Below are 57,671 nucleotides of genomic sequence, written 5' to 3'. Positions count from 1 at the left end.
AAATTGCTTAACCGCGACAAAAACCGCTTCGGTCAGCTTGCGGCCCAGTTGGAAGGCGTCAGCCCGTTAGCCACCCTGGCGCGTGGCTTCAGCGTCACCACCGACAACGCGGGTCAGGTGGTGAAAAAAACACGTCAGTTAAGCAACGGCGATTTACTGCGTACCCGCCTTGATGATGGCTGGGTAGAAAGTCAGGTCACTCAGCTGATTCCTGAAAAACCGAAACGAAAGAAAAGCATTTCTTAACTATACTTCCTGGTACATCCCTCGTGCCAAGGAGTCTACAATGGCTTTCAGCGTTATACCTCCCTACATTCTTCGTAAGATTATTGCTCACGGTTCCGGCTATCAGCAGGAGCAGGCGCGCCGTACGCTCACCCACGTTCAGCACCTGATGGCGGAGCACTGGCAAAAGACCGCTGCACCCAAGACCACGCAGGCCGGGAAGATTGAGCGTGAAATCTATGACGCCAAAAATCAGGAAACGTTTCCGGGCACCCTGGTGCGTAAAGAAGGCCAGTCCTCAAATGGTGACATTGCCGCCGACGAGGCCTGGAACTATCTTGGCGTAACTCATGACTTTTTCTGGCAAATCTATAAACGCAATTCTCTGGATAATAACGGTTTGAAATTAGCTGGCACCGTGCATTATGGCGAGAAATATCAGAATGCCTTCTGGAATGGTCAGCAGATGGTATTCGGAGACGGCGATGGTGAAATCTTTAACCGCTTTACCATCGCAATCGACGTTGTTGCGCATGAGTTATCGCACGGTGTCACAGAAACCGAGGCCGGTTTGATCTATTTTGAACAGGCTGGCGCACTGAATGAGTCGATGTCCGACGTATTTGGCTCTCTGGTGAAGCAGTTCAGTAAGAAACAGACGGCGGAGAAAGCCGACTGGATCATTGGTGAAGGCTTGCTGGCGAAAGGTATCCACGGTAAAGGCTTGCGATCGATGTCGCACCCCGGCACCGCTTATGACGATCCCATGTTGGGTAAAGACCCGCAACCGGGCCATATGGACGATTATATTAAAACGCGTGAAGATAACGGCGGTGTGCATCTGAATTCTGGCATTCCTAACCGTGCCTTTTATCTGGCAGCAAAAGCATTAGGTGGATTTGCCTGGGAACAGGCAGGGCAAGCCTGGTATGACACCTTATGTGATGATAATTTGCATCAGGATGCTGACTTTAAAGCCTTTGCACAGTTGACCGTGCAGCACGGTGAAAAGCGCTTTGATCGTTCTGTTGGTAGCAAAATTGAACAGGCGTGGAAAGAGGTAGGCGTATTATGAGTCAACTCCCCGAACTTACCGATGACGCAACCATTGTGGTTACGCGTGAAGGTGGCTTTGCTTTTATTCCCGGCTTACGTAGCGAGCGTCGTTTTCCTTTGGGTGAACTTCCTGCGCCAGAGAAACAGCGCGTCTGTAAAGTGCTGGAACAGGCGATGCCGCTGTGCGAACCAGAGGAAAAAGCGGCTAAGGTAGGCGGCGGGGACCAGCGCTATTTTCGTATCCAGATCCAGTACGCCACGCGCCGTGAAGCAGGCACTGTAGTGCTCCTGATACCGGAGCAGTCGGCACCGCCGGAGCTGGCGTCGCTCTTCCGCGACGGAAAATATGACTAGTCCTGGCATAGGTTGACACTTTTTTATCTTTTAAAACGCCTGATGTACCTCATCAGGCGTTTTGTATTTTAATGACAGATGAGGACGCTGGCTGTTATAGATCCTGACTGACTCACTGACCATCCTGCCTGCCTGCACCACGTCTGCCGGACGCGTAATCAGTAATTCATTTTTCAGTATGCCGTTAACCCTTTCTGCCAGCGCATTCTGATAGCAGTCGTAGCCGTCCGTCATTGAACAGACAAGACCGTGTTTTTTATGCACTGACTGATACATTGCCGAACAGTACTGAAGTCCGCGATCTGAGTGGTGGATCAGGCGGCCCTTTCCCTGCCGCTCCCTCAGTGCCATTTGCAGCGCCTTAATAACGTGTTCCGTATGCAGACTTTCATGAACATGATACCCCACGATTTTTCGTGAGAAAGCGTCCGTTACCAGACTGATGTAGGCCATACCTGTCCTTACCGGAAGCCAGGTGATGTCGGCAACCCATACCTGCTCCGGACCGGAGATAACCGTCTGCTCCGGCCCCGCTTTCAGCAGATTCGGATGCCTGTAAAAATGATGACGGCTGTTCGTTGTTTTATGATAAGCCCTTGCCGGATGAACCAGTAACCGGGCTTCCCGCAGCACAGCGAACAGACTGTCCCGCCCGATATGCAATGCGGCATCTTCCCGCTCGTTAAGAATATGCTGCAGTTTCCGGGTACCCAGTCGGGGCTGCTGTAACCTGATAAGTCTGACTTCCTCAGTAATGCGGTGTGCCTTTTCAGACCTGCGCATTTCACGCCGGCATCCCTGATACCAGGCCTGACGGCTTATCTTTAAATACCGGCAGACCCTGACGACAGTCAGCTTCAGGGATTGTGTCTGTGCTTTCGCGATAAGGACGCTAACTGCTTCTTTGTGAGTGTGGCACCGAATTCGGTGTTCATCACCTTCACGACAGCTTCAAAAAACTGCGCTTTAACTTCGGATTCAGCCAGTTGCTGCTCAAGCTCTTTGATTCGCTGTTCAGGTGTGAGGGGGAGAGATTTTGTCATGTTTCCTCCACGGGTGGTGCGCTGCCGGGATGACTGCCAGTCCAGATGACCGGATTTACGTAACCACATGAGCACGGTGGAACATCCCTGGATGCCGTAGCGTTCCTGAGCCTGGCGGTAAGTCATCTCGCCTTTTTCAACCTGCTCCACGACTGCCAGCTTAAAGGACAGAGAGTAATCCCGCTGAGTGCGTTTAACATACTGTTTCATCACATTCTCCTCAAAACCAGTGGAAAATGTGTCAACGCTATTCAGGACGGGACAATAAGCAGAAAAAAGGGCCGCTAGCGGCCCTTTTCTTTTATCCGTTACGACGTGCTGTTACTTGCTGTCAGGCAGCGCATAAGCAATCACGTAATCACCGCGATCCGGTGACTGACGTGCACCGCCTGCCGAGATCAGAATGTACTGCTTACCGGTTTTTGGTGAGACATAGCTCATCGGGCCGCCCTGACTTCCCACAGGCAGACGCGCTTTCCACACCTCTTTACCGGTTGCGCTATCGAATGCCCGCAGATAGTAATCCTGGGTGCCGGCAATAAAGACCAGACCGCCCTGAGTTGCCAGCGTGCCGCCCAGCGTTGGCATACCGATTGGCATTTTGGCGCGCATTTTAATCCCAAACGGACCGGTATCCTGTACGGTACCAACCGGGACCTGCCAGACGATTTTCTGGGTCTTCATATCGATAGCTGACAAGGTACCAAACGGCGGTGCCTGGCAGGGAATGCCCAGCGGTGACATAAAGCGGTTCTTGTTCACCGCATAAGGTGTGCCTTTCAGAGGAACGGCGCCCATACCGGTATTAATCGCTTCACCGCCGTTGCTGCCACGGGAAACCTTGCTGGTATCCACCGGAATCATCTGTACCCACAATCCTAAACGCATGTCGTTGACAAACAACAGGTTGTTATTTGGATCGGTGGACATGCTGCCCCAGTTCATCCCACCCAGCGAGCCAGGGAAGCTCAGCGACTTATCGGTGCCCGGCACGGTAAACAGGCCGTCATAGCGCATGGATTTAAACGCGATACGGCAGGCAAGCTGATCGAACGGCGTGGCGCCCCACATATCAGACTCTTTCAGTTTCTGATTGCCAATCATTGGCATACCGGTCGAATGCGGCTGGGTTTTCGTATATTGCTCGTTCGGGATATGCCCCTGCGGCATCGGCAGCTCTTCCACTTTAGTGAGAGGCTTGCCGGTCAGACGATCCAGCACAAAGATCATGCCGGTCTTGCCACCGATAACCACCGCAGGTTTGGTGCTGCCGTCCTTCATCGGGAAGTCGATCAGGCTGGGCTGCATCGGCAGATCGAAGTCCCAGAGATCGTTATGTACGGTCTGATAAACCCACTTCTCTTTGCCGGTTGTGGCATCAAGCGCCAGTACTGAGGCACCGTATTTATGGTCGAGTGCGTTGCGGTTCGCCCCCCACAGATCGACTGAGGAGCTTCCCATTGGAATAAACACGGTGTTCATGGCCGGATCATAGGACATGGGTGCCCATGAGTTCGGCGTACTCCGCGTGTAGTCCTTACCCGGCATCAGAATGGCATTGGGATCGGTATTGCCCGGGTCAAAGGCCCAACGCATCTGGCCGGTGATCACGTCAAAACCGCGCAACACACCGCCTGGCATGTCTGTTTTAACGTTGTCAGCCACGCGCCCGCCTACAACAACCGTTGTACCGGCAATCGTGGGTGCAGACGTGAGCTGATAAAGGGGATCGGGCGCATCACCCAGGCCCGCTTTGAGATCGACGATGCCGTGGTTTCCGAAGTCCTCACAGAATTCACCGTTGTCGGCATTGATAGCAATAAGACGTGCATCAATGGTATTCATCAGAATACGGCGCTGGCAGCTGTCTCCGGCAGCCAGAGTCACGCCTGGGACCGGCGTTGATCCCGGTTGAGTTGGCTGGGTAAGCGGTTTGGTGGCATCAAAATAGGCCAGTCCACGGCAGCGCGGCCAGACTTCTGCCTGGGCATTAATTTCACGCTTCCAAATCTGCTTGCCGCTGTCGGCTTCAACCGTAATCACATTGTTATGCGGGGTGCAAAGATAGACGGTATTTCCCACCTGCAGCGGGGTTTGCTGATCTTCAGCACCATTGCCGGTTGGGCTTTCTGGAATATCGCCAGTGTGGTAAGTCCAGGCGACCTGCAGATCCTTCACGTTATCGCGGGTGATCTGGTCCAGCGCAACAAACCGGCTTCCCCCTGCGGTATTCCCATAGTGATCCCAGTTTTGCTGTTGCTTTGACTTATCCACCGGGATCAGCGGCAGTTCCTGACCGGTTGAAGCAACGGTAGGATGAGGCTGGAACATCTGCACTAATGTGGCAACCATGCCTACGGCAATGACGGCAGAAAAGGCATACGAGACTTTTGCCAGAGAAGGCTTATTTTCACGCTTACGCAGCGCGGGCCATGTGATGAATGCCAGGATCATTAAACCCGCAGGCACCATCAGACGGGAAACCAGTGGCCAGAAATCCAGCCCGGCGTCGATAACGGCCCAGATTAACGTCCCGACAAACACCAGCAGGAACAGAACCACTGCCGATGATTTGGCACGGACAAACTGAATGGCGGACAGCACCATCACGATGCCTGCAATCAGAAAATACCAACTGCCGCCCAGCGTCGCGAGTTTTCCCCCGCCAACAGCAAAGAACAGGCCGGTTGCCAGTAGCACCAGCCCGAGCAGCACGGACCATATTCTCAACCCTTTACCGGATCGAGATGATGTTTCAGCCATAACACTTACTCTCCTGATAAACAAAGCCGCTCCCGTCCTGTGCGACCCGGCTCATCGCCGGTCACGGTGCAGGAAAAAGAAACAGCGTTGTTTTATTCCAATTAAAGCGGACCCGCGTTCATGAAAAGAATGATGTGTTCCGGAGGCAGCCTATGCTGGCGTGACTCCGTCATGACGCGGCAAAAATTGTACCACCTGGTACGTTATCCCGTGAAGGTTTATACGTGTTCGTTACGAAGCAATAGCATTTTCGCTACAAATTTTTACGCCGTTACGGCTCGCAGCGTTTGGATCGTTATGTGTTGCAGGTTGAAGCACCCAAGCGTCAGGCAGGAACAATCCTGTAAGTCAGACGGTGTTTTGAAACTAAGCCGTGACCATGATTACAAAAGTAGTCAGTCGCGCCGCAGCTTCTGAGTTGCTCAAGGGGCTGATGGCAGTCGGGGCAGACAGGCTGATAGTGATAACGGACACCACAACCGGTACAGATAAGATCGGTGGCGTCCGGGGCTAAGGGTTGCTGACATTTTTCACAGGTTGCGCTCATTTTTTTCATCCGGCCAGGCAAATAAGCGCAATTCTATGACAAAAAAAAGAGGGCCATCTGGCCCTCGATCAGTTAACGCTTATTTTTCTTCATATGCGCCATCAAACGCTTGCGCTTTCGCTGTTGCGTCGGCGTCAGCAGATTGCGTTTACCTTCATAAGGGTTTTCACCCTCTTTAAACTGAATGCGGATTGGCGTCCCCATCACGTTCAGTGAACGACGGAAGTAGTTCATCAAATAACGTTTGTAGGAGTCCGGCAGGTCTTTAACCTGATTACCGTGTATCACCACAATCGGTGGGTTATAACCGCCCGCATGGGCATATTTCAGTTTAACGCGACGACCGCGAACCAGCGGTGGCTGATGGTCTTCCGCTGCCATGTTCATAATGCGCGTCAGCAGTGACGTGTTTACTCGCTTCGTGGAGCAATCGTATGCTTCCGTGACGGACTCAAACAGGTTGCCTACGCCGCTGCCATGCAACGCCGAGATAAAGTGCACGCGCGCAAAATCGATAAAGCCCAGACGGAAGTCGAGCGTTTCTTTGACTTCGTCACGGACTTCCTGCGACAAGCCATCCCATTTGTTCACCACGATCACCAGTGAACGTCCGCTGTTCAGGATAAAGCCCAACAGGGACAGATCCTGATCGGAAATGCCGGCACGCGCATCGATCACCAGCATCACGACGTTAGCGTCTTCAATCGCCTGCAACGTTTTGATTACCGAGAATTTCTCGACCGTATCCGTGATTTTTCCGCGCTTACGTACGCCAGCGGTGTCGATCAACACATACTCGCGACCGTCACGTTCCATGGGAATGTAGATACTGTCACGGGTGGTGCCTGGCATGTCGTAAACGACCACGCGATCTTCACCGAGAATACGGTTAGTCAACGTAGACTTACCGACGTTAGGACGGCCAACAATCGCCAGCTTAATTGGCAAGGTTGTAGGATCGAAATCATCCTCTTCTTCCTCTTCCTCACCGTTTTCTTCTGCCGCTAAGGCTGCCCAGTAAGCTTCGTTTTCGTCTTCTTCGGTCATCTCGACCGGATCGACCTTCTCCATCCACGGCAGCAGGGCCGTTTCAATCAGGCTGGTGACGCCGCGGCCATGAGAAGCGGCGATGGCGTGAATCTCACCCAGCCCCAGAGAATAGAAGTCTACGACCGCCTGATCCGGATCCAGTCCGTCAGTTTTATTCGCGACCAGAAACGTCGCTTTTTGGCGAGAGCGAAGATGTTTTGCAATTTGCCGATCGGCGGCCATCATGCCTGCGCGCGCGTCCACCATAAACAGCACAACGTCTGCTTCTTCAATCGCCAGCAGCGACTGCTCTGCCATACGCGTTTCAACACCGTCTTCGGTGCCATCAATACCGCCGGTATCGATAACAATAAATTCGCGCCCTTCCACTTCGGCGCGACCATATTTGCGATCGCGAGTCAGTCCAGGAAAATCCGCTACCAGCGCATCTCGTGTGCGGGTTAAACGGTTAAACAGCGTAGATTTTCCCACATTGGGACGCCCAACCAGCGCGACCACAGGTACCATAACAATGCCTCAATAATGTATTAAATCGCCCGAATGGCGTGATTATAACGGCTTTAGCCGCTCAGTTCAGGCTTAAGGCGCTAAGGATACCATGCCTGACTAAAAACGAAACGGCCCCTGATGAAATCAGGAGCCGTTGTGCCGGAAGGATAACCCTGCCTGACAACTTACCCGTTAGCGGGTAATGGCGTAAACTTCACCGTCTTTTGACTGAATCAGCAACTTGTCGCTGGCGACGACTGGCTCAGTCTGGAAGCCTGAACTGTCCAGCTTTTGCTGGGCAACAAAACGGCCGTCGGTGGTGTTCAGCCAGTGCAGATAGCCTTCGCTGTCACCGACCACAAGGTAGCCGTTATACAGGACCGGTGAAGTCAGATTGCGATGCAGCAGATCGCTTTGACGCCAGATAGCCACACCGCCATCCGCGTTGAGGGCAATCACGCGATCGTCCTGATCCACCAGGTAGATACGACCCGCATCCACAATCAGATCTTTCACACCGCCGATTTCACGTTTCCACAAAATCTGACCAGAACGTAAATCCAGTGCAGTCAGGTTACCGTTGTAGGCCAACGCATACACAACGCCGTTAACAATGACCGGCGTGGTATCCACATCGCTCAGACGGTCGATTTCTGTCGCACCGCTCGGCTGTGAAATACGCTGCTGCCAAATCAGCTGGCCCTGGTTCAGAATAACGGCGCTAACGCGGCCGTTATCGCCACCCACGATTGCGCCACCAAAGGCAACAGACGGGGCAGATTCACCGCGCAGTGACAGCGCAGGCATATCCAGGTTAACGGTCCATTTTACTGCACCGCTGGTTTGATCAAGTCCCTGCAGCATACCGTTGCTGGTGTGAACCAGTACCAGGCCATCGCTGACCACCGGACGCGACAGCGCTTCGCCCGCGGCTTTGGCTTGCCATGCAATCGCACCATCGCTGGTGTTCAGTGCATAGACCTGGCCACGTTCGCTGCCGATGTAGAGGCGGTCGCCACTCACGGTGATACCGCCAGACAGCATGGCAGAGCGGTTTTTCGAGAAGAAGCCGGTTTTCTCAGAGAGATCGACTTTCCATTTTTCTTTACCATCCGCCGCGTCGAGCGCTTTTACGATACCAAAGCGGTCAGCAGCATAAACGGTGCCGTCTTGCCAGGTCGGGTGCAGGTTAGAGTAGAAATCACCGATTCCATCACCCACGCCAGTGCTCCACACGGTCTGAGGCGTGAACTGATTTTCCACCTTCGGCAATGGGGCCATTTTCACTACATCTTCTTCGCCGCTGAACAGCGAGCAACCACTGAGCAAGGTGACTGAGATCAGCCCCGGCAGCAGGTATTTACGTAATTCCATGCGCTCTCTCTTGACTGGCTTAGCTTAAGTTATTCATCTTCATCTGCATCATTTGCTTCAGTGCAGGAGACGCATCAGATTCGACGCCTTTGCTCCATGCATCGCGCGCGCCCTGCTTATCGCCTTTGCTCAGCAGCGCTTCGCCGCGGATGTCAGCGACAATGGCTGTCCAGCCATCACCCTTCACACCGTCAAGGGTTTTAAGTGCTGCATCAGCCTGATTTTGTTGCAGTTGAATGCGTGCCAGACGCAGGTTAATGACCGCCTGCAGGTTGGCATCTTTCGTGTCTTTCAATCCGTTTTGCAGCAGGGTTGCGGCTTTGTCCAGCTGATTGCTGTCGACATACTGCTTCGCCAGATCCAGTGCCGCCAGGGCACCGTAGGTATTACTGTTTTCGCTGGCGAAAGTGTTTACCGCTTCCAGCGTTTCTGGCTTACCGGCCTGCATGGCACTGGTGACTTTCTGGTATTCAGCTGACACGGTTTTAGCTGAATCCTGCTGATGGCTGGACCAGTAACGCCAGCCGCCCAGCGCAGCGATCCCGATGACGACACCGACAGCTAAGGCTTTACCGTTGTTGGCGAAAAAGCGACGCAGCGCATCAACCTGTTCGTTCTCATTGCTATAAACTTCCACGCAATCCTTCTCCTTTCAATGGTTGTGCTGTGACACGCTTACTGCAACAGCGTGCGCAGTGCAGCAGCCGCATCCGCCTGCGCCAGCGTTTGCTGTTCGCCATTGCGCAGATCTTTAATCACGACCTGACCGGCCTTCTGTTCATCTTCACCCAGCACCAGAGCAACGCGAGCGCCCCACTTATCCGCACGGGCAAACTGCTTCTTGAAGTTACCGCCACCAAAGTTGGTCATCAGTTTTATGTCGGGCAGTTGGTCACGCAGCTTTTCAGCCAACTGCATCGCCGCTGACTGAACCCCCTGGCCGGAAGCGATAACATAGACATCGACATTGCGCGCGGGTTCAAATTCGGGATTAACCGCCTGCACTAACAACACCAGGCGCTCCATTCCCATGGCAAAACCAACAGCAGGCGTTGCCCGACCGCCCAGTTGTTCGACCAGGCCATCATAACGACCACCACCGCAAACGGTGCCCTGCGATCCCAGGCTGTCGGTAACCCATTCAATCACCGTGCGGTTGTAATAATCCAGCCCACGCACCAGGCGCTGATTGACTGTATAGGCAATACCGGCGTCGTCCAGCAGCGCACGCAGACCGTCAAAATGCTCGCGTGACTCCGCATCCAGATAATCGCCCAACTGGGGCGCATCATTTAACAGCGTCTGAATATCGGGATTTTTGCTGTCGAGTACACGCATTGGGTTGCTGTACATGCGGCGCTTGCAGTCTTCGTCCAGCGCGTCTTTGTGCTGTTCCAGAAATGCCACCAGCGCGTCGCGATAGCTGGCACGGGCTTCAAGCGAACCAATGGAGTTCAGTTCCAGACGAACATGATCGGCGATACCCAACGCTTTCCACCAGCGCGCATTGAGCATAATCAGTTCGGCATCAATATCCGGCCCCTGCAGGCCAAACACTTCAACGCCTATCTGATGAAACTGGCGATAGCGCCCTTTCTGAGGTCGCTCGTAGCGGAACATCGGGCCCATGTACCACAGGCGCTGTTCCTGATTATAAAGCAGACCGTGTTCGATACCTGCACGCACGCAGCCTGCCGTCCCTTCCGGACGAAGCGTAAGGCTTTCGCCATTGCGATCGTCAAAGGTATACATCTCTTTTTCAACCACATCGGTAACTTCACCAATGGCGCGTTTGAACAGAGGAGTCTGCTCTACGATAGGTAAGCGAATTTCGCTGTAACCATAGTTCGCCAGCACTGACTTCAGTACCGCTTCAATCCGTTGCCAGATGGCCGTATCCGCAGGCAGAAAATCGTTCATCCCGCGAATCGCTTGAATATTCTTCGCCACGTTAAAATCTCTTAATACAAAAAAACCTGTCCGGCATCATACCTCATGAGGATGAAACCGCACAGGCTCAGCTAAAAAAGTCATGCATGCCGAACAGGAACCGGATTATTTTTCCAGTTGCTGCACGTCAATACGACGGGATTCATCCAGCATGGCCGCTTTGGCACGAATGCGCGCTTCCAGTTGATCGATCATATCGTCATTATCCAGACGCACGCGCTGACGCACGCCATCTTCATAGAAGCCGCTTTTCTTGTTGCTGCCAGTCACGCCCAGCGTGGATACCGTGGCTTCGCCCGGACCATTCACCACACAGCCGATAATGGAGACGTCCATCGGGGTGATGATGTCTTCCAGGCGCTGCTCCAGGGCGTTAACCGTACCGATAACGTCAAACTCCTGACGTGAACAGGTCGGGCAGGCAATGAAGTTGATACCGCGAGAACGAATGCGCAGCGACTTCAGAATATCAAAGCCGACTTTCACCTCTTCAACCGGATCGGCGGCCAGAGAAATACGCAACGTGTCGCCAATCCCTTCGGCCAGCAACAGCCCCAGGCCAATAGCGGACTTCACCGCACCTGCGCGCGCGCCGCCCGCTTCGGTAATCCCAAGATGCAGAGGCTGCTCGATTTGTTTTGCCAGCAGACGATAAGATTCAACCGCCAGAAAAACATCCGAGGCTTTAACGCTGACTTTGAATTGATCGAAGTTGAGGCGATCAAGATGATCGACATGCCGCATCGCTGATTCCAGCAGGGCCTGCGGTGTAGGTTCACCGTATTTTTCCTGCAGATCTTTTTCCAGCGATCCGGCGTTAACACCGATACGAATAGGGATATTTTTATCGCGGGCGCAGTCAACGACGGCGCGAATACGCTCGTTATTACCGATATTGCCCGGATTAATACGCAGGCAGTCTACGCCGTATTCAGCCACTTTAAGCGCGATACGGTAGTCAAAGTGGATATCGGCCACCAGCGGCACATTGACCTGCTGCTTAATCAGCTTAAAGGCTTCTGCGGCATCCATGGTCGGTACCGAAATGCGCACGATATCAACGCCCACGCGCTCAAGGGCTTTAATCTGGTTTACCGTCGCGGCCACGTCAGTGGTGCGGGTGTTGGTCATCGACTGGACGGCGATTGGCGCGCCGTCGCCAACGGGCACCTGGCCGACGTAAATACGTTTGGACTTACGGCGGATAATGGGTGCTTGGTTATGCATATTTCTTCTCCACAATTGCCCGGTACACGCGATACGCTGTTATTGCGCACCCAACGTCAGGCGAGCAACCTGGTTATTACGGATAAAACGACTTAAATCAACGGGTTTATTCTGATATTGCACCTGAACAACGGATGGCGCGCCAATTTTCAGACGATAAGGTGCTGTGCCTGACAGGCTCAGCTTGCCGCCGCTACGCTGAATACCGCTGAACAGTTTTTTACCGGTAGCATCCGTGACGTCCAGCCAGCAGTCGCCTGTAAAGGTCATGACCACTGAATTGGGATCGGCAGCCGGTTCGCTGACCGCCGCTGCGCCTACTGGCATCTGCTGCGCAGTGTTGGCCGGTGCAGTGCTACTGGTATCAGTCGGTGCCTGCGAAGGCGACACGACTGCGTTGTTCTCTTCCGGCTGCGTCGCCGCAGCAGTGTTATTGCCGTTACTGCTTTCAGCGGGTGCCGTGCTGGTCGCTGCGCCAGTGTTAGCCGGTGTACTGCTGGTATTATTGTTCAGCGGTACGCTGGTGCTGTTATCCGTTGATGCGGCGTTAGTTTGCCCTAACGGGATTGACTGGCTGCTGTCGCTGCTACTGCCGTTCTGATCGGCCATCGACACCAGCTCATCCTGAGAGGCTTTATGGTTCTGCCACCACCAGGCACCCGTCAGACCGACCACCACGAAGATCACCAGCCAGGTGAAAATCATCAGCCAGCCGTCGCGTTTCTTACGGCGTTTGCCCAGGGAAAAACTCTGCATCGGCTCAATTTTTGTGGCGCGAACCGGCGTCTGTTTTTCCATCATCGGCAGCAGTTCCTCTTCAGGAATATGCACCAGACGGGCATAAGAACGGATGTAACCGCGCAGGAAGGTAGAGGCTAAATTCGCAGGTAATCTGTCTTCTTCAATTTCACGTACGGTAGAAAGTTTAAGGCACAGGCGTTCAGCAACATGTTGCTGCGTGAGTCCCATTTGTTCACGGGCCAGACGCAGGCGTGTACCTGTGGAATGAACTGCAGAATTTTCTTGAGTGGCTTCAGTATTCATTAGCTAAATAACGCTGGTACTGTATCGATTGCGGAAAACGTCGCGCTAACTGGTCGCCATAACGTGAAACGTCTGCGGCATTTCCCTGTTGCGCGGCGAAACGTATGTGTAACGCCAGGCTGCGTGCCGTCGTCGGCAGCGGCTGGTAAAGCTCTAATAATAGCGCTACGTTAGCCCACTGGTCATTTTCGACCGCGCTTTCAGCTTCGGCTAGTAGCGCCTCTCCTTTACTCTGGTCCGCATCGAGCGCATATGACAACGCAGCACGCGCTGCCTGTCTGTCCCCTGCCCGCAGATAACAATACCCCGACAGTTCATACGCATCGATACGGGCGTCTCCTTCCTGCGCACCCTTCGCCCGGATAAACTGTTGATGCGCATCATCATACTGCCCTAAAGCGCAAAGAAACGCACCGTAATTGTTAGGGATGTAACCATTATGTGGCGCAATTCGCTGCGCATTTGAAAAATGGAAATGCGCAGCGGCGTTTTGCCCTTGCCGCTGAGCCAGCCTGGCCAACGCCAGGGGCACCCGGTAATCCTGGGGATCAGCAGCCTGTGCCCGCAGGAGATTACGGCGCGCAGCAGGGTAATCTTCCACTGCCAGGTAGTGCATACCCAATTGCAAACGCAGTTCTGCTGCCCCGGGTTGTGACGGTGAACTGACACAACCGCTTACAACAAAAACGGCCAGTAATGCCGCGCGCATCCCTTTGCACATATCGTCTCCATCCTGTTATCTCTGTGGCGGGCATCAGCCTGCCACGCAGAGACAGAATGGGAAACGCTGTTAATCAGCCTTTCAGAGCGCCTTCACAGATATCGCTTCGCCCGCCATTTTCTTACGCAGGGTACGCTTGGTACGGTCAATGACTTCACCGGCTAACTGACCGCAGGCGGCATCAATATCATCACCACGGGTTTTACGCACAATGGTGGTAAAACCGTAGTCCATCAGCACCTTAGAAAAGCGGTCGATACGGCTGTTAGAGCTCCGGCCATAAGGCGCACCCGGGAAGGGGTTCCATGGGATCAGGTTGATTTTACAGGGCGTTTCTTTCAGCAATGCTGCCAGTTCATGCGCATCATCCGTGCTGTCGTTAACATGATCCAGCAACACATACTCGATGGTGACACGTCCCTGGTTTGCATTGGATTTACCAATGTAGCGTTTAACCGCGGCCAGGAAAGTTTCAATATTGTACTTCTTGTTAATGGGTACGATGTCGTCGCGCAGTTTGTCGTTTGGCGCATGCAGCGAAATCGCCAACGCAACGTCAATCATGTCACCCAGCTTGTCGAGGGCCGGAACCACGCCCGAGGTCGACAAGGTGACACGGCGTTTTGACAAACCAAAACCGAAGTCATCCAGCATGATTTCCATAGCCGGGACGACATTATTCAGGTTAAGCAACGGCTCGCCCATGCCCATCATCACCACGTTGGTGATAGGACGCTGGCCGGTGACTTTGGCGGCACCGACAATTTTTGCCGCACGCCAGACCTGGCCAATAATTTCTGATACGCGCAGATTGCGGTTAAAGCCTTGCTGTGCCGTCGAGCAGAATTTACATTCCAGTGCGCAACCCACCTGAGATGACACGCACAAGGTCGCACGCTCACCTTCCGGGATATAAACCGTTTCAACCAGCTGATCGCCTACGCGAATAGCCCATTTAATGGTGCCATCCGTTGAGCGCATCTCTTCGGCCACTTCCGGGGCGCGAATTTCGGTGAGTTCCATCAAGCGGTTACGCAGCTTCTTGTTAATGTCGGTCATCTGCTCGAAATCATCGCAGCAGTAGTGGTAAATCCACTTCATCACCTGATCGGCACGGAACGGTTTTTCACCGAGCGAGACAAAAAATTCACGCATCTGCTGACGGTTAAGATCCAGCAGGTTGATTTTTTGGCTCTTCGGAGAGACGGAAATAGGCGAGGTGGACGCGGACGTCACAATCTGTTCGGACATAATGTTCTCTGGCCTCGTTGTTACACGTTATGGCGCTGTTGGGAAAAGAAAAAAATTACGCCTTCACTAAGCTGACTCAATGAAGGCGCAATATTGTACAACATCTGCTGCCTGATAACAGGTGAGACTTGCCTGTGTTCAGCAGATTTTTGTAAAGCCGCGTACGCGTCAGCCGCTAAGGGATTAACGCGTGCGTGGGCAGATTTCGTTTTCGCCGAAGAAGTAGGCAATTTCACGGGCTGCTGATTCTGCAGAATCTGAACCGTGAGTGGCGTTCTCGGTGAAGCTGTCAGCATAGTCAGCACGCAGTGTACCGGCCAGTGCGTTAGCAGGGTTAGTTGCACCCATCAGGTCACGGTGACGCTGAACGGCATTTTCACCTTCCAGCACGGAAACCACAACCGGGCCAGACGTCATGAATTCAACCAGACCGTCGAAGAACGGCTTGCCCTGGTGCTCTGCGTAGAAACCTTCAGCCTGCTCTTTGCTCAGCTGCAGCATTTTTGCGCCAACGATTTTGAAGCCTGCGCTTTCAAAACGGTTGTAGATAGCACCGATCACGTTTTTCGCGACGGCGTTTGGCTTGATGATAGAAAAAGTACGTTCGATTGCCATGATGACCTCTGTCTTGACGTTCTGAAGAAACCGGAGGCGCGCCCCGGCTAAGAAACGGCGCCGATTATAGGGGTTGAGTGTGACGTTGCCTATCACAGAACCCATAATTTATTGAAAAATCTTGATCTGCGTCTGTGCGGACAGCTTTCCACTGTGATTTAGCGCAAAAAACACTCAATCGCGGGAGAAGCCGACGGAGGCGAGTTGACCGGCTTCATCCATCACCACCAGCTGATAATCGCCAGCCCGGTCGAGGCGCAGCGACAGCGTGCCGTTCTGACTTTCCGTCTCAAGCGGCTCGCCATTTAAAAACCACCAGCGCTGAACGCCCTGACCACCCTGCACTGCCACCGGCATCACCAGCGTCGTAGTACCCGGCAGCGGCTGAACGCGCTGTCCTTCGATAACGCCGGTGACAATCAGCGGCGCGCTGCTGCCCTGCTGCAAAGGCGGACACCGGGTGTCGATAGCCGGTAAACGCTGCGCCCGACGCTCCTGCGGCGGCAGCCAGGCCTCCAGCGGCAGCGGCCACACCAGGCGTTCATGGCTGATAGCATGCGGACAATCCGCCGCAACCCGCAAACCCTGTTCGTTCTGCCAGTAGTGCAGGCGTAAGCCGCTCAGGCTTTCCTGCCCCGGCGCGAGTAAGGTGGGCGGTAGCGTCTCATTTAACACCCAGCTCTGCCGCCGCTGTCGACAGTTCTCATCCCCGGCAGGCAATGGCTGACCGCCAGGCCAACAGATGCTGGCCACGCTGACCGACGCTGGACGCGGATCGGTGGGCATTTCCTGAGCGGCTACGCGGTTCATCAGTACGCTGTTAATTTGATTCATGACAGGCACGGCAGACGCGAAGCCAAATTGGCCGGCCACCGGAGTGGCATCCGGTCGTCCAACCCAGACACCGATTAAATAACGAGGATTTATCCCCACCGCCCACGCATCGCGGTAGCCATAGCTGGTGCCGGTTTTCCACGCCAGCGGTACGACAGCAGGCGCGCTGCCATTGCCAGCAGGCTGGGCCTCTCCCGCCAGAATACGGCGGATAATCCAGGCGGCCCCCGGCGACAGCAGCGGGCGCGCCTGTAAAGGTTGATCGGCCATCCAGCGCAGTTGAGCGGCGTTGCCATGACGGGCAAAGGCACTATAGGCCGCGACGATATCATCCATGCGCGCCCCTGTGCCGCCCAGTATCAAGGAGAGGTTTGGCTCCGCCCCCGGAGGGAAACGTAAATTCAGCCCCACGTTGCGCAGACGTGCGGCGACATTTTTGGGGCCAAGCGCCTCCAGCAGTTGAACGGCGGGCAGGTTTAGCGATCGTACTAATGCCTCGCTGGCACTGACCGGGCCATGAAAACCGGTATCGAAGTTGCCTGGGCGGTAATCGCCAAAGCGGCGCGGGACATCCTGCAGTAAGGACTCGGCATGAATGAGCCCATCGTCCAGCGCCATGCCATAGACAAAGGGTTTTAATACCGAGCCTGGCGAACGCACGCTGGCAATCATATCGACATGACCAAACCGGCTGTCATCACTAAAGTCTACGGAGCCGACATAACCCCGTACCGCCATTGTCGTGTGATCCACCACCAGCATCGCCAGCGAGGTCCGTGGGGGGAGCTGGTTTTTAACATTCAGCGCCATGTTTTCCAGCTCACGCTGCAGGGACGGGTCCAGCGTCGAGACAATTTTATCGTGCGTGGTCATCGACAGCAGTCGTCGCGCCAGCAACGGCGCCATCTGCGGCATCTGGCGCGGCGGAAGCCAGACCGGCTCCTCGCGGATTTCGGCGACCTGGCGGGGCGACCAGACATGATACTGTGCCAGCCTGTCCAGCACCTTGTTACGTGCGGCTTCCGCCCGCTCTGGCCAGCGATCGGGGCGCAGACGACTGGGCGCCTGCGGTAATACGGCCATCAGGGCCGCTTCGCCTCGTGTCAGCTGCGACGGGGCTTTTCCCAGCCAGCTCCAGCTTGCCGCCCCAATCCCTTCCAGCGTGCCACCAAAGGGCGCGCGATTGAGATAAAGCGTTAAGATGTCGCGTTTAGAAAGATGCCACTCCAGTTGCAGGGCGCGCCATGCCTGAATCAGTTTGCCGCGCAGTGTTCGCGGTTGCGGGTCAATAAGTCGTGCCACCTGCATGGTTAAGGTGCTACCGCCCGAAATGACGCTGCGATGACGCAGATCCTGCCAGGCTGCGCGAAGCAGGGCCAGGGGATTAATGCCGGGATGATACCAGAACCAGCGATCTTCATAGGTCAGCAACGCCTGTAAATAGGCAGGCGAGACGTCACTGGGGGTGACGGGATAGCGCCAGATGCCCTGGCTGTCGGCGAAGCGCCACAGTGGCGTGCCATCCTCGGCGACCACCACGCGTGCGGGCTGCACCTCTTTGAGGGGCAAGGGGAATAACCGATCCAGAGTCAGCGGGATAAACAGCAAGGCCAGAATAAAAAGCGGCAGGGCTACCCACCGCTTTTTGATGTGCCTGTTTTTGATCACAACCCGGCCCGGCTACGGTTGTACATGCAGCTGTTGCGGCGTAGCGCCAATCGCCCGCCACTCAGGTACGTACATCGATTCCACCTGCGGTGGCGGCATGTGGTAGAGGCCCGGCGTCACCGCGCGCGCCAGATACATCAAGGTGGCAGGACGATAAGTATCCACTGCCAGCGCGGCAACGAAGCGATCGTCACGGAACTCAATATGCCGGATGTTGGCCTGCTGCATATCCATCATGCTCTCTTTTAACGCATCCGCACTGTCACCCAGGCTGGCACTGCTGTCTGCCAGATTCTGGTTTTCCAGCTCCAGTCCGGCCGGTAACAGATCCACGACCAGCGCATCGCTGATGCGGCGTTTCGCGGCTACGGTAAGACGGACCACCAGCAATTCACCGCTGCGCAGATTATTGAGATCCGCCAGTTTACCGTCCAGGGTGAAGTACTCTCGCTTAACGGACAGCATATGGCTGACCGGATTCGGCGGCGTCAGCGGATAACCGACCACATTCAGGCTGCCATACAGCGGTGCCGTGCCAGGATTGCTCACCTCAACGCCTTGCGCCAGTTGTTGATTATCCAGCCCTTTATTCACAGGCCCACTGCTGCTTACGGGCGGTTGATGACCCTGTAATATCGCCTGCCAGTCCTTACCCTGTGCGGTTTGCAGCGTGCGCGCCGCCAGGTAAAGCGCATTGTTCTCCTGGGTGGAGAGCCAGCGCTTCCCGTTCAGCTCTTTTGACAGTGACAGCAGCAGGCTGTTTTGCAGTTCCGGCTGCAGCTGATATTCCGCTAACAGGGCGATCATCATCCCCTCATCGCGCACCGTGCTGCCATAGTCGCCAAACCAGCTGCTTTCAGGTCGTGACAGCGTGGCGCCCTGCATCACAGCCAGCGGCGAACGCTGCCCATCCCCCATCAGCTTCAGCGCTACACCCAACTGCATCAGCGCCAGCCCCGATTTGGCCTTGTCACGTTTTTCGTAAAGCGCACGCAACGCGCCCAGTGGCGCACGCTGCTGACGCGCCAGCACCAGGCCGGCATAAGCCTGAACGCTGAAACGCAATGCATCGGTGTCGGCACTGCCACCGGCGGTGATTTGTGAAGGGTCCTGTAAATAACGCAGCAGCCGTGCGTTAGCCCGATCAATCACGTCAGGGGGCAAGGCATAGCCCGCTTCGCTGGCGCGCAGTAAAAAGTCGGTAACATAAGGTGTAAGCCAGAACTCCTCTTCACTCTGCTTACTCCACAACCCAAAACTGCCGTCAGCACGCTGCATCCCGGCCAGACGGGCGATGCCGGTGTCAACGGCGGCCCGACGAACGTCATCACTGCTGGTTTTTATCCCCATAGCGCTGAGCTGCGCCTGACTGGTATAGAGCGACGGCCAAAGACCGCTGGTGGTCTGCTCCAGACAGCCATAGGGATAGGCATAAAGCGCACTGATGTAGCTGGCGATATTTAAAGGCGGACGATTACTCAGAGTCAGTTGTCCACTCAGGGTTTCTGCATCCAGACCCGCAAATGCCGCCGCCGTGACCTGCCAGGGGCTATCGTGGTCAATGACAGCGGCAAAATTGAGCGTTTGCGCAGGATAAGGCGGCCTTACGCCAATCTTCCACGTCTGCTGACTGGGCCGCACCGTCTCACCGGGCAGGTTCAGTCCTGAAATCTGCACCTGCACTTCGCCGTCACCAAACCCGGTTTTCGCCGTCACGGGCACCTGCAAGGTGGTCCTTTCGCCTTTTGCCAGCGTCACGTTTTGTGTGGCCGCGCCCGACAGCCCTATCAGACCTTTGGCAGTCAAATCTACCTTCAGGGTTTGCGGCAGGTCCGTCAGGTTGGTGATATCCAGTGCCAGTGACGCGCTGTCCCCGCTGGCCAGAAAACGCGGCGTGGCCAGTTCGCTGACCAGCGGGGCAGCCACCACCAGTTTGCGTTCTGCTGCGCCAAAGCTGTCATCGCTCCAGACCTGCGTCATCAGCCGCAGTTCACCGTTAAAGGCCGGAATGGGCAGTGTCACTGAGCCCTTGCCGTTTTTATCCAGCGTAACGGCCTGAAGTTGCTGTGCCACGATATTGACATGGGTGACCGGTTTTTTACCGCCGCGCGTCATGGATTCGTCTTCACCGTCTCCGCCAAAGCGCAGAGCGGCCAGCCGTCCACCGCCTTCAATCAGTTGACCAAACACATCGTACTGATCGACGTTATAACGCTTGCGACCGAAAAAAGCCGTCCAGGGATCTGGCGTTTTATAATCCGTCACGCTTAATACACCGCTGTCTACCGCTGACAGCAGGACGTGCACCTTGTCAGGCAGCGGGCCGCCTTCACGGCTGGCCTGAACGTTCACCGTCAGGTTCTGCTCAGGACGGACCTTATCGGGTGCGTCCAGCGTCAGCGTTAAACGTCGCGCCTCGGTCGCCATCGGCAGATGTAACAGTCCGACCGCCCGTTTCGGCGTTGCGCCGCTGGCCTTGTCCCCTTCCCGAACCACAATGGCACTGAAATAGAGATCGTGACGCTGCCAGTTGTCCGCGATCGGCACGTCCACCTGCGTTCCACCCTGCGGCACCGTTAAGGGTTGCCACCAGAGCGTCCCGCTACTGGATTCCACCATCAGATAGCCTTTCCCGGCCGTGGGCGATTCGACCTGCAAATGGACGGTTTCACCCGGCTGATACGCGGCTTTATCCAGCTTCAGCTTGACCTGGTCCGGACGCAGTGCGCCTGTACCATTGGTATTATCCTGCCAGTCATAGCCCGCCTGAAAACGCACGCTGCTAATGATTTTTTCACCCGACTGGACTTCAAGCCGGTAGCTGCCCCACTCAACCGGGAAGCTGACCTTCGTGCTGCCGTCAGCGGGAATGCTGACAGATTGCTCATCTTCCTGCAGGTCTTTGGCATCGTAACGTGACTGCCAGCCTTCGCTGTCAGAGAAACTCCAGTAGTAATCACGCCGTTCACGAATCAAACGCACATCAAGCTTTTCTGCCGCCAGCTTAGCGCCCTGACTGTTGGCATAAACAATATCGAATTCTGCCAGGCTGTTTTCTGGCACGGTCGGCTCATCGTGATAGCTGTCATTGCGGTAATCGTAAACCGATTTATTGCCAAACAGTGGACGAATGCCGGGCAACGCGTCCGCGGGCCAGATGGCCTGAGTAGCACGTCGGGTGACCGGGCGACCGCCGGTTTCCAGCAGGCTGGCCTGCAGTATCAGGTTCAGCGGTGAGTGAAGCTGATCCCACTGATTATCCACGGTCAGTTGCGCCTTGCCGTTGGCGTCAAGCTTAAGATCGACATCGTCCAGACTGCGCTTCAGGCCCTGTTCGGTGATGTCACCAAACTGGTAGCCCGGCAGCGCAGCAACCGCCTCACGGGCCGGACGCAGATAGAGCTGTCCCTGCAGCTGATTCCCTGCCGCAGGCGCGCCATACAGATAACGCCCCTCAATGTCGAACGTAATATCGGCATCCGCTGGCTGGGGTTGTTCATCGTTTTTCAGCGTTAATGCCATGCGCTCAGGCAGAAAATCCTCAACGCGGAAATGCCACTGCCGCAGCTGGTTATCACCGGTATTCAGCCGCAGCATCCAGCCGCCGGTCATCGCCGAAGCCGGTAAAGCAAACCGCTGCTGATAGAAACCGTCCTGCGGCTGCCAGACCACCGTGCGCACTACCTCGCCGTCAGGCTGTACCAGTTCTGCTTTAACCGGTTGGGCCGGTAAAGGCTTGCCGTCAGCATCGCGCAGCAGCGCATTGACGATCACCGTTTCGCCAGGCCGATAAATGTCTCGTGGGCCGAAGACGAAGAGCTGTTTGTCATAGCCTTCGGGCCCCGCTACGGGGAATTCGGCTAAATCCAGAGCCGGACGTGCCAGGTCGATCAGCGAGGTTTGCTCGCCCTTCATGGCCAGCAGGAACGTGCCTTTTTCATCTGCATTAAGGCGCAAATGACCGCTGCTGTCGCTGGTGCCGTTTTGCAGCACCTGACCTTTATCATTCAACAGCCTGATACTGACGCCGGAAAGCGGTGCGCCGTTTTCCAGACTCTGTGCGAAGAGTTCAAACTGGGTGGGAAAGCGGTGCAGCGACAGGCCGATATCGCTCAGGGTAAACAGCGTCGCAGGCATGCTGTAGTGATAAGTGCCCGCCTGCTTCATCACCGCCAGATAAACCCCTGGCTGCTGAAGCGGCTTAATGTCTTTCAGCGGCAACTGCAGTTTTTCCCGCGTGTTACGGGCCGGGTTGAGTTCAAAGCGGCCGGTATACACCAGTTGGCTGGTTTTCAGCAGTTCCTGAGATTGCCAGGTAGACAGGTTGTTGCCGTAATTCCACTGGGATAGGAATTCCGCCAGGCCCGCATTTTTGATTCGGAAAAAATCCACATCCACCTGGTCCACGTTCAACGCCAGTACCGGCAGCCCCTGAGCGATACGCAATGGCAACAGGGAGCCTCGGCTGGCAAAGCCCACCATCGGCTCAATGTCACGGGTAGTGATTTTTTTGCTGTAGGCCGTTGCCAGCGTCTCACCGCTGGCGGCGCGCAAGCCCGAATCGACGGTCACGGTGAACTGACGAGAGGGTTCAGGATGGCGAAAACGCAGGGCTTTACGATTGCTGGAAAGCTCCCAACCACCATCGACTTTGCCGTGTTTATCGTCGATCAACCTGACCTTTTGCGCCAGATCCTGCTTGTCATCCAGCGGCTGATTAAAGGTTAAAACCAACGCCGCCGCGCCATCAAGCTGTAATTCAGAGAGATCGATAATGGTGAGCGGTTTGCTGGCCTGCGCGCTGGCTGCAGGGGTTTCTGCACTGACGGGAAAAACAGGTAAGGTGGCGACAGACAGCAGCGATCCACCGATCAGCATGCTGAACAGCAGCCGGTTAATGCGTTTTTTCATGGTAAATCCTTCACCGGGTCCCAGGGGAATTGTTGTATAACGCTGGGCAATTTCACATCAATGCTCGCATTTAATCAACGCTTCTCTTGAGATGGTGTGCACATTACCCGACACTGGCATGACAGATTGCTGAGATGAGGTTGTTATGACGACGCCACTGTTTGTGTCCGCCGACTGGTTACAAGAACACTACAACGATGAAACGCTGCAGGTACTGGACGCACGTATGCTGCCGCCAGGCATGGATGCGGTTCGCAATATCCAGGCTGAATACCTGGCGGGGCATTTGCCCCACGCACCTTTCTTTAATATTGAAGCACTTTCCGATCACACCAGCCCTTATCCGCATATGCTCCCGCGCGCTGAAAGTTTTGCCGTGGCCATGCGCGAGCTGGGTGTGAACAGTGATAAACATCTGATTGTTTATGATGAGGGCAACCTGTTTTCTGCGCCCCGCGCCTGGTGGATGCTACGCGCATTTGGTGTGGCGCAGGTTTCCATTCTGGCAGGCGGTTTACAAGGCTGGAAAGCCGCAGGCTTGACGCTGGCGGAGGGCGAAGTGAGCCTGCCTGAAGGTGAATTTGACACAGAGTTTGATGACGGCCTGGTGAAACGCCTGACTGACGTGCTGCTGATTAGCCATGAAGGTGGTGCGCAAATTGTGGATGCGCGCGCGGCTAACCGCTTCAATGCCGAGGTAGATGAACCGCGTCCCGGTTTACATCGCGGGCACATTCCCAACAGTTTGAATCTGCCGTGGAACCTGCTGGTTGAACAGGGACAACTGAAGCCGGCATCCGAACTGCGCGCCCTGTTTGCCGAAGCAGGCGTGGATATTCATCAACCCATTGTCGCCACCTGTGGCTCAGGCGTGACCGCAGTCGTGTTGATTCTGGCGCTGACGTCGCTGGGTGTCCGGGATGTCTCGCTCTATGACGGTTCCTGGGGCGAATGGGGCAGCCGGGACGATTTGCCGATTGCGAAATAAGGAAACGCGCGGCCAGAGCGGCCGCGCGCGTTGTCAGATAATACGCTGACCGCCTTTGAACTCGCGCAGGAAGCTTCCCCAGCGGCGTTCATAAAAGGGCGTAATGTGGGCGGTAAAAAAGTGGCTAATGCCGCGCTCTTCTGCCGTGACCTCGCAGATATCAATGGGTGCATCATCCAGTAATGTGTCGCTGGCAACGCTGCCGGCGGCCTGAATAATCGTCTCAATATCGCTGTCGGCTTCAATTCCAATCAGCAAGTTAGCCTGCTCATCAGCATGTTCTCGGATGCTGGCAACAAAGGCGCGTTTCACCTGCTTATATTTGCTAAACAGCTGGGTCAGGGAGTCGATCATCTGAGCGGGCGGCTCTGCCACTTCTGACAGCAACAGCGACTGTCCCCCTTCCAGCACGCTTTGCTGCGTGAGTGCACTGCCTTCTTCGCCCAGCAGATGGCTGATTTCCGCGGCGGAGAACTCTTTGCCGGTAGGCAGTTTTGGATTGAGAAACAGGGTTTCGCCGCGCGTCATTTCAAACAGGGTGCGCACGGGTAAACGTAAATACGCCTGTTCGTCATCGACGGCGTCGCTCATTGCCTGTTCGGAAGTAAAAAACGGAATGACGCTGCTGCCATCCTCTTTCTCCCAGTGCTGGAGATCGACTGGCGTGCTGGCATCCAACTGCTGGCTGGTACTTTCGCCGGGGACCCAGACATCGGCTTCCAGCAACAGCTGGAAAAATTCAGGCCGGTGCGCAGGCTCGGTCGCTGCCAGCTTCAGTACCTCTTCAAGACGGTTCATAGTTTACTTCTACCTTCAGAAAGCGGTGGCCAGGCCACCGCTGGATTGCGCTTATTTCAGTAACAGGTTGGCGAGGGTCCGCACTCCAAGACCGGTTGCACCGGCAGCCCACTGATCCACCGCGCTTTTGCGGTAAGTTGCTGAGCAGTCAATGTGTAACCAGCCCTGCTGATAGTTGCTGACGAAGTACGACAGGAACGCGGCAGCGCTGCTGGCACCCGCCGAGTGCGCCGGGCTGGCGATGTTGTTCAGATCGGCAAAGTTCGACGGCAGATGGTTGCGATGGAATTCTGCCAGCGGCAGACGCCAGAAAGGTTCGTTTTCGCTGACTGCGCTGCCCATCACCGACTGCGCCAGATTATCGTCAAAGGTAAAGAGTGCGTGATAATCGTTACCCACCGCCGTTTTCGCTGCACCGGTCAGGGTTGCCGCATCGATCAGAAGCGTCGGGTTCTGCTCGCTGGCATCAATCAGACCATCAGCCAGCACCAGGCGGCCTTCAGCGTCGGTGTTCATCACTTCCACTGACTTGCCGTTGCGGTAACGAATAATGTCGCCCAGCTTAAAGGCGTTGCTGCTGACCATGTTATCCGCGCAGCAGAGGTAGAGCTTAACGCGCTTATTCAGGCCGCGAGAGATTGCCATAGCCAGTGCACCGGTCACGGTGGCTGCGCCGCCCATGTCTGACTTCATCGAGTCCATGCCAGCGCTCGGTTTCAGGCTGTAGCCGCCGGTATCAAAGGTAATGCCTTTGCCCACCAGACACGCGTAAACGGGAGCTTCGCTGTCGCCGGTTGGGTTGAAATCCAGCGCTAAAAAGACCGGCGGACGGTTGGAGCCGCGACCGACGGTGTGCAGGCCCATATAGCCTTGTTCACGTAAATCGTCGCCTTTGGTGATGCGATAGCTGACGGCTTCACCACCCAGTTCACTGAGTAAGTCGATAGCGCTGTGCGCCAGTGTTTCCGGGCCCAGATCGTCTGCAGGTAAATTGATGGTATCGCGCACCCAGCCCACGATCTTACGGCGGCGATCAAACTCCGCCTGCTCGTGTTCACCCAGTTGCGGCCAGTCCACCTGGTTTTTACCTTTTGGACCTCGATAGCCCTGCCAGAACGCCCAGCACTGCTCCAGGTGCCAGCCTTCACCCGCCAGCGCCACATGACGAATGCCCTGTCCATCCAGTTTACGGGCGGCCCGCTGGATGGTCATCAATGCATCCGCATCACGCAGGTGCAGCGTCATGCCGTTTTCGTTGCTGCTTAACAGCGCTTTTTCGCCCCAGCGCGCATCGGCGGGCTGGCTGCTGAGAGTAATCTTCATGGGTTGTGTATTCATTGTAGGGCTCCGTATTCGTTATTCGTTTCATCCAGCCTGTTTTTGCGACGGCTTTTAATTCAGATGTTACGCTGCACGCCGCAGACGTTGTCGGCGCACAGTTTGTCAGCCTCGGCTGGCAAATGCATTATGACTTCATGAGTTCGCGCAGCCGGGTAACAGACTTCTGCACCAGCGCGATGGCATAGTCGATCTCTTCTTCAGTGGTAAAGCGTCCCAACGAGAAGCGAAGCGAACTGTGTGCCAGCTCTTCGTTCAGGCCAAGCGCGCGCAGGACATAGGAAGGTTCCAGACTGGCAGAGGTACAGGCCGATCCAGACGACAGCGCGAGATCTTTCAACGCCATGATCAACGACTCACCTTCAACGTCAGCAAAACTCACGTTAAGAATGTTGGCGCAACTGTGCTGCAAATCGCCGTTTACACTCACGCCACCTGTCTGACGAAGTCCCTGCCAGAGCCGGTCACGCAGTGCAGCCAGGCGCGCCATCTCTTCTTCGCGGACTTCACGGGCAATGCGATAGGCTTCACCCATACCGACAATCTGGTGCACAGGCAAGGTGCCCGAACGCATATTACGCTCATGACCGCCGCCGTGGATTTGTGCATCGATTTGGATACGCGGTTTACGGCGCACATACAGCGCGCCGATGCCTTTGGGACCATAAACTTTATGGGCGGAAAAAGACATCAGATCGACAGGGAGTTCGCTGAGATCAATCGGGAGTTTACCCACGCTCTGGGTCGCATCAACATGAAACAGGATGCCCTGTTCGCGACAAAGCGCGCCCAGCGCGGCAATATCCTGAATCACGCCGATTTCATTGTTCACGTGCATGATCGACACCAGAACCGTGTCGTCACGCAGCGCCGCGCGCAGATCCTCAACAGCGATCAGGCCGTTCGCGGCGGGCGTCAACCAGGTGATGTCAAACCCTTCTCGTTCGAGTTGCAGGCAAGTATCAATCACCGCTTTATGTTCGGTTATGCTGGTGACAATGTGCTTGCCACGCGCCTGATTGAAATGGGCGGCACCTTTAATCGCAAGATTATCGGATTCGGTCGCACCGGAGGTAAACACAATTTCACGCGGGTCAGCATTGACCAGCTCTGCAACCTGATTACGCGCAACGTCCACCGCTTCTTCTGCTTGCCAGCCGAAACGGTGTGAACGGGAGGCCGGGTTACCAAACGTGCCATCCAGCGTCAGGAATTGCATCATTTTGCTGGCCACACGCGGATCGGCCGGCGTGGTGGCGGCATAATCCAGGTAAATCGGTAATTTCATTGCGCTACAGCTCCGTATAGAAAATCATACGTATTTATAGCAGATTCAGCCCCTACCGCGTTAGCAGTAAGGGCCGGAGAAGCGGAGGATTACGAGGCGCGAAGATTAACGTTGATTTCCTGAGCACGGGAGTTCTGGAAACGGCGGTTGTCGTTGGCATTTTGGCGATCGGCCACGTCCAGGATTTCCTGATTATTCACCAGCTCGGCCAGCGTAATGTTGTTCAGGAACTCACTGATGCGCACGCTCAGATCGCGCCATAAGACGTGAGTCAGGCAGCGTTCGCCGCCCTGGCAGCCTTCTTTACCCTGGCACTTGGTCGCGTCCACGGACTCATCCACGGCAGTGATCACTTCACCTACCGCAATCGCATTGGCTTCTTTACCTAACAGATAGCCGCCACCCGGGCCACGAACGCTTGCGACCAGGCCATGCTTGCGTAAACGCGAGAATAACTGCTCCAGATAGGAGAGCGAAATGCCCTGGCGTTCAGAGATATCAGCCAGTGGAACCGGGCCCTGGTGAGAATGCAGGGCAACGTCCAGCATAGCGGTAACAGCATAACGTCCTTTGGATGTCAGTCTCATAGCATACAACCTCAATAGCGTCCGGTTATCGGAGGATTAGCGAAGATGACAGCAAGTCTGACATTCCCGAGTAATTTGGTCAACTATTTAACCAAGTAAATTACTCAAGTATTTAACCTGGTAATTTACTCAACTATTATTCGCTGTCCGGCTTCGTCTTTTTGCGCTTCTCAAAAGATGAGAGCATACCGCGCAAAATATTCAGCTCATCGCGTTCAGGACGGGCGCGCGTATACAGACGACGCAGTTTGCTCATCACCTGACCGGGGTTGGCTTCGCGGATAAACCCGCTTTCCAGCATCATGTTTTCCATATGCTGATAGAAGCGCTCCAGATCGTCCACCAGCGGATAAGGTGAAGCGTCGTACTGCGGTTTTGGACTCTGCTTCTCTTGCGCCTGCAGCCAGGCCATGCGCACTTCATAAGCAATAATCTGCACGGCCATCGCCAGGTTGAGCGAGCTGTATTCTGGATTGGCCTGGATCGCCACGTGATAGTGGCACTTTTGCAGTTCCTCGTTGGTCAAGCCAACACGTTCACGGCCAAACACCAGCGCGACGGGTGCCTGCTGCCCTTCTTCAATGCTTTTAACACCGCATTCGCGGGCGTCCAGCATCGGCCAGGGCAAAGAGCGGGAACGTGCGCTGGTGCCCACCACCAGGCTGCACCCGGCAATGGCCTCATCCAGCGAGTCAACAATCTTCGCCTCGCCAATCACGTCACTGGCACCCGCAGCCAGAGAGATAGCCTGAGAATCAGGCTTCACCAGTGGGTTGACCAAATAGAGGTTCGTTAACCCCATGGTTTTCATGGCGCGCGCTACGGAGCCCATGTTGCCGGTATGAGAAGTTTCCACCAGCACGATACGAATATTTTGCAGCATAATTGGGATCGGTCAGAAAATGATGAGGCGTACTCTAACATAAAGCAGGACATTTACCGAACACCCTGCTATACTCCGCGCCGTTTTCCCCGTTCTTTAACATCCAGCGAGAGATACCGATGCATCCAATGCTCAACATTGCCGTGCGCGCAGCGCGCAAGGCCGGAAATTTAATTGCCAAGAATTATGAAACCCCGGACGCCGTCGAGGCCAGCCAGAAAGGCAGCAACGACTTCGTAACTAATGTTGACCGCGACGCAGAACGCCTGATTATCGAAGTCATTCGTAAATCCTACCCAAAACATACCATCATCACTGAAGAAAGCGGTGAGCTGGAGGGGGAAGATCAGGACATTCAATGGGTAATCGATCCGCTGGATGGCACCACCAACTTTATCAAACGTCTGCCTCACTTCGCCGTTTCTATTGCCGTCCGTATTAAAGGCCGTACAGAAGTGGCTGTCGTTTACGATCCAATGCGTAATGAACTGTTCAGCGCCGTGCGTGGACAGGGTACGCAACTTAATGGATACCGCCTGCGTGGCAGCATCGCTCGCGATCTGGACGGCACGATTCTTGCCACCGGTTTCCCCTTTAAGCTCAAGCAACACGCGCCAGCCTATATGAACATCCTGACGAAACTGTTTACCCAGTGTGCCGACTTCCGTCGCACGGGTTCTGCTGCGCTGGATCTGGCCTATGTTGCGGCAGGTCGGGTTGACGGTTATTTCGAAATTGGTCTGAAACCCTGGGATTTCGCCGCAGGTGAACTGCTGGTGCGTGAAGCTGGCGGGCTGATTACTGACTTCACAGGCAACCACGGCTACCTGCAATCAGGCAACATCGTTGCCGGTAATCCTCGCGTGGTGAAATCGCTGTTATCCGCGATGCGTGATGAGCTGAGCGAAGCGCTGAAGCGCTAAAAGAAAAGGCGGCACGTTAACGTGCCGCCTTTTTTATTGCCTGTCGGTTAGTGACGTTCGTGTGTGAGTACCTGAGCTGGCTGAGTACGACGACCCACCATTCCCATCACACCTGCCAGTACGGCTTCAATAATCAGGATAAAGAAGGCATACCAGCTGGCTTTGGCCGTTGCCTTGGCAGCCTGTTCACCCGCTTCGCGCGCTTTCTGCTCTGCCTGTTTTTTCAGTTCCTGATATTTCTGCATGGCCTGCTGATAGCTTTGTTCAGCCTGATTAACGATCTGTTCTGCTTCCTGATCGCTTTTTCCGGTCCGCGCTTTAATAATATTTTTTAACGCATCACGGTCGGCTGCCTGTAACGTATCCGAATGACGTTCAATGACGCCTTTAAACCAGTTGGTTAAATCTGTGTCGGCGGTTTGAGGATGGTTAGCGGTATTATTCGCCTGGTTCTCTGCATTCTGCGCTTCATTATTCGCATCCTGCTTCAGTTTTTCCGGCTGTAATTCAGGCTTACCCGTTTGACGCAGCGTAGTTTCCAGTTCTTTCTGCATATCGTTTAAATTAATATTGTTTTGCTGCAGTTTGTCTTTTGCCATTTGCGTAACAGATGGCGCAGCTGCTGAAATACCACTGCCTACCGCCTGAAAACCCGTGCCAAGAATATTCATGGCACCGCCTAATACGCTACTGGCAAGGCTGACCGCCAGGTAAATAGTTAAAACGGTGCTAATACCAAACATCAGCAGTCCGTGCAGCGCACCTTCACGCTGGGCCAGGCGTCCGGCGACGTAACCACCGGCAGCAATGGCGAGCAGCATTTCAATTGCCGTCCAGACTAACGCACCGGTTCCCAAATGTTTAAATGGATTATCTTCCTGCAAAGGATCAATGGTGGTAGCACCAATTGCCGTACCCAGCAAGGTTAATAATATGTGAATAATCAAAGCACAAATTACACCGGCAAAAATGGCACTCCATGAAATGCGTTTAAGGGGTAAACCTGCCGTTCCAGTTACCAGCGGATCGTGGTAACCATTATTAATACGGGTATCAGCCATGAGATATTTTCCTCGCAACACAGAAAAGCCGTGCCATGTTTATTTATTCCCAGGATGGGAAGTGGATTAGCTGTTAATAGCGTAGTCAGTGAAAACAACTTTCACCACTAAACCGTCAACAGAAAAATGAAAATAGCAGAGGAAAAGAAAAAGCGGAGAATTCACAGCGGAAATTGACTTCCGCTGCTATGGAAATTAAAACGGCCGGATTCCACCCGCCAGCCCGGGTTGGGCTGATTGCCAAAGTGCACAGCCCACAACAATTAATGTCAGGCTTCCCAGTAATGCCAGTACAGGCAGCAGGCTGCGCGCACCTTTACCCGCCTGGCTGTCAGCGCCAAGACGTTGCGCCAGAGCACGGGAACGCTGAACCAGTAAACCAATGGCAGAAATGGTCAGGGCGGTGCCCAGGGCCATGACGGCTGCAGAGAGCACGCCCCACAGATAAACGCCAATCACCTTGGAAAACAGCAGCATCATAACCGCGCCAGAGCAGGGCCGCAGTCCCATCGACACCACCACCAGCAGTTGGGTTTTGCCGTTAACTGCGCCAGCAACCTGCTGCGCACTCGGCAGATGTGCATGCCCGCAACCACAATGCTCATCATGTTGATGGTGAGGATGGATCGCATGAATTTTCATTGCCGACGGTGGACGCAGCAGCAACCAAAGCGTCTTGATTGCCCGGTAGCCAACCCAGATGCCTAAGGCAATAACCAGCAGGTAGCTGCCCTTCTCCAGCCAGAAACTGCTGAGATGCAGCTGGCGCGACGAGGTTTTCAGCACCACGAGCATCAGCGTGACCAGGATAATGGCGACCGAGCCCTGAAGCAGGGAGGCCAGCAACGTCAGCTTCATGCTGGTTTTTAATTTTGCCGGATGGGTTGCCAGGAAGGTAGTAATCACCACTTTACCGTGGCCCGGCCCTAATGCATGGAGCACGCCATAAATCAGGCTAAATGCCAGTAACGACAGTCCGGCATGATGGGGCTGCTCTGCAACCTGCTGCAGGAGCTGGGTCATCTGGCGATGCAACACTTTTTGCCAGAGAACACTTTGCAGGAGTATCTGCGGCCAGTGTAGCCAGATTGCCGCCCCCACCGTGCCAAGCGCTGCGGCAAATAGCGCCAGCGGCCACAGCCTTTTTTTGGGCCTCGTCGTAAGCGTTAGTGACATGTCAGGATTACCGTTTGCGCGAACTGCCTGCCTAAATCCATATCCTCTGGCGGCGCATCCGCCTTGTCGAGCGAGAGGGCATATTGTTTCAATGAATCGTCAGGCTTTGGCGTATGTAACGTAAATGAACAGCGTGACTGTAAAGCTGGCGGTACGCTTAGCGCCTCAGGTTTGTCGTAAAACATATCGACGAAGTAGGTGGGATCGAAGGTCAAAATCTCGAAGCGCTCATTGTTGAGTAAAGGCGGCTCGGCCAGCGGCAGGACAAACTCCAGTACCGCCTTGTTGCCGCTGCGTGACAGATTGTACTCTGTTGGTAAATTCAAGAACTTCACCCGCTGCTTGTTGTGCCAGATTTCAGAAAAGTAATGTTGTCCAAGCACGTTAGCCATCACTCCCGCAGCCAGCTTCTTCCATACCACCGTACCCGGTTTGGCATCACTCGCGTCATACAGCAAATCGGCAGACGTAATCTCATCCATGGTCCAGGTCATTTTCAGACCGGTGAAACGATCGTCCTTCGTGACCAGCTCGGTTTTCATATCGATAAAGCTATGGGGATGTGCCAGGACTGACGAACTTACCAGGCAGAGTAGTACGAAAAACATGCGTTTCATAATGTTATAAAGTAACTTTCCTGATGAAAAGGTTTCATAAGTAACAAAATTTTGTGACCCGCCTTAAACCTCTGAACAAAAAGTCGGGTAAACCGTTCACGGGTCCAGGTGGTTGACTATTCTTAGCTAAAAATAGCCTGCTGGATAATGATTGATGAGTTCTGCTACATCTTCAGCACCACTCTTCACCGGTTTACAGCGTCGCTGCCATCTGTTGTTACTGCTGTTTCTGCCTGCTCCCGCGCTGACGCTTAAAAGATTAAGCCTGCTAAACGGAGTGGATATCGCCACCGCGAGACAAGATATCGCGGAAGTCGGTGATGAGATACAGCGCTATCATCAACTGGAGCTTCACCAGATGGTGGATGGCAGCCTACGCATTCATGGTACAGAGCTGGATCGCCGAATTTGCTTAATACACAATTTGCGACGCAGCCTGCGACTGTCGCAGGCCTTTGTCTGCGAGCATTTTGCTGCCCCCTTACGTCAGCGCCTGAAACAGATGAAAATTGAAAAAGCGCTGTACGATGAAACCAACTTGCAGGCGCTAATTCAGCACTGCAGCCTGTGCCTTAATCGCCCGTTCAGCACACGCGATCAACTCTTTTTACAAATATTTATGAAATACGGTCTGTGCCAACGCCAGCCTGCCATCTTTACTGCCCAGCAGCAGGCATGGCTGGCAGCAAAGGCAGAACGTCAGGCCGCAACAGATGTTATCCATCACTGGCAAAAACGCTGCCATCTGTCGCCGGACGCCAGCGAGACTGATTTCTGGACGCTGCTCTTTAGCCTGCTCCACTCGCCTGATCCTGACTGCGTCACGCATTCCAGCGAACAGCGTCTGATGCGCGCCACTCAGCGACTGATTGATGACTTTGAGCATTATGCTGGCAACGCTTTTCATGAACGATCTGAACTGCAGCAGCAGTTATATACCCATTTAGCTCAGGCGCTGGATCGCACCTACTTTACTATTGGTATTGATGACAGTGTGGCACAAGACGTAACCAGGCTTTATCCGCGCCTGCTGCGCACGACACAGCAGGCGCTGGTCGCTTTTGAGCAGGAATATGAGATCTGTTTCGAAGCGGAAGAGGTTAGTCTGATCACCGTGATTTTAGGTGCCTGGCTCATGCAAAGTAGTGCGCTACAGGAAAAACAGGTGCTGCTGCTTACCGGTGACGATCCTGAGCTGGAACAGGATGTCGAGCAGCAGATCCGGGAGATCACCTTGCTGCCTGTCAATATTACTTACCAGCGCGTTGAGGATTTTCAGCGCGATGGCGCACCGCGCGAAGTCGATTTAATTATTTCGCCATATGTGACTTCGCTGCCGCTGTTCTCGCCCCCGCTGATTCACGCAGAACTGCCGCTGACAGAATACCATCAGCAACGCATTCGCTATTTGCTTGAATCGTAGCGCGGGCGCAGGAACAGTGCAGGCACGACAACCAGCGCCATGACCCAGAAGAGATGACCCTGCAGATGGGTAAAGAGGACGCCGCAAATCATGGTCATCACCGCAATACCGCCGCCCATCGCCAGCGCCGAATAGAGTGACTGCAAACGAATAACATCCGTTCCCTGACGTGAAGCGATGAAACGCATCGCGGCCAGATGGCAGACCGTAAAGCTGCCGCAGTGCAGAATTTGCGCCACGATCAGCAATGGCAAGGCGGTGCTGGCTCCCAGCAGGCTCCAGCGAATCAGCGCACAGAGGCCCGAGAGCAGCAGCAGATCGCGCGCGCGCCAGCGGGGAAACAGCCGGTGACTCAATGCAAATACCACAATTTCAGCCACCACGCCCAGCGACCATAAATAACCGACCACCGACGCGGAATAGCCGCTCTCCTGCCACCAGATTGCGCTGAAGCTGTAATAGGCGGCATGTGCGCCCTGTAATAACGTGACGCACACCATAAAGCGCCAGACCGCGTTTTCCTTTATCAGGTCACGCCAGGCCTGCCAGCCACCGCTTACCCCGCCCTGCCTTTCGCTGCCCTGAGGATGTGTCTGTGGCGTCAGCAACATGCCCGCCAGCATGCTGACCAGCCCCACTGACAGCAGCATGAGGATCGCCTGTGAAGAGAACGCACTCACCAGCATCCCGGTCAGCGCCGAGCTAATCACAAATGCCAGGGAACCCCACAGGCGCACGGGCCCATAGGCCAGACCAATCTGCTGTGTCCAGGTTGCAGCCAGGGCATCGCTTAACGGCACCAGCGGTGAGAAAAACAGGTTAAAACCGGTCATCACTAACAGCAGCCACATCCACTGTTGCCCGACCCAATAACCGACGGCAATAAAACAGGTCAGCAGCGCCAGCAGCCGTAACGCCGTAATCAGTTGTGCTGGATTTTTAACCTGGGAAGCAATAAACAAACTGCCAACAAAGCGCGCTACCATGCCGCATCCCAGTAACAAGCCAATTTGTTCAGGGTCCAGGCCGACACCTTTAAGCCAGACGCCCCAGAAAGGAAGATAAATACCGTAACAGAAAAAGTAGGTGAAGTAGCTTAATCCAAGCCACCTGGCGGAGCCGATTGCCATGTTCCCTCCAGCAGCGATGCTACCAGGCAATAATGAGTGGTCGTTACTTTGGCAGAGCCGGGTCGTGCAGGCAATAAAAAAGGATGGCCGGGGCCATCCTCTTGTCAGACTGTGTTTTCAACAGAGCCTGTTATGCGTAAACCGGCAGACGCGCACAGATATCCAGCACTTTCTGCTTAGTGCGTTCAATGGTGGCTTCATCATTGACGTTGTCTAGCACATCAGCGATCCAACCGGCCAGTTCACGCACGTCCGCTTCTTTAAAGCCACGGCGCGTGACGGCTGGCGTACCAATACGCACACCTGAGGTGACAAACGGACTTTTCGGATCGTTCGGCACGCTGTTTTTGTTCACGGTGATGTTAGCACGGCCCAGCGCGGCATCCGCTTCTTTACCGGTCATGTTTTTGCTGACCAGGTCGATCAGGAACAGGTGGTTATAGGTGCCACCTGATACGATGTTGTAGCCACGCTCAATCAGCACCTCTACCATTGCTTTGGCGTTTTTTGCCACCTGCTGCTGGTAGACTTTAAACTCAGGCTCCATCGCTTCTTTAAAAGCAACGGCTTTACCTGCGATGACATGCATCAGCGGGCCGCCCTGTCCACCGGGGAATACGGCAGAGTTAAGCTTTTTGTACAGCTCTTCGTCGCCACCCTGAGCCAGGATGATGCCACCACGCGGACCCGCCAGGGTTTTGTGCGTTGTGGAGGTCACGATGTGCGCGTGAGGAACCGGGTTAGGGTAAACATCTGCAGCAATCAGACCCGCAACATGCGCCATATCAACAAACAGCCATGCGCCAACGCTGTCAGCGATTTCACGCATTTTAGCCCAGTCGCAAATACCGGAATACGCCGAGAAGCCGCCGATGATCATTTTAGGCTTGTGGGTTTGTGCCAGATCGGCCAGTTCGTTGTAGTCAATTTTACCGGTTTCATCGATACCGTAAGGCACGACATTATACAGTTTGCCTGACAGGTTAACCGGCGAACCGTGCGTCAGGTGACCACCGTGTGCCAGGTTCATACCCAGGATGGTATCGCCGGGCTGCAACAGCGCGGTGAAAACGGCAAAGTTAGCCTGAGAGCCTGAGTGAGGCTGAACGTTGGCATAGTCTGCGCCAAACAGGGCTTTAGCACGATCGATAGCCAGTTGCTCGACAATATCCACGTACTCGCAGCCGCCGTAGTAACGCTTGCCCGGATAGCCTTCGGCATATTTGTTAGTGAGCTGTGAACCTTGCGCCTGCATAACACGCGGGCTGGTGTAGTTTTCAGAAGCAATCAGTTCAATGTGCTCTTCCTGACGCACTTTCTCTTGCTCCATCGCCTGCCACAACTCGGCATCATAATCGGCAATGTTCATTTCACGCTTTAACATCCGCATCTCCTGACTGGCTATCTTTAAATCGGCAATTTACGCCCCCTGAGGGCGAAGGCTGACAGTGTAAACCGTTTTATCTGGGTAAGGTAGGGTGAATTCCCTCTTTTTACGCAAACGTTTGGCTATGGAATAGCAAAGCATTTTCACCACATTTTTTGCAATGCCTGCCCTTCAACATTATTCCTGACGATGAAACAGATTTCCTTCCATTTTGTAGCGAAAACCTGCCAGTTGCTGCCAACAAAAAGTAAGCGAAGATTTACAGCGTGAAAGAAGTGGATATAAGATGCATTTGAAATGCAACTTTAAACGAGGTGTTGTCATGCTTGATGCACAGACCATTGCTACCGTGAAATCCACCCTTCCCGCCATCGCCGCCTGTGGTCCCGATCTCACGGCACATTTCTATAACCGCATGTTTTCTCAACATCCAGAACTGAAGCATGTCTTTAACATGAATAACCAACGTAATGGCAGTCAGCGCGAAGCCCTGTTTAATGCGATATGCGCCTATGGGGCAAACCTAGAAAACCTGACGGCGATACTGCCTACTGTTGAAAAAATTGCTCAGAAGCACACCAGCCTCATTATTCAACCCGAGCAGTATGCAATTGTGGGTGAGCATTTACTCGCAACCATCAAGACACTGCTGAATCCGGGTGATGAGGCGCTGGCCGCCTGGGGCCGCGCTTACAACGTACTGGCAGAGGTATTTATTCAGCGTGAAGACGCCATTTATCAGGCGTCAGAACAGCAAAAAGGCGGCTGGCGCGGGAAGCGGGCGTTTCGCATCAGTGCGATTGAACAGCAAAGTGCCGTCATTAAAAGCTTTACCTTTACGCCTGTGGATGGCGGCCCGGTTGCAGCGTTCAAACCCGGGCAGTATTTGACGCTTCACTTACAGCCTGCGGGGTTTGAATATCATCAGATTCGTCAGTACTCACTAACCACAGCCAGCAACGAGAAAACCTACCGTATCGCGGTTAAACAAGAAGCGCTGGGGAGTGTATCAGGCTGGCTGCACCGGCATGCCGAAGTGGGTGACGAGGTGCAGCTGGCCGCGCCGCACGGCGATTTTTTCCTGCAGGTGCGCACGACGACGCCGGTCACACTCATTTCTGCTGGCGTGGGACAAACACCGATGCTGGCAATGCTGCACGCGTTAGCTGCACAACGCCATCCGGCGCCCGTCAACTGGCTCCACGCTGCCGAAAACGGTAAACAGCATGCCTTCGCAGAGGAAGTAAACACGACCGGCGCCCAGCTTCCTGATTTTGTACAGCACATCTGGTATCGCGCGCCCGATGAACAAGACGCAGGCCGCTATGATGCGCAAGGTGTTATGGATTTGGCGACAGTGTCAGCACGACTGCGGGATGTGAACACCCACTTCTACCTGTGTGGGCCACTGGGCTTTATGTCTTTTATCGTTAAGCAGTTGCATGCGGTGGGCATTGCGGCAGAAAGAATTCACTATGAGGTGTTCGGGCCGCATAAAGAGATGTGATCTCAGGACATAAAAAAGCCCGCAACAGGCGGGCTTCTGACTCAATCGTAATCAAATCGCTTCTTCGTCTTCTTCGCCGGTACGAATACGCACTACCCGAGCCACATCGAAAACAAAGATTTTACCGTCGCCAATTTTGCCGGTTTGCGCGGTGCGCATGATGGTTTCGACGCAGGTATCAACGATATCGTCCCCGACCACCATTTCAATTTTGACCTTGGGCAGAAAGTCCACCATGTACTCTGCGCCACGGTAGAGTTCCGTATGGCCTTTCTGGCGGCCAAATCCTTTTACTTCGCTCACGGTCATGCCGGTGATGCCGACTTCAGCGAGTGCTTCACGTACGTCATCAAGCTTGAAGGGTTTAATAATTGCATCGATCTTTTTCATGTCAGATCCTTTCCTCACGCCCTCCATGTGCAGAGGGATTTTTAAGTATAAATGTCGCTGGCAATGCCGCAGGCTTATTGGGGCAGAAAACTACTCTTTAAAGTCGCTGGCGTCCAGTTCATGCCGTGACAGCAGCTTATAGAATTCAGTACGGTTACGTCCAGCCAGACGCGCGGCGTGGGTGACATTTCCTTTGGTCATCTGCAACAGTTTGCGGAGATAATTGAGTTCGAACTGGTTTCGCGCTTCTACAAAGGTAGGCAACGCACTGTTCTCTCCGCTCAGCGCCTGCTCCACCAGCGCATCGCTAATGACCGGCGAGGAACTGAGCGCAACACATTGCTCAATAACGTTAACCAGTTGACGTACGTTACCCGGCCAACTGGCAGATATCAGGCGCTTCATCGCATCAACGGAAAAGCTGCGTATCTGTGGTTTGTGCCGTTCTGCCGCCTGACGCAGCAGATGGTTCGCCAGCAACGGGATATCTTCTGTGCGCTGATGCAGCGCCGGAATTTTCAGATTCACCACGTTAAGGCGATAAAACAGATCTTCGCGGAACTCTTTCTTTTCCATCGCCTTTGGCAGATCCCGGTGCGTTGCCGAGATAATCCGCACGTTGATATCAATATCATTGTTGCTGCCCAGCGGCCGGACTTTCCGCTCCTGTAACACGCGCAGTAATTTCACCTGCAGCGCAGGCGGCATATCACCGATCTCATCCAGAAACAGCGTGCCGCCCTCAGCGGCTTTAAACAGCCCGTCACGCGCGCTCACCGCACCGGTAAAGGCACCTTTGGCATGACCAAACAATTCTGACTCCAGAAGTTGTTCGGGTAAGGCCCCGCAGTTGATGGCGATGAACGGCTGCCCCGCGCGCGGGCTTGCCGCATGGATAGCCTGCGCCAGTACCTCTTTGCCCGTTCCGCTTTGCCCGTTGATCAGCACACTGACGTCTGACTGGGCCACCATATGTGCCTGTTCAAGCAAACGCAGCATCTGTGGGCTGCGGGTGACAATCGCTTCCCGCCAGCGATCGTCACTCACTGGCGCGCGCTGTGCCAGGGCCTCATCTATCGCTTTATACAGTGCGTCGCGATCGACCGGTTTGGTCAGGAAGCTGAAAACGCCCTGCTGCGTTGCAGCTACCGCTTCCGGGATCGAGCCGTGAGCCGTTAAAATAATGACCGGCAAGCCTGTATGACGCTTTTGAATTTCGCCAAATAATGCCAGGCCGTCCATTTCATCCATGCGCAGATCGCTGATGACCAGCTCGATTTTCTCTTTCTGCAAAAGTCGAAGCGCCTCGGGTCCACTGGCGGCGGTGGTCACCTGATATCCCTCACTGGTGAGGCGCATACCTAACAGTTTGAGCAGGCTGGGATCGTCATCCACTAAAAGCAGGTGTGCCGCATGTTTCACCATTACTGTTCGTCCTCTTGTGGCAGGGCCGTTCCGTGACTGCCGTCAGACATATCGGAGGTTTTGCGCGACGAAAGCTGGCGTTCGATATCGGTTAAACGCTCCAGTTTGCGCTGGGTATCACTGAGCTGCTGACGCAGTTTTATCTGCTGTTGACGCAGTGAATCTGATTGCGCATCGCTGCTCTGCTGTAAATGGGCGTAACGCGTACGCATGGCGCTTAACTCAAGCTGGGCAACCTGATTACTGCGCCAGAGCTGAATGAATGCCCGCAGGTTGGACGGAAACTGCTCACTGTAGCCATCGAGCACGTTGATGTAGTCACGACGCTCCAGCGGCGTCACATTGCCGTTTGCCATTAAGACGCCTTGCTTAAACGCTCGCGCCCAACTGTCCACCGGCCAGCGATGGGCCTCCGCGCGCGCTTCCGCGGGAGAAAGCCGTTCAGCACAGTCGATACTGCGCATCCAGTAAAGGGGATTCGTCATAGCGGCGCTATTTTCAATGCGCCAGATATCGCCGCAGTGCGTGGTGAGATAGTCAACCAGGCTGGCTTCAGGCACCACAACGTTGCCGCTGGCAGGCTGGGTTGTTGAGGTGACCGGGGATGAGGCACATCCACTGAGCATCATGCTGCTCAGGGCGCTTAAAATAATGACGGCGAAAAATTTCATGCTTCAGACTTTCCCGGCTGTGGTATTCAGTTCGATGCGAAAACAAACATCAGCGTCGTCGCAGGCAACCAGTTGCAGGCTACCGTGCATACGGCGCAGACAATCCTTTGCGATGCTTAACCCCAGTCCGCTGCCTTTAACCGGCCCTTTGCGCTGGTGACTGCCCTGGAAGAAAGGCTCAAAAATCATCTCCTGCTCATTTTCGGGAATGGGCGTGCCGCTGTTAGCCACCTCGATCACTATCCGGTCGTCCTGCTGGCGGCTGCGCAGCCAAATGTTACCGGATTCATTGCCATAGTTCACGGCGTTAGAGTAGAGGTTATCAATCACACTCATCAATAGCATAGGCTCTGCCTGGCAATCCGTTGCTTTGAGATCGATATCGACATGCATGAGTTTGGTTCGCGCCGTAAGCGCATGCGCGTTAACCACATCATGCACAATGTCATTCAGCTTCACCGCTTCTAGCGTAATCGGCCCATCGGCGACCTTACGGTTGTAATCAAGTAATTGTTCGATAAGGCGTTGCAGATGACGGCTGCTGTTATCCAGTATTGAGACAATTTCTTGCTGTTCCGGATTCAGTGCGCCCGCCACTTCATCCGCCAGCAGTTCTGTGCCTTCACGCAGGCTGGCCAGCGGTGTTTTAAGTTCATGTGAAAGATGACGTAAAAATTCATGGCGCTGGGTTTCCAGCCAGGCCAGGCGTTCACTTAACCAGATAATGCGCTGCCCCAGAGAGCGTAGCTCCCGCGGGCCACGAAACACCATACTGCTTCCCAGCTCACGTCCTTCACCAAGACGATTAATCATGCGTTCAACACTTTTTACCGGACCGATGATCATGCGGGTAAACAGCAGGGTTAACGTCAGACTGATGATAAACAGGATCAGCGCCTGCCAGCCGAAGAACTGGCCGCGATCGGCAATTTCACGCTGCAGCTGCAGACCACGGGCAAACACCACTTCTCGCGTATCCTGGACCAGCTGCACGTTCGTCGCTGAAAACTTTTCCAGTGCCTGAGCGGCGTGAGTTACGGGATTGCCGTTATCACATTGCAACGTTTCCAGTTGCGGCAGCGTGGCCTGCAGGGTTTTAAACGCCGGTAAATCAGGCAGGCTATCGGCATGGGAACTGAGCATCTGACTGTAGCGAATACGCTGCGTCTGATAAAGCTTTGCCAGCGACGTATCACCCAGCACGCAGTACTGGCGATAACTGCGCTCCAGCTCAATGGCGGTTCGAGCCATGGCCTCACTGCGCCTGACGTCGGTAAACGTATTGCGGTTGGTGTCGGCAGCCTGATTGCTTAACGCCGACAGGCTTTCCCAGGCCTGCCAGGCCAGCACCAGCAGCGGAAGGAGCACCAGCAAAAAGGCCATCAGCACCAACTGGCGCAGGGACCGGGGAAATAAACGCCATTTTTTCACGCGACAGCTTCCTTAAAGATACGCTTATCGGATGCTAGCGGAGTCAGCCCAGAGAAGGAAGAGGCAGAAAAGAAAACGGCAGGCGCGATGGCCTGCCGTTAGCGTGCCGCCCTGGCAGCACGTGAGAATGGGTGGAGCCTAACTCAACGTTGCGTCCGATGCTTGATAACGATGCAGAACATACGATTATCGGTGTGGTGGACGACAGGCTCCGTTTGGTGCGTCATTCGGGCTTTATGAGCTCTACCCGCAGCGCGGTGGCAATCATAAACAGGTGAATGAGCAGCGTGTTAAGTATAGCAAGGTTCATGCCAACAATGAAAGGCCCTTTATTTTCAGGGCATTGGCTGCCAGTTTACCTCTTAACGCTTCGTTCCGGACCGTCTGGTCTGCTAAAAGTGTCGCCAAATACCAACACAATTTTGTCGTTCAGAATCTGCTGAGAAAAATCATCAAGATAGATGTCACCCATTAGCGACAAAAAAAAGTGACGGCTGTCTCCTTTTGCCAACAACCGCGCCATAAAAAATGGGAGGCCTGAGCGCCTCCCATTTTTTTTACAGCAATTAACCTAATTGTTTACGCACGTTACGGAAAATACGCATCCAGGGGCTGTCTTCACCCCACTCAGCCGGGTGCCATGAGTTGCTGACCGTGCGGAACACGCGCTCAGGGTGCGGCATCATAATGGTGACGCGCCCGCTCTCGTTGGTCACGGCGGTGATGCCGTTTGGCGACCCATTCGGGTTTGCCGGATAGGTTTCTGTCACCTTACCTGCGTTATCGACATAACGGAGCGCCACCAGCCCTTTGGACTCGAGGGCGGCAAGATGCGCCCCATCGCGAACCTCAACGAAGCCCTCGCCGTGCGATACGGCGATTGGCATACGTGAGCCGGCCATACCGTCTAACAGTAACGACGGGCTGGCAGCCACTTCAACCAGGCTGAAGCGCGCTTCAAAACGCTCTGACTGATTACGGACAAAGCGTGGCCACAGTTCGCTGCCGGGGATCAACTCACGCAGGTTAGACATCATCTGGCAGCCGTTACAGACACCGAGCGCCAGCGTTTGTGGGCGATGGAAGAAGGATGCGAACTGATCGCGGACGCGTGGGTTAAACAGAATGGATTTTGCCCAACCTTCACCGGCCCCTAATACGTCACCGTAAGAGAAGCCGCCGCAAGCCACTAACGCCTGGAAACGTTCCAGATCGATCCGTCCGGCGAGCAGGTCACTCATATGAACGTCAACCGCAGTAAACCCGGCGCGATCAAAGGCGGCGGCCATTTCCACATGGGAGTTAACCCCCTGCTCACGCAGGACGGCAACGCGTGGACGCGCACCTGTGGCAATCATTGGTGCTGCAACGTCTTCTTCTGGCTTGAATGTCAGGCTGACGTTCAGACCCGGATCGTTGTTATCCTGCTTTGCCTGATGTTCCTGATCGGCACAGGCTGGATTATCACGCAGACGCTGCATCTGCCAGGTGGTTTCGGCCCACCAGGTCCGTAAGGTGTTACGGCTTTCGCTATACACAGCACTCTCGCCAGAACGAATCACAAAGCGGTCGCCCGGCTTCGCACATCCCAGCACATGGCTGCAGTGCGCCAGACCGTGCGCTGCAAGAATCTGCTCTACTGCCTCACGATCGGCGGCGTTGATTTGAATGACCGCCCCCAGCTCTTCGGTGAACAGCGCAGCCAGCGCATCGCTGCCCAACGCCGCGATATCGACGTCAATGCCGCAGTGACCGGTAAAGGCCATTTCCGCCAGGGTAACAAGCAGGCCACCATCTGAACGGTCATGGTAAGCCAGCAGTTTTTGTTGGCTGACCAGCGCCTGAACGGCATTAAAGAAGCCCGCCAGTTGCTGTGCATCACGCACATCTGCAGGCTTGTCGCCCAACTGACGATAAACCTGAGCCAGTGCCGTCGCGCCTAAGGTGTTAGCGCCGTTACCAAGGTCGATCAACAGCAGCAGGTTATCCTGATCTGCCACCAGCTGTGGCGTCACGTTGCGGCGCACGTCTTCTACACGGGCAAACGCGGTAATCACCAGAGACAGAGGCGAGGTCATTTCGCGCTGTTCGGTGCCTTCCTGCCAGCGGGTTTTCATCGACATGGAGTCTTTACCCACCGGAATGGTGATGCCAAGTGCCGGGCACAGCTCTTCACCGACGGCTTTTACAGCGTCATACAGGCCAGCGTCTTCACCCGGATGGCCTGCTGCCGACATCCAGTTAGCCGAAAGTTTCACGCGCTTCAAAGAACCGACCGGCGTGGCCGCAAGGTTAGTCAGTGCTTCACCGACGGCCAGACGGGCGGAGGCGGCAAAGTCGAGTAGCGCCACAGGGGCGCGCTCGCCCAGCGCGAAGGCCTCACCATGGTAGCTGTCGAGGCTGGCCGTTGTTACGGCACAGTTGGCGACCGGGATCTGCCAGGGGCCGACCATCTGATCGCGCGCCACCATGCCGGTTACGCTGCGGTCGCCTATGGTGATCAGGAAGGTTTTTTCCGCCACGGTCGGCAAGTGCAGCACACGGTTCACCGCATCCGTCAGCGTGATGCCGTCGCGCTGGAGTGGGTGCCCCTGAGCCTGCTGTTTCACCACATCGCGGGTCATTTTCGGGGTTTTCCCCAACAACACATCCAGCGGCATATCAATCGGGCTGTTAGAGAAGTGGCTGTCTTCCAGCGTCAGATGCAGCTCCTCGGTGGCTTCACCAATAACCGCATAAGGCGCACGCTCACGCTGACAAATAGCAGCAAACTCGGCCAGCTTCTCTGGGGCGACGGCCATCACATAACGCTCTTGTGATTCATTACACCAGACTTCAAGCGGGCTCATTCCCGGTTCGTCACTGAGGATATCGCGCAGGTTAAAGCGGCCACCGCGACCACCATCGCTGACCAGTTCCGGCATCGCGTTGGACAATCCGCCTGCGCCCACATCGTGGATAAACAGAATGGGGTTGTCATCGCCCAACTGCCAACAGCGGTCAATGACTTCCTGGCAACGGCGCTCCATTTCTGGATTGTCACGCTGCACTGACGCAAAATCGAGATCGGCATCGGACTGACCCGACGCCATTGATGATGCAGCACCGCCACCCAGGCCGATATTCATCGCCGGCCCACCCAGCACGATCAGTTTGGCACCCACGGTGATTTCACCCTTCTGCACGTGATCGGCACGGATATTTCCGATACCGCCAGCCAGCATAATGGGTTTGTGGTAGCCACGCAGTTCAGTGCCGTTGTGGCTGTTAACCTGCTCTTCGTAGGTACGGAAGTAGCCGTTTAAGGCTGGACGACCAAATTCGTTGTTAAACGCCGCGCCGCCCAGTGGGCCTTCGGTCATGATATCCAGCGCGCTGACGATGCGCGCAGGCTTGCCAAAATCCTCTTCCCATGGCTGTTCAAAGCCGGGAATACGCAGATTCGATACCGAGAAACCGACCAGGCCAGCCTTCGGCTTTGCGCCTCGTCCGGTTGCGCCCTCATCACGAATCTCACCGCCGGAGCCGGTTGCCGCGCCAGGCCAGGGGGAAATCGCGGTGGGATGGTTGTGGGTTTCAACCTTCATCAGAATGTGCGCCGCTTCCTGGTGATAGGCGTATTCGCCTTTCTCAGCATCCGCGAAGAAGCGTCCCACCTCAGAGCCTTCCATGACCGCAGCGTTATCTTTGTAGGCTGACAGAACATAATCCGGTGTTTGCTCGAAGGTGTTTTTAATCATTTTAAACAGCGATTTAGGCTGTTTTTCGCCGTCGATAATCCAGTCAGCGTTAAAAATCTTGTGACGACAATGCTCAGAGTTCGCCTGGGCAAACATATAAAGCTCAATGTCGTTTGGATTGCGCCCCAGTGCGGTAAAGGCAGCCAGCAGATAATCAATTTCGTCTTCTGCCAGCGCCAGTCCCAGCGTCATATTGGCTTCAACCAGCGCCTGACGGCCTTCACCGAGCACATCGACGCTTTTGACCGGCTGAGGTTCATGGTGAGCAAACAGCTGCTCGGCCTGATTGAAATCGCTGTACACCGTTTCCATCATGCGGTCATGAAGGAGCGCCGCCAGCGCCTGCCACTGGGTTTCCGTCAGTTCAGGCGCCTGGACATAAAAGGCCATGCCGCGTTCCAGACGACGCACCTGCGAAAGATCGCAGTTGTGGGCAATGTCAGTGGCTTTCGATGACCACGGTGAAATGGTGCCAGGACGCGGCGTCACCAGCAGTAAACGCCCTTGTGGCGCATGTTCAGCGAGAGAAGGGCCGTACTTGAGCAGGCGCTGCAGACGGGACGTTTCATCCTCGCTCAGCGGCGCGCTGACATCGGCAAAATGGACGTACTCAGCGTAAATATCACTCACCGGCAGATGAGCGTCCTGAAAGCGGGTCAGCAGTTTGTTTACACGAAATGCCGACAGGGCGGGCGAACCACGCAGAATTTCCATCATAAGATCTCTCGTCTTCGAAGCGCCGGGCGACGCTTCATTGGGCGCAACAGGGGAAAACGGGGCGTATTATAGAGAAACCCACTCCGCGACGAAACCGTTTGCGCAAAATTTATGGCCAACAAGATTTGCCTGAAATTTGCGCAAAACTTGCTTTATAAGTTGCTCTACCTGAGTTTGTTGCGCAAAATGCCCCTCGCTCTGGGAGTTAAAACAAGATCAATACTGCCTTAAAAGACAGAGGCCTTGGAGCCATCGAGAGATAACTATTTGAAACGCCTAAAATTTAATTATCTGGTTATCGGTCTTCTCACCGTGCTGCTGGCTTTGGCACTGTGGCCGTCCATCCCCTGGTACGGTGGTGGACAAGATACGATCTCACAGATTAAATCACGGGGAGTGCTGCGCGTCAGTACCGTAAACTCGCCGTTGACTTACTACACCGTGAACAAAGCACCGGCCGGGATGGACTACGAGCTGGCGAAGCGTTTTGCCGATTATTTGGGCGTGAAGCTCGACATAACCGTGCGCGCTAACCTCAGTGACCTGTTTGATGCGCTCGACGATGGCAAAGCCGATTTGCTGGCGGCGGGCCTTATCTACAACGATGAGCGCCTGAATCGCTATCAAACCGGCCCCGGTTACTACAGCGTTTCGCAGCAGCTGGTTTATCGCGTGGATAAACCCCGGCCGAAAAACCTGGGTGACCTGAAGGGACGGCTGGTGGTTGCCTCAGGATCGGCCTACCTGTCGACGTTAAAGAGCGCCAGGACAAAGCAGTATCCCGATCTCGACTGGGCCATTTCGACCGATCAAAGTCCAAAAGCCCTGCTGGAAGCCGTGGCAGAAGGCAAGCTGGATTACACGATTGGCGATTCCGTAACGATTGCCCTGCTTCAGCGCATTCATCCTCAGTTAGCCGTTGCCTTCGACGTCACGGATGAAGAACCCGTTACGTGGTACCTGCCCCATGACAGTGATGACAGCCTGAATGCTGCGATGCTGGATTTCTTTAACAGCATGGGAGAAGAAGGCGCGATGGCCCGACTGGAGGAGAAATACCTTGGTCACGTCGGCACCTTCGACTACGTAGATACGCGCACCTTCCTGCGTTCCATTGATAACGTCCTGCCTGACATTAAGCCGCTGTTCGAGAAGTATGCCAATAATATCGACTGGCGATTACTGGCAGCCATTTCCTATCAGGAATCGCACTGGAATCCGCAGGCAACCTCGCCGACCGGCGTGCGCGGCATGATGATGTTAACGCGTAACACCGCTGACAGCGTTGAAGTGGGTGACCGTACCGATCCCGAGCAGAGTATTCGTGGCGGGAGCCAGTATCTGCAAAACATGATGGAAAAGGTGCCACAAACCATTCCGGAAGATGAACGTATCTGGTTTGCGCTGGCGGCGTATAACATGGGCTATGCCCATATGCTGGATGTGCGTAAGCTCACCGCGAAACAGGGCGGTAACCCGGACAGCTGGGCTGACGTGAAACTCCGTTTACCCATGTTGAGTCAAAAGCGTTACTACACGCAAACCACTTATGGCTATGCGCGCGGGCAGGAAGCCTACAACTACGTAGAGAATATTCGCAAGTATGAGATTAGCCTGGTGGGCTATTTGCAGGAGCAGGAAAAACACCTTGCCCAACAGGCCGCTCTGGAAGCGGAGATGGGCAAAGGTTATCCTGCCGTCACGCCCGAGGTGGCAATGAACTAACTGTCGCGCTGCGCCTGACGCAGCGCTTTTTGTTGCTGGCGGCGCATACGGAAAAAATCGCTCAGCATCCCCGCGCACGCCTCTTCCAGCACACCGTGATGCAACGCCACCTGATGGTTCATGCCCGGATGGCCTAACACGTCAATCAGGGAGCCGGCTGCGCCGGTTTTCACATCGTGCGCCCCATATACCAGACGACCAATGCGAGCATGCACCATCGCCCCCGCACACATAATGCACGGCTCCAGCGTAACGTAGAGCGTGGTATCAAGCAGGCGATAGTTTTCCAGCACTTTTCCGCCCTGACGTAGCGCCATGATCTCCGCGTGGGCCGTGGGATCGTGCTGCCCGATAGGCCGGTTCCAGCCCTCGCCTATCACCCGCTCTCCCTGAACCAGCACCGCGCCCACTGGCACTTCGCCCTGCTCCCATGCGCGCTGCGCCAGGGTAAGCGCACGGCGCATCCAGTATTCATCTTGTTCTTGAGTCACGCAGACCACTCCCGGCAGCAAAAAAGCGGCGCATTATACCCATCACGCCCGGAAAACCGAAGCGCGATGGCCGTTATTCCAGCTGCTGTAATTCACCAACCGGCGTGACGCGCCAGCGATGCTGGCAAAAGAACAACAACGGGTTGTCCTGTTTGCTGTCGCTGTAACCGCTATAAAGCTGCAATGGCGTACCGATCTGCTCTTCCAGCTGAACGACTTTTTCGTGACCGAGGCAGCGCATTTTCAACACACGTCCTCCTAAACCGCGCTGCATCTGGCTGGCGATCAGCTTTACTCGTGGCAAAAACGCGGAGTCATAATAGACCTGTTCAACCAGAGACTGAGGGGACCCTGTAATCAGCCACACATCTGCATCATCGCTGCTGAGGTATTCACTGAGGCGTTTTTGCACCACGGGAAAGGCTTTAACGCGTTGCCGAAACCATTGGGCGAATTCGGCCTCCAGGCGCAACAGGGTTGCTTCAGAGCGGCCAAAGGTAATCGACCACAACAGCAAACTCATCGGCCAGCGCGCGGCACGTCCCTTGACCAATAATCCTGCGCCCACCACCGGCAGTAACGGCACCACCAGCAACACATTCAGCGGCTTGCGACGCAGTAGATAGCGCATGAAGGTGCCAAACATGTCCTGTTGGTGCAATGTGCCATCAAGGTCGAAAAACACCACGCGACGTTGTATATCGTTGGTCAAACAACACTCCTTTTTAACGAATATGCATCAACAGCCTCTATTGTAGTCATCTTCGTCCAGCGAGGCGATGACTGTCATTTTTTATTCCAGTGACTACAATGCCCATTGAATCATTTATTCCATGCGGAACATCCGCTAAATCACAAGGATTGAGCATGAGTTCATTGCTGCGCATTCGCCAGCTTTATCCCTCTCTGGCGCTGAACGAGCGGCGGCTGGCGGATTTTTTACTGTCACAACCGGATCGGGCACGGCATTTAAGTTCGCAAAAGCTGGCGGAAGAGTCAGGGGTCAGTCAGTCGAGCGTGGTTAAGTTTGCGCAAAAGCTGGGATACAAAGGTTTTCCTGCGCTCAAACTGGCACTGAGTGAGTCACTGGCGGATAAAGATGCCATTACTGTGCACAATCAGATACTGAGTGACGATCCGCTTAAAGCGGTTGGCGAAAAATTGCTGACGGAAAAACTCTCGGCGATTCGTGCGACGCTGGATATCAACAGTGAAGAGAAATTAAATGCCGTCCTGCAGTTGCTTAAACGCGCGCGCCGTATTTTGCTGGTCGGGATTGGTGCGTCAGGCCTGGTGGCAAAGGATTTTTCATGGAAGCTGATGAAAATCGGTATCAATGCGGTGGCGGAACAGGATATGCACGCGCTGCTGGCCAGCGTGCAGGCGATGTCAGCCGGCGATGTGCTGCTGGCGATTTCCTATACCGGCGAACGGCGCGAGATTAATCTTGCCGCGCAGGAAGCCGTTCGTGTGGGCGCGGATGTGCTGGCATTTACCGGCTTTACGCCGAATACACTTCAGCAGTGCGCTACGCATTGCCTGTACACCGTGGCAGAAGAGCAGAGCACACGCAGCGCCGCCATCTCGTCCACCACCGCTCAGTTGGCGTTAACCGACCTGCTTTTTATGGCGCTGGTGCAGAACGATCCTGAGCGCGCATCCAGCCATATTCGTCACAGTGAGGCGCTGGTTAAGAAGCTGATTTAGGCAGAAAGCCAGGCTCACTAAGCGTAGATAATATGCTAAGCATATAATGCAAGAAGCCAGCGATAACGCTGGCTTCTTGCAATGCTGTGAATACTAACCAAACCTTAAAAGACTAGCTACGACTCAGATCTTGCGTAGAGATTGGTAAATACTGGCCCATCCCTGTAGTCGCTGATTCGACTGCTGCCTTGTTTTTTGCTACCAGATAGAAGGTTTCAGCCGTAGGTTGCTGAGCGTGATCCGCAGAATAAAGGGCAAATTTTACGACTTTCTTTCCACCTTCATACTTGCATTCCATATCCCAGCTTATCGTTGTTCCTTGCGTTGCTTTACATTTACCCTTTCCATAGGTGTACTGCAGGAAGTTATTCGTTTTATTTTCCGCCGACGCAACGAAATCTGGCCGAGATCCGCCTGCTGAGAGGCTTGCATAAGCTGTTGTTGCAGCCAGAACAGCCACGCCTGCTATTAAAAGAATTCTTTTTTTCACCTGACACAATCCATCGATATTTTTGATGAGTGGATTTTATCGGAAAAATCCTAATCACGCATCTGTTCTCACTCATTTTATGACAAGATATTTCTACTGAGCGCATTTTTTGTGTAAACCTTACAAAACCTGCGGAGATAACTTCCAGCGGTTCTAAAGCCTTTGCTTATCCTGACGTCTAAAACTTCAACTAAAGAAAGTTAATTTCTTTAGCTCTGAGCATACCGAACGCGATAAGAACCATATAAATCAATGTGTTATTGATTTTATTTTGGTCTTTCAGGATTTTACCTATCAGCATCATTTTTGCGTTAAACAGAATATGATACTGTCTGGCGGGCTTAGGGCGGCAAACAAAGGCTCATGGCCATTGATTTCGGACTTATTCCTGTAGCGCTAATAGCGAAAGTTGCGCTGAGACATTTTGGCGTATTTTACTGCCGATAATGGCATAAAAGACCAACATAATTTATCAATTAAGAAACCACAATGGCTTTACTGATTACCGAACGCTGTATTAACTGCGATATGTGTGAACCTGAATGCCCGAACCAGGCGATCTCAATGGGTGAGTCGATATATGAGATTGATGTGAGTCGCTGTACCGAATGTGTTGGTCATTACGATGTGCCAACCTGCCAGAGCGTTTGCCCTATCGATAACACGATCATCATTGATCCACAGCACATCGAATCACGCGATGCGCTGTGGGATAAGTTTGTACAGCTAGATGGTTAGCTTTCGATAATCACCGTGGCGCAGGCATAGTGACGCTCGTCCGCCAGGGTGACATGCACATGTTGCACGCCCAGCCGTTGCGCCATCTCAGCAGCATGATCGAAGAAGCGCAGCAGCGGTTTACCCAGCGCATCGTTATAAACTTCAAACTGGTTGAAAGCCAGCCCGCCACGAATGCCGGTGCCGAACGCTTTTGCTGCCGCCTCTTTGACCGCAAAACGCTTAGCCAGAAAGCGCACCGGCTGAAGGTGCTGCTGGTACTGCTGCCATTCGGCATCACTGAGCACACGGCGTGCCAGACGGTCACCTGAGCGTGAAATCACGTCGGCAATACGCGCTATTTCGACGATATCGCTACCCAGTCCTAAGATAGCCATTAACGACGCGCTTCCCGCAGCAGCTGTTTCATCTCTTTCACCGCCTCAGGCAGGCCGCTCATGACGGCGCGTCCAATAATCGCATGACCGATGTTCAGCTCATGCATTTCCGGCAGTGCGGCAATCGGCAGCACATTGTGATAGGTCAGGCCATGTCCGGCGTTGACTTTCAAGCCACGGCTGGCCGCAAAGGTCGCGGCCTGACGGATACGTGCCAGTTCAGCCTCGCGAGCCGGGCCTTCGGGCGCTTCTGCGTAGGCACCGGTATGAATTTCAATATAGGGCGCACCGCTGGTCACCGCCGCCTCGATTTGACGATGATCGGCATCGATAAACAGGGACACCAAAATGCCCGCTTCGCTGAGTTGTTTCACCGCCGCGTTGAGTTTTTCCTGTTGTCCTGCCACGTCCAGCCCGCCTTCTGTGGTGACTTCCTGACGCTTTTCCGGCACCAGGCAGCAAAAATGCGGTTTGATTTCACAGGCGATAGCCAGCATCTCCTCGGTCACTGCCATTTCGAGATTCATACGCGTTTCAATGGTATCGCGCAGGATGCGGACATCTCTGTCGGTTATGTGGCGACGATCTTCGCGCAGGTGCACAGTGATGCCGTCCGCTCCCGCCTGTTCAGCGATAAACGCTGCCTGTACCGGATCGGGATAATGGGTTCCACGTGCGTTGCGGACGGTAGCGATGTGGTCAATATTCACGCCTAACAGTAACTCAGCCATGACAATCCTCGGTTCATTATGGTCATTGTGCTGAGTGTACCGCGCAGAGATAAGGCCAGGCTACGGGTCAGAGCTCTGTCTCGTCAGAAATAGTCGGCTTTTTTTTCGGTGTGAACTGGCGAAAAAGCTCCTGGCTTTTTAGCGGTTTACCGCCCAGATAGGGTTTAAGCGCCATGCGGGTGAAACGCTTGGCTGCACGCAGGGTTTCTGCGTCGGGGAATTCTCGGGTAAACAGCGCCTGCAGCTCGCGACCGGTGAAACTACGCTGGTTCAGCACCAGGCTGGCAATAAAGCCCTTCTCTTCACGATAGCTGTAGGTCATGGTTTCGCTGACCGGTTCGCCGCTGCCCGCGCAGTGCAGGAAGTCCACGCCGTAGCCAAGGTGTCCCAGCAGCGCCAGCTCAAAGCGACGCAGCGCCGGTTCGGGTGAACCTTCGGCCCCCGCCAGCATCTGGATGCATTGCAGGTAGTCAAAAAACAGATCAGAGAAGGGAATGTGCTGTTCCAGTACCCGAGACAACAGCTCGTTGACGTACAGGCCGCAATAAAGCGTGATACCGCTGAGAGGTAAGGCAAGGGAGACCGCTTCAGCGTTGCGCAGGGTTTTTACGTCCCCGCGCCCGCTCCAGCGCACCAGTAAAGGCGTAAAAGGCTGTAACGTGCCTTTTAACTGCGAACGCCGTGAACGTGCCCCTTTTGCCAGAACACGAACGCGGCCTTCACTTTCACTAAACAGGTCAAGCAGCAGGCTGGTCTCGCTGAAAGGGCGACTATGCAGCACAAAGGCGCGTTGCCAGCCTTCCATTTAATCAGAGATCGTCTGTGTAACCCAGGCTGCGCAACGCACGTTCGTCGTCCGCCCAGCCGGATTTAACTTTAACCCACAGTTCAAGATGCACTTTCGCGTCGAACATCTCTTCCATGTCTTTACGCGCTTCAATACCAATGGTTTTGATTTTGGCACCTTTGTTACCAATCACCATTTTCTTCTGCCCTTCACGCTCCACCAGGATCAAACCGTTGATGTCGTAACCGCCGCGCGCATTCGACACGAACTGTTCGATTTCAACCGTGACCGAGTAAGGCAGTTCCGCGCCCAGAAAACGCATCAGCTTTTCACGGATGATTTCTGAGGCCATAAAGCGCTGAGAGCGATCGGTGATGTAATCTTCCGGGAAATGATGGTCAGACGCCGGCAGATGCTTACGGGCAATAGCCGCAATGGTGTCGACATTTTTACCGTTTTCTGCGGAGATCGGCACAATATCGATAAAGTTCATCTGCTGGCTAAGGAACTGCAAATGCGGCAGCAGAATGCTTTTATCCTGAATATTGTCGATTTTATTAATTGCCAGCACGACAGGCACTTTGCCATCGCGCAGCTTGTTTAATACCATTTCGTCATCGGGCGTCCAGCGCGTGCCGTCCACCACAAAGATGATGAGTTCAACGTCACCGATAGAACTGCTGGCCGCACGGTTCATCAGGCGGTTAATCGCCCGCTTCTCTTCCATGTGCAACCCTGGCGTATCCACATAGATCGCCTGATAGGCGCCTTCAGTATGGATGCCCATAATGCGGTGACGAGTGGTTTGCGGCTTACGCGATGTAATCGAGACCTTCTGCCCCAGCAACTGGTTCAGTAAGGTGGATTTGCCGACGTTTGGTCGGCCAACTATCGCGACAAAGCCGCTGTATGTAACGTTTTCGCTCATTCGAATCCTGAGGTTTTCAGCGCCGGTTGCGGCGCCGGGATAAAACTATTCCAGACCAAGTTTAATCAGCGCCTGTTCGGCTGCTGCTTGTTCAGCTTTACGGCGGCTGGAACCTACGCCCACCACCGGCTCTGCCATGCCACTCACCTGACAGTGAATGGTGAATTCCTGATCGTGGGCTTCGCCACGTACCTGCACCACTAAATAACTTGGCAGTGGCAGATGCCGCCCTTGCAGATACTCCTGCAGGCGCGTTTTGGGATCTTTTTGTTTGTCACCCGGACTGATTTCGTCCAGGCGCGTCTGATACCAGTCGAGGATCAGTTTCTCCACCGTCTGAATATCACTGTCGAGGAACACGCCACCAATCAGCGCCTCTACGGTGTCCGCCAGAATGGATTCACGGCGGAAGCCCCCGCTTTTTAATTCGCCAGGGCCTAAACGCAGGCATTCACCCAAATCGAACTCACGCGCCATCTCTGCCAGAGTGTTACCCCGCACCAGCGTGGCACGCATACGGCTCATATCCCCTTCATCCACGCGTGGAAAACGGTGATAAAGCGCGTTAGCGATCACATAGCTGAGGATGGAATCGCCTAAAAATTCGAGACGTTCATTGTGTTTACTGCTGGCGCTTCGATGCGTCAGGGCCTGCTGTAAAAGTTCAGAATGTGTAAAAGTGTAGCCCAGTTTACGCTGAAGCTTGTTAATCAAGATGGGGTTCATGCGATTCCAGTTCTGTTTTGCGTCTGTCACTCTGCATACCAAACAGGGCTGGAAAACCAACACATTCTGTTTGGTGTGCAGTGGCCCCCAAATGGAGGCCACCCTATTTGCCTGACGGTCAGGCTACGGTTAGTGGATACCACCAATACGACTGAGTCGTACGCCGGTTGGCCACTGACCTTCTTGTTTTTCGAAACTCATCCAGATGGCGACCGCTTTACCCACCAGATTGCGCTCGGGCACAAAGCCCCAGTAGCGGCTATCGGCGCTGTTATCACGGTTATCGCCCATCATGAAATATTGTCCCTGCGGCACAACCCAGCTAGCCTGCGGCTGACCCGGCTGCTGATAATACATGCTCGCCTGGCTTTGTGCTTCGGTTACTAACAGAATGTCATGCGTCACATCGCCCAGCGTTTCTTTGCGCGTTGCCAGACGTAATCCGCCCTGCATGCTGTCATTCAGCGGTAACTGATAGAAACCATTACCCGCTTCATTGCCGTCAAACCCGCTGAACGTCTGAACAAATTTGCTGGGTTCGATATTGCTGTATGTCACAGGCAGCGCTTTGCTACAAGGTTTGCCGTTATCGCAGGCCGGGTTAATGGTCAGCGTTTTACTGTATGGATCGTACGTGACCCGATCGCCAGGCAAACCGATCACGCGTTTGATGTAATCCAGGCTGGGATCTTTCGGGTATTTAAATACCGCGATATCACCGCGTTTTGGATGCCCGGTCGGGATCAGCGTCGTTTGCGTAATCGGGTCTTTAATCCCGTAGGCAAACTTCTCGACCAGTATAAAGTCACCAATCAGCATGGTTGGCATCATGGAACCGGACGGGATCTGGAATGGCTCATAAACAAAAGAACGCACAAAGAACACCACGGCCAGCACCGGAAATACTGATGCTGCGGTTTCAATCCAGCCCGGCTTAGGTGCCATCTTCGCCAGCGCTTTGCTGTCGAGTGAATCCCCGGCCTGCGCCTGCGCCGCCGCCTGCACCGCACGCCGCTGTGGTGCCCACTTAATACGATCAATCACCCAAAGAATACCGGTAATCAATGTCGCTATCGCCAGTATCAGGGCGAACATATTAGCCATTTGAGATCCTTATTTGCTGTCTTTTCCGACATGCAGAATGGCGAGGAATGCTTCCTGCGGCAGCTCAACGTTACCGACCTGCTTCATTCGCTTCTTACCATCTTTCTGCTTCTGCAACAGCTTTTTCTTACGACTGACGTCACCGCCATAACATTTGGCGAGAACGTTCTTACGCAGCTGTTTAACGGTCGAGCGAGCGATAATGTGGTTGCCGATAGCCGCCTGAATCGCAATATCAAACTGCTGACGTGGGATGAGTTCTTTCATTTTCTCAACCAGATCACGTCCACGATAAGGTGCGTTTTCACGGTGGGTAATCAGCGCCAGCGCATCAACACGTTCTGAGTTAATCAGAACGTCGACGCGCACCATGTCAGAGGTCTGAAAACGTTTAAAATTATAGTCCAGTGAGGCATAGCCACGTGACGTTGATTTCAGACGGTCAAAGAAGTCGAGCACCACTTCGGCCATCGGAATTTCATAGGTCAGCGCCACCTGATTGCCGTGGTAAACCATGTTGGTCTGGAAGCCACGTTTCTCGATGCACAGTGTGATGACGTTGCCCAGGTACTCCTGAGGCAGCAACATATGACACTCGGCAATGGGTTCACGTAACTCTTCGATATTATTGAGCGGTGGAAGCTTTGACGGGCTATCGACATAGACCACTTCGCCGCTCGTGGTTTGCACTTCGTATACAACTGTCGGTGCGGTTGTGATCAGATCGAGATCGTATTCACGTTCCAGACGCTCCTGAATGATCTCCATATGCAGCAGACCCAGGAAGCCGCAGCGGAAACCAAAGCCCAGTGCCGTTGAACTTTCGGGTTCGTAGAACAGTGAGGCATCATTCAGACTCAGCTTGCCCAGCGCATCACGGAAGGCTTCATAATCATCAGAGCTGATAGGGAACAGACCGGCATAAACCTGCGGCTTCACTTTTTTAAAGCCCGGTAAGGCTTTATCAGCCGGATTACGTGCGGTTGTCAGGGTATCGCCCACTGGCGCGCCAAGAATATCTTTGATGGCGCAGACCAGCCAGCCAACTTCGCCGCAGTTGAGTTCATTGCGATCAACCCGCTTCGGCGTGAAGATGCCCAGTCGGTCAGCATTGTAGACCTGACCGGTGCTCAGTACCTTAATTTTATCGCCTTTACGCATGGTGCCGTTTTTTACGCGCACCAATGATACGACGCCAAGATAGTTATCAAACCAGGAGTCGATAATCAGCGCCTGCAGCGGGGCTTCTGGATCACCTTCTGGCG

General features: G+C 54.4%; 49 protein-coding genes (2 of these 49 only partly in view). 10 read left to right on the top strand and 39 right to left on the bottom strand.

Features of this window, described 5'->3' with window-relative positions; all coding sequences use genetic code 11:
• The 3 genes in view from xseA to QNH99_RS06495 are tightly spaced (at most 40 nt apart) and all read left to right on the top strand, a layout consistent with a single transcriptional unit that may run on beyond the window.
• A protein-coding gene (gene xseA / locus QNH99_RS06505) for an exodeoxyribonuclease VII large subunit (protein ID WP_096012873.1) crosses the window boundary here: on the top strand, window positions 1-246 show its 3' portion. The gene continues 1,128 nt to the left of window position 1, outside the view; the window shows 246 of its 1,374 coding nt (coding positions 1,129-1,374); its start codon lies off the left edge, out of view; the stop codon is at window positions 244-246.
• A 40-nt stretch (window positions 247-286) separates the two neighbouring features.
• A complete protein-coding gene (locus tag QNH99_RS06500) occupies window positions 287-1,300 on the top strand; it encodes a M4 family metallopeptidase (RefSeq protein WP_256853035.1) in 1,014 nt (337 codons plus the stop codon).
• A complete protein-coding gene (locus tag QNH99_RS06495) occupies window positions 1,297-1,635 on the top strand; it encodes a protealysin inhibitor emfourin (RefSeq protein ID WP_145394936.1) in 339 nt (112 codons plus the stop codon). The genes QNH99_RS06500 and QNH99_RS06495 overlap by 4 nt, the downstream gene beginning before the upstream one ends.
• Window positions 1,636-1,665: 30 nt before the next feature.
• On the opposite strand, the gene QNH99_RS06490 is transcribed toward QNH99_RS06495, so the two are convergent.
• The 14 genes from QNH99_RS06490 to QNH99_RS06425 all read right to left on the bottom strand — a co-directional run bounded on the left by QNH99_RS06490 (window position 1,666) and on the right by QNH99_RS06425 (window position 23,122).
• Window positions 1,666-2,888 (bottom strand): IS3 family transposase gene (locus QNH99_RS06490; protein WP_410517458.1). Its coding sequence is split into 2 segments (ribosomal slippage): window positions 1,666-2,541 and window positions 2,544-2,888, totalling 1,221 coding nucleotides; the frame shifts between segments, so codons are not numbered across the junction.
• 111 nt (window positions 2,889-2,999) lie between these two features.
• The gene (locus QNH99_RS06485; protein WP_410517457.1) at window positions 3,000-5,441 is read right to left on the bottom strand and encodes a glucose/quinate/shikimate family membrane-bound PQQ-dependent dehydrogenase; all 2,442 of its coding nucleotides are present in this window, start codon (window positions 5,439-5,441) and stop codon (window positions 3,000-3,002) included.
• Window positions 5,442-5,766: 325 nt separating this feature from the next.
• Window positions 5,767-5,988 (bottom strand): zinc ribbon domain-containing protein, encoded by a 222-nt coding sequence (locus QNH99_RS06480; protein ID WP_074181031.1) that lies wholly within the window; start codon window positions 5,986-5,988, stop codon window positions 5,767-5,769.
• 72 nt (window positions 5,989-6,060) lie between these two features.
• Entirely contained in the window at window positions 6,061-7,545 is a 1,485-nt protein-coding gene (gene der / locus QNH99_RS06475; RefSeq protein ID WP_256853037.1) for a ribosome biogenesis GTPase Der, read from the bottom strand.
• A gap of 174 nt (window positions 7,546-7,719) precedes the next feature.
• Entirely contained in the window at window positions 7,720-8,901 is a 1,182-nt protein-coding gene (gene bamB, locus QNH99_RS06470; protein ID WP_063880561.1) for an outer membrane protein assembly factor BamB, read from the bottom strand.
• Window positions 8,902-8,920: 19 nt separating this feature from the next.
• On the bottom strand, window positions 8,921-9,538 hold the full coding sequence (locus QNH99_RS06465; RefSeq protein ID WP_063880562.1) for a YfgM family protein: 618 nt from the start codon (window positions 9,536-9,538) through the stop codon (window positions 8,921-8,923).
• A gap of 38 nt (window positions 9,539-9,576) precedes the next feature.
• Window positions 9,577-10,851 carry a histidine--tRNA ligase gene (hisS, locus tag QNH99_RS06460; RefSeq protein ID WP_096012820.1) on the bottom strand — a complete coding sequence of 425 codons (1,275 nt, stop codon included), beginning with the start codon at window positions 10,849-10,851 and terminating at the stop codon, window positions 9,577-9,579.
• Window positions 10,852-10,956: 105 nt separating this feature from the next.
• Window positions 10,957-12,078 (bottom strand): flavodoxin-dependent (E)-4-hydroxy-3-methylbut-2-enyl-diphosphate synthase, encoded by a 1,122-nt coding sequence (gene ispG / locus QNH99_RS06455; protein ID WP_063880564.1) that lies wholly within the window; start codon window positions 12,076-12,078, stop codon window positions 10,957-10,959.
• A 39-nt stretch (window positions 12,079-12,117) separates the two neighbouring features.
• Window positions 12,118-13,122: a cytoskeleton protein RodZ gene (gene rodZ / locus QNH99_RS06450; RefSeq protein WP_109717539.1), complete on the bottom strand. Its 1,005-nt coding sequence runs from the start codon at window positions 13,120-13,122 to the stop codon at window positions 12,118-12,120.
• Window positions 13,112-13,843 carry a type IV pilus biogenesis/stability protein PilW gene (gene pilW / locus QNH99_RS06445; RefSeq protein WP_063880566.1) on the bottom strand — a complete coding sequence of 244 codons (732 nt, stop codon included), beginning with the start codon at window positions 13,841-13,843 and terminating at the stop codon, window positions 13,112-13,114. The genes rodZ and pilW overlap by 11 nt, the downstream gene beginning before the upstream one ends.
• Window positions 13,844-13,924: 81 nt before the next feature.
• Window positions 13,925-15,094: a bifunctional tRNA (adenosine(37)-C2)-methyltransferase TrmG/ribosomal RNA large subunit methyltransferase RlmN gene (locus QNH99_RS06440; protein ID WP_063880567.1), complete on the bottom strand. Its 1,170-nt coding sequence runs from the start codon at window positions 15,092-15,094 to the stop codon at window positions 13,925-13,927.
• A 183-nt stretch (window positions 15,095-15,277) separates the two neighbouring features.
• Window positions 15,278-15,709 (bottom strand): nucleoside-diphosphate kinase, encoded by a 432-nt coding sequence (gene ndk / locus QNH99_RS06435; protein ID WP_003848684.1) that lies wholly within the window; start codon window positions 15,707-15,709, stop codon window positions 15,278-15,280.
• A gap of 174 nt (window positions 15,710-15,883) precedes the next feature.
• Window positions 15,884-18,211 (bottom strand): peptidoglycan glycosyltransferase PbpC, encoded by a 2,328-nt coding sequence (gene pbpC / locus QNH99_RS06430; protein ID WP_410517456.1) that lies wholly within the window; start codon window positions 18,209-18,211, stop codon window positions 15,884-15,886.
• 12 nt (window positions 18,212-18,223) lie between these two features.
• Window positions 18,224-23,122 carry an alpha-2-macroglobulin family protein gene (locus QNH99_RS06425; RefSeq protein WP_410517455.1) on the bottom strand — a complete coding sequence of 1,633 codons (4,899 nt, stop codon included), beginning with the start codon at window positions 23,120-23,122 and terminating at the stop codon, window positions 18,224-18,226.
• 145 nt (window positions 23,123-23,267) lie between these two features.
• Between QNH99_RS06425 and sseA the strand changes: the two genes are divergently transcribed.
• Window positions 23,268-24,110 (top strand): 3-mercaptopyruvate sulfurtransferase, encoded by an 843-nt coding sequence (gene sseA / locus QNH99_RS06420; RefSeq protein WP_410517454.1) that lies wholly within the window; start codon window positions 23,268-23,270, stop codon window positions 24,108-24,110.
• 33 nt (window positions 24,111-24,143) lie between these two features.
• Here sseA and sseB read toward each other — a convergent pair whose 3' ends face one another.
• The 5 genes from sseB to trmJ form a co-directional block, all read right to left on the bottom strand.
• Complete coding sequence (gene sseB, locus QNH99_RS06415; protein ID WP_410517453.1) at window positions 24,144-24,908, bottom strand: enhanced serine sensitivity protein SseB; 765 nt, start codon at window positions 24,906-24,908, stop codon at window positions 24,144-24,146.
• 51 nt (window positions 24,909-24,959) lie between these two features.
• Window positions 24,960-26,246 (bottom strand): aminopeptidase PepB, encoded by a 1,287-nt coding sequence (gene pepB / locus QNH99_RS06410; protein WP_096012813.1) that lies wholly within the window; start codon window positions 26,244-26,246, stop codon window positions 24,960-24,962.
• A gap of 127 nt (window positions 26,247-26,373) precedes the next feature.
• Window positions 26,374-27,534 (bottom strand): IscS subfamily cysteine desulfurase, encoded by a 1,161-nt coding sequence (locus QNH99_RS06405; protein ID WP_109717532.1) that lies wholly within the window; start codon window positions 27,532-27,534, stop codon window positions 26,374-26,376.
• 89 nt (window positions 27,535-27,623) lie between these two features.
• Window positions 27,624-28,121 (bottom strand): Fe-S cluster assembly transcriptional regulator IscR, encoded by a 498-nt coding sequence (gene iscR, locus QNH99_RS06400; protein ID WP_063880574.1) that lies wholly within the window; start codon window positions 28,119-28,121, stop codon window positions 27,624-27,626.
• A gap of 136 nt (window positions 28,122-28,257) precedes the next feature.
• Window positions 28,258-29,004 carry a tRNA (cytosine(32)/uridine(32)-2'-O)-methyltransferase TrmJ gene (trmJ, locus tag QNH99_RS06395; protein WP_063880575.1) on the bottom strand — a complete coding sequence of 249 codons (747 nt, stop codon included), beginning with the start codon at window positions 29,002-29,004 and terminating at the stop codon, window positions 28,258-28,260.
• A 119-nt stretch (window positions 29,005-29,123) separates the two neighbouring features.
• Here trmJ and suhB point away from each other — a divergent pair, with 119 nt between their 5' ends.
• Complete coding sequence (gene suhB, locus QNH99_RS06390; protein ID WP_063880576.1) at window positions 29,124-29,927, top strand: inositol-1-monophosphatase; 804 nt, start codon at window positions 29,124-29,126, stop codon at window positions 29,925-29,927.
• 47 nt (window positions 29,928-29,974) lie between these two features.
• On the opposite strand, the gene QNH99_RS06385 is transcribed toward suhB, so the two are convergent.
• The 3 genes from QNH99_RS06385 to QNH99_RS06375 form a co-directional block, all read right to left on the bottom strand.
• The gene (locus QNH99_RS06385; RefSeq protein WP_063880577.1) at window positions 29,975-30,988 is read right to left on the bottom strand and encodes a hypothetical protein; all 1,014 of its coding nucleotides are present in this window, start codon (window positions 30,986-30,988) and stop codon (window positions 29,975-29,977) included.
• Between the two features lie 195 nt (window positions 30,989-31,183).
• A complete protein-coding gene (locus QNH99_RS06380) occupies window positions 31,184-32,164 on the bottom strand; it encodes a nickel/cobalt transporter (protein ID WP_063880578.1) in 981 nt (326 codons plus the stop codon).
• Window positions 32,155-32,781 carry a DUF1007 family protein gene (locus QNH99_RS06375; protein ID WP_109717529.1) on the bottom strand — a complete coding sequence of 209 codons (627 nt, stop codon included), beginning with the start codon at window positions 32,779-32,781 and terminating at the stop codon, window positions 32,155-32,157. The genes QNH99_RS06380 and QNH99_RS06375 overlap by 10 nt, the downstream gene beginning before the upstream one ends.
• A 154-nt stretch (window positions 32,782-32,935) precedes the next feature.
• Here QNH99_RS06375 and csiE point away from each other — a divergent pair, with 154 nt between their 5' ends.
• Window positions 32,936-34,204 (top strand): stationary phase inducible protein CsiE, encoded by a 1,269-nt coding sequence (csiE, locus tag QNH99_RS06370; protein WP_109717528.1) that lies wholly within the window; start codon window positions 32,936-32,938, stop codon window positions 34,202-34,204.
• On the opposite strand, the gene QNH99_RS06365 is transcribed toward csiE, so the two are convergent.
• Together QNH99_RS06365 and glyA are read right to left on the bottom strand one after the other, a co-directional pair.
• Window positions 34,186-35,334 carry a 3-phenylpropionate MFS transporter gene (locus tag QNH99_RS06365; RefSeq protein WP_063880581.1) on the bottom strand — a complete coding sequence of 383 codons (1,149 nt, stop codon included), beginning with the start codon at window positions 35,332-35,334 and terminating at the stop codon, window positions 34,186-34,188. The two genes, csiE and QNH99_RS06365, sit on opposite strands and share 19 nt — an antisense overlap.
• A gap of 130 nt (window positions 35,335-35,464) precedes the next feature.
• Window positions 35,465-36,718, bottom strand: coding sequence for a serine hydroxymethyltransferase (gene glyA, locus QNH99_RS06360; protein WP_172896743.1), 1,254 nt, complete (start codon window positions 36,716-36,718; stop codon window positions 35,465-35,467).
• A 325-nt stretch (window positions 36,719-37,043) separates the two neighbouring features.
• Here glyA and hmpA point away from each other — a divergent pair, with 325 nt between their 5' ends.
• Window positions 37,044-38,228 carry an NO-inducible flavohemoprotein gene (gene hmpA / locus QNH99_RS06355; protein ID WP_410517452.1) on the top strand — a complete coding sequence of 395 codons (1,185 nt, stop codon included), beginning with the start codon at window positions 37,044-37,046 and terminating at the stop codon, window positions 38,226-38,228.
• A 51-nt stretch (window positions 38,229-38,279) separates the two neighbouring features.
• On the opposite strand, the gene glnB is transcribed toward hmpA, so the two are convergent.
• The 5 genes from glnB to purL form a co-directional block, all read right to left on the bottom strand.
• The gene (gene glnB, locus QNH99_RS06350; RefSeq protein WP_003848647.1) at window positions 38,280-38,618 is read right to left on the bottom strand and encodes a nitrogen regulatory protein P-II; all 339 of its coding nucleotides are present in this window, start codon (window positions 38,616-38,618) and stop codon (window positions 38,280-38,282) included.
• 90 nt (window positions 38,619-38,708) lie between these two features.
• Entirely contained in the window at window positions 38,709-40,043 is a 1,335-nt protein-coding gene (gene glrR / locus QNH99_RS06345; RefSeq protein WP_063880584.1) for a two-component system response regulator GlrR, read from the bottom strand.
• Window positions 40,043-40,714: a two-component system QseEF-associated lipoprotein QseG gene (gene qseG, locus QNH99_RS06340; protein ID WP_063880585.1), complete on the bottom strand. Its 672-nt coding sequence runs from the start codon at window positions 40,712-40,714 to the stop codon at window positions 40,043-40,045. The genes glrR and qseG overlap by 1 nt, the downstream gene beginning before the upstream one ends.
• Before the next feature lie 3 nt (window positions 40,715-40,717).
• Window positions 40,718-42,145, bottom strand: coding sequence for a sensor histidine kinase (locus tag QNH99_RS06335; protein ID WP_410517451.1), 1,428 nt, complete (start codon window positions 42,143-42,145; stop codon window positions 40,718-40,720).
• Between the two features lie 566 nt (window positions 42,146-42,711).
• Window positions 42,712-46,602, bottom strand: a complete 3,891-nt coding sequence (gene purL, locus QNH99_RS06330; RefSeq protein ID WP_410517450.1) for a phosphoribosylformylglycinamidine synthase — start codon at window positions 46,600-46,602, stop codon at window positions 42,712-42,714.
• 267 nt (window positions 46,603-46,869) lie between these two features.
• On the opposite strand from purL, the gene mltF reads away from it, so the two are divergent.
• Window positions 46,870-48,327: a membrane-bound lytic murein transglycosylase MltF gene (gene mltF, locus QNH99_RS06325; protein ID WP_410517449.1), complete on the top strand. Its 1,458-nt coding sequence runs from the start codon at window positions 46,870-46,872 to the stop codon at window positions 48,325-48,327.
• Here mltF and tadA read toward each other — a convergent pair.
• On the bottom strand, window positions 48,324-48,818 hold the full coding sequence (gene tadA / locus QNH99_RS06320; protein ID WP_096012804.1) for a tRNA adenosine(34) deaminase TadA: 495 nt from the start codon (window positions 48,816-48,818) through the stop codon (window positions 48,324-48,326). The two genes, mltF and tadA, sit on opposite strands and share 4 nt — an antisense overlap.
• A gap of 73 nt (window positions 48,819-48,891) precedes the next feature.
• Window positions 48,892-49,530, bottom strand: coding sequence for a phosphatidylglycerophosphatase C (gene yfhb / locus QNH99_RS06315; protein ID WP_063880590.1), 639 nt, complete (start codon window positions 49,528-49,530; stop codon window positions 48,892-48,894).
• A gap of 155 nt (window positions 49,531-49,685) precedes the next feature.
• Between yfhb and QNH99_RS06310 the strand changes: the two genes are divergently transcribed.
• Window positions 49,686-50,525 (top strand): MurR/RpiR family transcriptional regulator, encoded by an 840-nt coding sequence (locus tag QNH99_RS06310; protein WP_063880591.1) that lies wholly within the window; start codon window positions 49,686-49,688, stop codon window positions 50,523-50,525.
• 112 nt (window positions 50,526-50,637) lie between these two features.
• Here the strand turns inward: QNH99_RS06310 and QNH99_RS06305 are convergent, their stop codons facing one another.
• A complete protein-coding gene (locus tag QNH99_RS06305) occupies window positions 50,638-51,015 on the bottom strand; it encodes a hypothetical protein (protein ID WP_145394923.1) in 378 nt (125 codons plus the stop codon).
• A 489-nt stretch (window positions 51,016-51,504) separates the two neighbouring features.
• Here QNH99_RS06305 and QNH99_RS06300 point away from each other — a divergent pair, with 489 nt between their 5' ends.
• Window positions 51,505-51,753 (top strand): YfhL family 4Fe-4S dicluster ferredoxin, encoded by a 249-nt coding sequence (locus QNH99_RS06300; RefSeq protein ID WP_063880593.1) that lies wholly within the window; start codon window positions 51,505-51,507, stop codon window positions 51,751-51,753.
• Here QNH99_RS06300 and acpS read toward each other — a convergent pair.
• The 7 genes from acpS to lepA form a co-directional block, all read right to left on the bottom strand.
• A complete protein-coding gene (acpS, locus tag QNH99_RS06295; RefSeq protein ID WP_063880594.1) occupies window positions 51,750-52,130 on the bottom strand; it encodes a holo-ACP synthase in 381 nt (126 codons plus the stop codon). The two genes, QNH99_RS06300 and acpS, sit on opposite strands and share 4 nt — an antisense overlap.
• Complete coding sequence (gene pdxJ, locus QNH99_RS06290) at window positions 52,130-52,861, bottom strand: pyridoxine 5'-phosphate synthase (protein ID WP_096012801.1); 732 nt, start codon at window positions 52,859-52,861, stop codon at window positions 52,130-52,132. The genes acpS and pdxJ overlap by 1 nt, the downstream gene beginning before the upstream one ends.
• 67 nt (window positions 52,862-52,928) lie before the next feature.
• A complete protein-coding gene (gene recO, locus QNH99_RS06285) occupies window positions 52,929-53,666 on the bottom strand; it encodes a DNA repair protein RecO (RefSeq protein WP_410517448.1) in 738 nt (245 codons plus the stop codon).
• Window positions 53,667-53,670: 4 nt separating this feature from the next.
• On the bottom strand, window positions 53,671-54,576 hold the full coding sequence (gene era, locus QNH99_RS06280; protein WP_241567950.1) for a GTPase Era: 906 nt from the start codon (window positions 54,574-54,576) through the stop codon (window positions 53,671-53,673).
• Window positions 54,577-54,621: 45 nt separating this feature from the next.
• Window positions 54,622-55,302 (bottom strand): ribonuclease III, encoded by a 681-nt coding sequence (gene rnc / locus QNH99_RS06275; RefSeq protein ID WP_014594336.1) that lies wholly within the window; start codon window positions 55,300-55,302, stop codon window positions 54,622-54,624.
• Window positions 55,303-55,431: 129 nt separating this feature from the next.
• The gene (gene lepB, locus QNH99_RS06270; RefSeq protein ID WP_096012800.1) at window positions 55,432-56,406 is read right to left on the bottom strand and encodes a signal peptidase I; all 975 of its coding nucleotides are present in this window, start codon (window positions 56,404-56,406) and stop codon (window positions 55,432-55,434) included.
• A gap of 9 nt (window positions 56,407-56,415) precedes the next feature.
• A protein-coding gene (gene lepA / locus QNH99_RS06265) for a translation elongation factor 4 (RefSeq protein WP_063880599.1) crosses the window boundary here: on the bottom strand, window positions 56,416-57,671 show its 3' portion. Its footprint extends 544 nt past the window's final position; the window shows 1,256 of its 1,800 coding nt (coding positions 545-1,800); the start codon falls outside the window, past its right edge; its stop codon occupies window positions 56,416-56,418.

It is taken from the genome of Pantoea allii (assembly GCF_046529425.1).
GTDB lineage: Bacteria > Pseudomonadota > Gammaproteobacteria > Enterobacterales > Enterobacteriaceae > Pantoea > Pantoea allii.
The sequence above is the reverse complement of the archived record's forward strand: the minus strand, read 5'-3'. Positions and strand labels throughout refer to the sequence as shown.

What these genes read in the sequence shown, in the direction of transcription:
- QNH99_RS06500 (WP_256853035.1), top strand. Translation starts at nt 287, where the DNA reads ATGGCTTTCAGCGTTATACCTCCCTACATTCTTCGTAAGATTATTGCT.
- QNH99_RS06495 (WP_145394936.1), top strand. Translation starts at nt 1,297, where the DNA reads ATGAGTCAACTCCCCGAACTTACCGATGACGCAACCATTGTGGTTACG.
- QNH99_RS06485 (WP_410517457.1), bottom strand. Translation starts at nt 5,441, where the DNA reads ATGGCTGAAACATCATCTCGATCCGGTAAAGGGTTGAGAATATGGTCC.
- QNH99_RS06480 (WP_074181031.1), bottom strand. Translation starts at nt 5,988, where the DNA reads ATGAGCGCAACCTGTGAAAAATGTCAGCAACCCTTAGCCCCGGACGCC.
- der (WP_256853037.1), bottom strand. Translation starts at nt 7,545, where the DNA reads ATGGTACCTGTGGTCGCGCTGGTTGGGCGTCCCAATGTGGGAAAATCT.
- bamB (WP_063880561.1), bottom strand. Translation starts at nt 8,901, where the DNA reads ATGGAATTACGTAAATACCTGCTGCCGGGGCTGATCTCAGTCACCTTG.
- ispG (WP_063880564.1), bottom strand. Translation starts at nt 12,078, where the DNA reads ATGCATAACCAAGCACCCATTATCCGCCGTAAGTCCAAACGTATTTAC.
- rodZ (WP_109717539.1), bottom strand. Translation starts at nt 13,122, where the DNA reads ATGAATACTGAAGCCACTCAAGAAAATTCTGCAGTTCATTCCACAGGT.
- pilW (WP_063880566.1), bottom strand. Translation starts at nt 13,843, where the DNA reads ATGTGCAAAGGGATGCGCGCGGCATTACTGGCCGTTTTTGTTGTAAGC.
- QNH99_RS06440 (WP_063880567.1), bottom strand. Translation starts at nt 15,094, where the DNA reads ATGTCCGAACAGATTGTGACGTCCGCGTCCACCTCGCCTATTTCCGTC.
- ndk (WP_003848684.1), bottom strand. Translation starts at nt 15,709, where the DNA reads ATGGCAATCGAACGTACTTTTTCTATCATCAAGCCAAACGCCGTCGCG.
- QNH99_RS06425 (WP_410517455.1), bottom strand. Translation starts at nt 23,122, where the DNA reads ATGAAAAAACGCATTAACCGGCTGCTGTTCAGCATGCTGATCGGTGGA.
- sseA (WP_410517454.1), top strand. Translation starts at nt 23,268, where the DNA reads ATGACGACGCCACTGTTTGTGTCCGCCGACTGGTTACAAGAACACTAC.
- sseB (WP_410517453.1), bottom strand. Translation starts at nt 24,908, where the DNA reads ATGAACCGTCTTGAAGAGGTACTGAAGCTGGCAGCGACCGAGCCTGCG.
- pepB (WP_096012813.1), bottom strand. Translation starts at nt 26,246, where the DNA reads ATGAATACACAACCCATGAAGATTACTCTCAGCAGCCAGCCCGCCGAT.
- QNH99_RS06405 (WP_109717532.1), bottom strand. Translation starts at nt 27,534, where the DNA reads ATGAAATTACCGATTTACCTGGATTATGCCGCCACCACGCCGGCCGAT.
- iscR (WP_063880574.1), bottom strand. Translation starts at nt 28,121, where the DNA reads ATGAGACTGACATCCAAAGGACGTTATGCTGTTACCGCTATGCTGGAC.
- trmJ (WP_063880575.1), bottom strand. Translation starts at nt 29,004, where the DNA reads ATGCTGCAAAATATTCGTATCGTGCTGGTGGAAACTTCTCATACCGGC.
- suhB (WP_063880576.1), top strand. Translation starts at nt 29,124, where the DNA reads ATGCATCCAATGCTCAACATTGCCGTGCGCGCAGCGCGCAAGGCCGGA.
- QNH99_RS06385 (WP_063880577.1), bottom strand. Translation starts at nt 30,988, where the DNA reads ATGGCTGATACCCGTATTAATAATGGTTACCACGATCCGCTGGTAACT.
- QNH99_RS06380 (WP_063880578.1), bottom strand. Translation starts at nt 32,164, where the DNA reads ATGTCACTAACGCTTACGACGAGGCCCAAAAAAAGGCTGTGGCCGCTG.
- QNH99_RS06375 (WP_109717529.1), bottom strand. Translation starts at nt 32,781, where the DNA reads ATGAAACGCATGTTTTTCGTACTACTCTGCCTGGTAAGTTCGTCAGTC.
- csiE (WP_109717528.1), top strand. Translation starts at nt 32,936, where the DNA reads ATGAGTTCTGCTACATCTTCAGCACCACTCTTCACCGGTTTACAGCGT.
- QNH99_RS06365 (WP_063880581.1), bottom strand. Translation starts at nt 35,334, where the DNA reads ATGGCAATCGGCTCCGCCAGGTGGCTTGGATTAAGCTACTTCACCTAC.
- glyA (WP_172896743.1), bottom strand. Translation starts at nt 36,718, where the DNA reads ATGTTAAAGCGTGAAATGAACATTGCCGATTATGATGCCGAGTTGTGG.
- hmpA (WP_410517452.1), top strand. Translation starts at nt 37,044, where the DNA reads ATGCTTGATGCACAGACCATTGCTACCGTGAAATCCACCCTTCCCGCC.
- glnB (WP_003848647.1), bottom strand. Translation starts at nt 38,618, where the DNA reads ATGAAAAAGATCGATGCAATTATTAAACCCTTCAAGCTTGATGACGTA.
- glrR (WP_063880584.1), bottom strand. Translation starts at nt 40,043, where the DNA reads ATGGTGAAACATGCGGCACACCTGCTTTTAGTGGATGACGATCCCAGC.
- qseG (WP_063880585.1), bottom strand. Translation starts at nt 40,714, where the DNA reads ATGAAATTTTTCGCCGTCATTATTTTAAGCGCCCTGAGCAGCATGATG.
- purL (WP_410517450.1), bottom strand. Translation starts at nt 46,602, where the DNA reads ATGATGGAAATTCTGCGTGGTTCGCCCGCCCTGTCGGCATTTCGTGTA.
- QNH99_RS06310 (WP_063880591.1), top strand. Translation starts at nt 49,686, where the DNA reads ATGAGTTCATTGCTGCGCATTCGCCAGCTTTATCCCTCTCTGGCGCTG.
- QNH99_RS06300 (WP_063880593.1), top strand. Translation starts at nt 51,505, where the DNA reads ATGGCTTTACTGATTACCGAACGCTGTATTAACTGCGATATGTGTGAA.
- acpS (WP_063880594.1), bottom strand. Translation starts at nt 52,130, where the DNA reads ATGGCTATCTTAGGACTGGGTAGCGATATCGTCGAAATAGCGCGTATT.
- pdxJ (WP_096012801.1), bottom strand. Translation starts at nt 52,861, where the DNA reads ATGGCTGAGTTACTGTTAGGCGTGAATATTGACCACATCGCTACCGTC.
- recO (WP_410517448.1), bottom strand. Translation starts at nt 53,666, where the DNA reads ATGGAAGGCTGGCAACGCGCCTTTGTGCTGCATAGTCGCCCTTTCAGC.
- era (WP_241567950.1), bottom strand. Translation starts at nt 54,576, where the DNA reads ATGAGCGAAAACGTTACATACAGCGGCTTTGTCGCGATAGTTGGCCGA.
- rnc (WP_014594336.1), bottom strand. Translation starts at nt 55,302, where the DNA reads ATGAACCCCATCTTGATTAACAAGCTTCAGCGTAAACTGGGCTACACT.
- lepB (WP_096012800.1), bottom strand. Translation starts at nt 56,406, where the DNA reads ATGGCTAATATGTTCGCCCTGATACTGGCGATAGCGACATTGATTACC.